The following is a 54,105-nucleotide window of genomic DNA, read 5'->3' as shown; positions in this document are numbered from 1 at the left end:
CAGATCGGAGAACTGTCGGAGCGGACGGGCGCGAGCGCCCGTTCCATCCGGCACTACGAATCAGTCGGCCTGCTCACGTCGCGAAGGGCGAGCAACGGGTACCGCGAGTTCGCCCCGAGCGCACTCGACCAGATCCTGAAGATCAAACTGTTGCTGCAGGTCGGACTGGACATCACCGACATCGTCGCCGTCCTCCCGTGCATCGACACACCGGCAACACCACGGTGCTCCCACGCCCAGCGCCGCTACGACGAACAGATCGAACGCATCGAGCGGCAACAGAAGCTCCTGGCGGAGGCGAAAGCCCTCCTGACCGAGCTGCGCACTGGCGGGGCGCCGGACGCGGCACACATCCCGGAGACGAGCATCCGCGCCGTGAGCGGAAACGTGACCGTCGGCATCCGCTGACGACGACCACGCGGCGTGCGGCCCGAATAGCCGCCCGTTCTCGATGGACCAGTCGTTGTAGGCCTGGACCAGGCGACACGACCCGGCAGTTGCGAGCCCGAGGGGAGCCCGAGAGCGATTGTCCGGTATTACTCGGCAACGCCCGACACGTCCGGACGGGACTCTTGACCAGGGTTTTGTGGTATCTGGAACCTCTTCTTCCGCTTGCGCACTGTCCACTGTGGTCGCTCGGGAGCCCGAGAGCGCATGCCGGGTGCACAGCCTTCCGCGGGATTGCCCCAGCCGGCTTCCTCGCAGCGTCGCCGCCACTTCTTCGCTGACGTTGGTGTAAAGGTCCATCGTCACCTTGATCGACGAGTGCCGGAGCAAGTGCTGGATCACTTTCATGTCCACCCCGGCGCTCAACGCCAACGTCGCCGCGCCGTGACGAAGGCCGTGCAGCGTGATCGGGGCAAGCCGGCCAGCTCGATCAACCAGGTGAACTCGTCAACGACATCAGCGGGGTGCAGAGGGCTGCCGTCGGGCTCCGTGAAGAAGAGATCGTGGTCGACCCTGCCCGGTCTCCCACCCGTACTGCACGATCTGATTGGCCACCTCGATGCAGGCGGCGTCCAGATAGGTGTCGGAGCGACGCTGACCACAGCCCTCTCCGCGGCGCAGACCGGTGTAGGCGATGAGGTGGCAGAGGGCGTAGAGCGGGTGGTTGACGATGAAGCCCAGGAACTGCCCGGCCTTATCCGCCGTCCACACCATCACCGGATAGAGCACTTGGCCAGTCCGGCGCCACTTCGCCACTCGCTCCGGGTTCCATAGCTTCGGCTTCGGCCGGACCGCCGGCGGCAGCTCGACCAGCTTCGCGACGTTGTGGGTCAGCAAGCCCTGATCCACGGCCGGTCGCAGGATCGCCCGCAACGACTCCTTGATCCGGTGCAGCGACGCCGGCCCGACCGGGCGCTGCCACTTCACCGCCGCGACCTTCTTCGGATCGCCGCCGGCCCGGTATTCGGCGATCAGTTCGTTGTGCTCCACGATCGCCTCGAACATCGCATCCAGGTGACCGACCCGCAGGCGATCGCGCCGGATCTTGTCCAGATGCGGCCGCAGGTACCCCCACCGCCCTGGACCGGCGTCTTGGGCGCGGGCACATAGCCCCACGAAGGACTACGCCCGGTACTCATGGCGGAGACCTGGTGTGCCACATCGGACCCCGCCCCGCCGACGAGGTAGCCCACCAGGCCCCACACGGCGACGTCCCGGCGATGACCGAGTCGGTCACCAGGGTCTGGCCGGCGGCGAAACCGCCGTCCGGTCCGTAGGTGAACGTCGTGGTCGCGCCGTCCGGATCGGTCTGGCCGCGGACGCGCTCCGAGCCGTCGTACACCATCGACGTGACCGCGGAAGCAGGACCGCTGAAGTTCGCCGGGGTTCGCACGGAGGTGAGCACGTGGCCGGCCGCGTAGCCGTACCGGTAGTGGTCGTCATCCTTCAGCGACGGTGTCCTGGTGGTGCCGACGCCATACACATCGGTCAGGTTGCCGTCGGCATCGTAAACCAGCGTCGTCCGGCAGGGCGGCGACGCCTTGCTCCCAGCCAGATCCGTCTCCGTCGTCAAGTGTCCACTCAGGACGTCGAAGGTGAAGATCTGTTGCCCGCGCCGGGTGTACACATAGATTTGCGGTATCCGGAAATGCTTCGTCCGCTTGCGCACTGTCCACTGTGGTCGTTCGGGAGCCCGAGAGCGCAAGCTGAGTGCAGAGTCTTCCTCGGGATCGCCCCAACCAGCTTCCTCGCCGCGTCTTCGTAGCAACCCGGCGCGCCGGAATCGGTCAGGCTCGCGGATCCAGGACCGTCGTCCACAAGAGGTCCGACGCGGGCCCGAGCGCAGGACGCGGCGCCGGAACGTGGGTGAGCGACCGCCGTACGTGGGCCTTGCGGCGTTCGGCGGCGATCTCGCTCCACCAGGGGCGGGCGGCGGCCGGGTCACCGAATGCCTTCGGATCCGGCGACGTGATGAACAGGTGTCGTTGCCAGATCTCCGCACGGAGCCGGCGGATCGGACGCCAGTACACCGGATCCAGCGGTCCGGGCCCGTTCGGGTCGTGCACCGTCAGGAGGATCTCGCTGTCGTGGGTCCAGCTGCGGTAGTTGCTGTTCGCCGAACCGACGACGGCGGTGACGTCGTCGACGATGGTCAGTTTCGCGTGGACGTACGCGGTCCGGCCGGTGGCCGTTCCGTCGTCGCCCAGGCGCTCGAAGACCAGGAACCGGCCAGGGAACTCTTCCACGAGGGGTCGCAGGAACTCCCGGCGCCAGTAGCCGACGTCCGGCAAGTCGGCGACGGCGCCTTCGTTGGCCATCACCACCACGCCCCAGCGGTTCGGATCGCCGCGCAAGGTGTCGGTGATCGCGGCCTTCAGCTCCGCCGTGCCCGTGTAGTACTGGTCCTCCATGTAGAAGAACTTCCGGGCGGAGCGGATCGCCGCGGCGACCGCCTTGCCCGCCGTCTTGACCTCCCCCGGAAAGGGACAGCCCCGCCCGTAGGTGTGCGAGACCTGAGCTTCCAGCTTGGGCCGGCGCGCGGCACCGAGCATGTCCACGAACAGTCCTGACTGGGCTTCGGCGGTCGTCGGGGCGGTATCTTCGCCGCTCCCGAGCATGTCCACGAACCGCCGTGACGACGCCAGGTCGGGCGACGCCCGGCCGGCACCCCGCAGCTCGGGCACCGGCGCCCGCGGAACCGGCGGCCGCGCGACGGTCGCCGTCCACCGGTCGGTGAAGGTGCGCAGCACGCTGTAGGCGGCGGCACCGCGGATCCGCAGAGAAAGGTCGAACAGCGGAGCGCCCTTCAGCGGTTTCCCCGCGGCATCGACCACGTTGAGCCGGTCGGTGCTGAACTCGATGCCGCCGACGTAGGCGATGACGTCGTCGTCGGTCCCGACGACGACGATCTTCTGGTGGTGCGAGCCGGCGAACAGGTGTCTGGCGTCGAGGTGGCAGCGGGCGTCGGCACCGGATTCACGCAACTTGTCGACGAGCTTCGCCGCGGCGAGGTTGTTCGCCCGGGTCGGGCCCCACCTCCTGAAGAACTCTCGCACGTACAACTGCTTGTCCAGAGGCAGCCTGCGCATCGTGTCCTCGTCGAGGATGCCCGCCCACAGGAGCAGCCGCACCTGGGCGCCGCTCTCGGCCGCGCGCCGCAGCGCATCCCCCAGGTTGTCGGCGTGCGGCACCGGCAAGCCGGTCTCGCAGTTCCAGCTGGCCAGGTACACGAAGGAGGACGGCCCGCGGGCGGACCGGATGTCCGCGAGCATCCGCGGCAGCGCGGCGTCCCCGCCGAGGAGGTGTTCGATCTCGGTTCCCGACGTCGGTGCCTCCAGCCGGACGGCGGGATCGGCGGGCAGGAACGGCCGGGTCACGAAATCTCACTCAGGTTCGAGGTGACTTCGATATCGGTGCCGGAGCTGGGCGTGTACTCGTTCCACTCGGCGATCAGGGCTCCCCTCTCACCCGGCAGGACGACCGGGAACGGAGTGACACCGCCGTCGTGCGGATTGTCCAGTCGCTGCACCACGAGCCGGTCCGGGCCGATGATCGCCTGGAGCAGCTGGGTCTCCTGGGTGTTCGGCAGGCCGGCCGCGCCGATCAGGACGCGGGCGCCCACCACGAAGCCGCTCACCGAGTCGACCTTGATGGTCACCGGGTTCGGGCTTGCCTGGACCGTAGCCGCCGACGTCGTGTAGATGGAGTCGGCCAGCCGCACCGCGCTGCGGCCGGCGTTCGCCGGCGGGATCCCCGGGTAGTTCCGGTCGTCGTACGCCGCGATTTCCTTGGCGATGGTGAGGTACTGCGCGTCCGGGTCGTACCGGGGGTTGGTGAAGCCGCTTTCCGCGAACCTCAGCCAGCGTTCTTCCCAGCCCTTGCGCACGGTCAGTACGACCCGGGCGCTCCCGGCCCGCATGAACGCCTGGCGGTTCGCGTCCGGATGCTGGATCTGCCGGATGAAGTCCCAGCTCCGCGGCGCGTCCCAGAAGTACGAGTAGAGGAAAGTGACGACGTTCTCCCACTCGATCGCCTGGTTGATGAACCGGACGATGTTCTCGTGCCGCCGGACCGCGGCAAACTGCCCGGATTCGAAGGTCAGCTCGTTCGCGTCGAACCCGATGCCGTGGTCGGCGTCCTCACTGGCCCTGCCGAACGCGGCAACGGTGGTGTCGTCCATGTACTGGTACGCCTCGCCGGCGATGAACCTGATCACGCTCTTCATGACCTCGTCGCTCTCCTCGCGGCGCAAAGTCAGCGTGTCGACTTTGCTCAGCCGTTCCTCGATGTCGGCGATCTTCGCGGCGATGTCCTGCTGCTCGGCGTAGTAACGAGTCTGGGCGGCGTCGTAGAGCAGGCCCCAGACATCGGACCGCCACTGGGCGAGCGCCTCGTCGCTCGGAGCGGTCTCCACCATGATCTGCATGATCGCCGAACTGGCGTCCTTGAAGTAGAACGCGATCGACAGGTCGCCGGTCGCTCCCTCGAGGAACGGAGCGCCCGTGCCCGCGTCGACGAGCACCTCCGGGTCGTACACCCGGTCGTCCTGCGCCGCGTAGTGGAACCTGGTACCCACGATCGCGATCTCGTGGTGCACTCCCGCCAGGCCGCTCGCGGCGCCGCTGAACGTGAGCTTCGTGATCTTGTGGCCGGTCTTCACGTTCAGCGAGAGCTGGAAGTCGTTGATGCCGTGGCCGGCGGGGTTCGGCAGTACGCCGCTGACGGTGTAAGGCTTCAGCGGCTTGGGCGGTTCCGGGACCTTCGCACTGTATCGGTCCGCGAGGACTTCGTAGTGTGGCCGCTGTGGCTGGTCGGGCGGGAGGTCCCCGGGAACGATCGCGTCGGTGATCTCCGCGTGCCGCACCGGGAACACGAACGGACCGAGGCGTGCCCTGAGCTCCGCGAGCTCCCGGTAGGTCTTGCGCATCGCGGCGCCCGGCTCGGGGACCACGACGTCGTAGGTCATCCGCAGCCCGTAGCGGTAGAGCCGGACCCGCCACTTCCGCATCAGGCTGAAGTAGTCGATCCGGATCGGGGTCTTGTCGCTGGGGTTCCGCAGCTTCCGGCTGGTGGTTTCCTCTTTGCCCACCAAGGACTTCGTGGAGATCGTGACCTTGTGCTCCTGCTTCGACCGCGCGGAGGCCTTCTGCGTCAGCACGGTCGCCTGCTTGCGGCTGTCGGTCGCGGATTGGGAACTCGTGTCCTGCGACGTGAAGCCCGACGAAGCCGACCCCGAGATCACCGGGATCCCGCCGGACACGGTGCCGGTGATGTTGAACTGGTTGGAGTGCTGCTGCTGCGAAGTGGTGGACTGCGCGAGCTCGGTGTTGTCGGTGACCCCGGTTTCGCTGATCTGTTCGAGCTCATCCGTGACGATCGACGTGAACTCCTTGCTCTGCACCGACCATTCTTTTTCGATCACCGCGGTCTCTTCCAGCGGCGCCAACGGTATCGTCGCGACCAGCTCACCACGTTCGATCCCGGCCGGGGCCATTTCCAGCCGCTCCAGGTTGAGCATCCCCAGCGGACTCTCCGCGGTGTTGACCTCCAGCCCGGTGACCGCCGACAGAGCCGCGTGCAACCGTGCTCCACCACCACCGGGTTCCCCGCCGGCCGCCCGGCGCTCCTCGACGACGGCGTTGCCGAACTTCCGCAGTGAATCCACCGATACGACCGCGAGCGTGCTCGGCTCCGGCGGCACGACGTCGCCGCCGACCGTGCCGAAGAGGGAGACCAGCTCGTCGACGTCGCGATCCGCCGCCCGCCGACCGGCGGCGTCGACCTCGCCGGAGCGTAGGCCGAGCTGGTGCAGGAAAGCCGCCTTCACGACCGCCTGCCCCGACGATGCCTGGACGGTCAGAGGTACCAGGGTCGCCTTGGCGATGGTGCGCGTGGCGCTCTCGAGGACCTGTGCGACCGCGGGAGTCGCGGCTTCTCTCGGTGATTCCTGCTCCGCCATGGGTGCTCCCCCGCTTGTCGTGGCCTCTGCTCGACATGAGGCTCCCTCGGAGCGCAGTGGTCACGGAAGCTGTCACCCGCAACGGTGCCCCATCGCCGCGGGATCGCGCCCGATGGGGCGACCCGTCGTCCGGCTACGACGCAAGCCGACGCGCTCGCATCGGCCCGGCTCGACAGAATCGGCGCGCACGTGCCCGAGGGGTCCCGCACACTGTGGTATCCGGCATCATCGCTTCTGCTTACTCTCTGTCCACTGTGGTCGTTCGGCGGCCCGAGAGCGCCTCTGCTTCGTCCGAGGCGGCCACGAGCTGGTCCACGTGACCTGGCGTCAACCACCTTTCGCCCGTCGCTGGAGTCTGCGGCGAGGCCGCGCTCAGGTGGAGAACTCGTTGACTTCCAAGGAGAAGTCTCCGTGGCCGACTCCGTTGCTCGCGAGGCCCACCGTCACCACGCCCATTCCTTCCAGCCAGTGCGCCATTTTCAGGCCGCCGACGTCCAGTGGGCGCAACCCGAGGCTCCTGACGAACGCCGCCACGTCTGCCTTCGCCTGTGCGTCGTCGGCCGCCATGAAGACCGTGGGCCGGCCCTTCTCCAGGACGGTGCGGAAGATCGTGTTGAACGCCTTCACCACCTTGGCGCCCGCCGGGGCGACCTTGGCGGCTTCCTGGGCGATCGACGTCTCCTCGCTGTGGGCCAGTCCGTCGAACGTCGCGTTGAAGGGGTTGCTGATGTCGATGATGACCTTGCCCGCGAGGGCGTCTCCGAACTCCGTGACGACCGGAACGACGCCGTCGTGCAACAGGGCCGTGATGACGATGTCCCCCGTCGGGACGGCGCCCCACTTGCCCGGCGTCGCGCCGCCGCCCAGAGACTTGGCCAGGTCGTCGGCCTTGGACTGGTCTCGTCCCATGACCTCGACCGTGTTGCCGCCCGCCACCGCGCGCGTGCCGATCGTGCGGGCCATGTTTCCCGTGCCGATGAGGGTGATTGCGCTCATGCTCTCGTCCTGTCGTGAGGTTGCGTGGTTCAGAGGGCCGTGACGCCGCCGTCGGCGACCAGCTCCAGGCCGTTGACGTAGGCGGAGTCGTCGGAGGCGAGGAACAGCGCGACGGCGGCGATCTCCTCGGGGCGGCCCATCTTTCCCCGCGGGATCAGGGATTCGAACGCCGCCCGGGTTGCCTCGTCGAACAGTTCTTCCTGCTTGGCGGTGGAAACCTGGCCGGGGGTCAGGACGTTCACCCGGATCTTGCGGTCCTTCAGCTCGTTGAGCCACACGCGGGCCCAGGCCTGCTGCACGGCCTTGCTTCCCGCGTACAGGCTCCAACCGGGGAAGCCCCCGAGTGAGGCGTTCGAGCCGGTCATGAAGACCGACGCGCCGTCGTTGAGCAGCGGCAACGCCTTCTGCACGGTGAACAGGGTGCCGCGGGCGTTGAGCCCGAACGCGCGGTGGAACTGTTCCTCGGTGATCTCGCCGAGTGGGGCGGGTTCGCCCATCCCGGCGCTGGCCCACAGCACGTCGATCGAGCCCTTTTCCCGCTTGACCGTGTCGTACAAGCGGTCCAGGTCGGCCAGTTCGGCCGCGTCGCCCTGGACGGCGGTGACATTGCGGCCGATCAGCTCGACGGCCTCGTCCAGCGCGTCCTGCCGCCGGGCCTGGATGAAGACGTGCGCTCCCTCCTCCACGAACAGCTTCGCGCCGGCCAGCGCCATGCCGGTCGATCCGCCGGTGATCACCGCGACCTTGCCGTCGAGCTTTCCCACGATCACTCCTTCGAGTCGCCGGTCGGCACGTTATGTGTACCGGTCTGTTTGGTTAACGTAGCGGAGGGTCGACCTGAGGGCAAGTTATGTACACCGGTCGGTACTCGACGCGGTTATGCTGGAGACATGACGGAGTTGGAGAAGGGGCCGCAAGGCCGCCGCCGGGGCCGGGGCGCACGCGAGCGGATCCTCGGCGCGTCGCAGCAGCTGTTCCGCGACCAGGGCATCAACCGCACCGGCATGGACCAGCTCAGCGCGGCGGCCCAGGTCTCGAAGCACACGGTCTACCAGCACTTCGCCGGCAAAGACGAACTCGTCGCCGAATACCTGCGCCGATTCGATCCCGACGTCATGCCCGAAGTGTTCGACCGCCCCGACCTCACGCCCCGCGAACGGCTCCTCGCCGCCTTCGACATACCCGCGTCCACGCCCCTGTGCCCCTACATCGCGGCGGCCGTCGAACTCCACGACCCCCGGCACCCCGCGTCCCAGTACGCACGGGACTACAAGAAAGCCATCGCCGCACGGCTCGCCGACGCCGCCCGCGAAGCCGGCGCCACCGACCCCGAACAGCTCGGCGAGCAACTGGCGCTGCTCATCGACGGCGCCTCGGCCCGCACCCGCGTCCTCGACAGCGCGTCCTTCCCCACTGCCGCCGCCATCGCCGCTGTCCTCATCGACAACGCCATTCCCGCTCCGACGGGAGACCAGTGACGGGAAGGCGGCGAATCAGGACGGGTCGGCCACGAGAGCGAGCGCGCGCGTCTCGGGAACTCCCAGCATCAGCAAGCTCGTGATCGTCGCCGCTCGGGCGCCGGGGGTTCCGTTCGACAGTTCGCTGTCCGCGATGGCGAACACGACGCCGTAGGCCACCTGGCTCAGAATGCCCGCCGGTAGGTGCCGGGCGAACACATCGCTGTCCTGACCCCGTTCCACGAGGTCGGCGAGGAGCTCGTCGACCGGCCCGAGCAGGCCGTGGATCGCCTCGCCGTACTCACCACGACGCAGTGCCAGCAGCACCCGGTACCGGTGCGCCACCGGCCAGAGGCGGGCGATGAATTCGACCCACGTCGCGTCCGCTTCCGCGGCGGAGGCGTTGGCTTCGGTGAGCACGGCTGTCATCTCGGTGACGGCACGTTCCGTGAGTGTCCGGACCAGGTCGAGGCGCGAGGGGAAGTGGCCGTAGACGGTGCGGCGGACGACGCCGGCAGCGGCGGCGATGTCGCCCATTCCGGCGTCGGGGTTCTCTCCCAGCACATCGAGGGCGACGTCGAGGATGCGATCGCGGGTCTCGTTCGTCGAGCGCGCACGGGAGGACTCGGTGGGCACGGCAGCATTCTTGCACACTGGTGTGCAATGAAGTAGGTTGCACACCAGTGTGCAACGAAAAGTTGCTTCGGAGCCCCTGGAGAAGACCATGACCGCCTCGGCCCTCCTGCGCCCGTTCACCGTCTCGATCCCGGATTCGGAGATCGACGACGTGAAGCAGCGACTGGCCAGAACGCGCTGGCCGGATCCGGAAACGGTGGGCGACTGGTCGCAAGGGGTCCGCGTGGAGAACGCCCGATCTCTGGTCGGCTACTGGGAACGCGGCTACGACTGGCGGCGCTTCGAGTCCGGGCTCAATCGCTTCCCCCAGTTCCTGACCGAGATCGACGGGCTGGACATCCACTTCGTCCACGTCAGGTCCGAGAACCCCTACGCGATGCCGCTGCTCCTCACGCACGGGTGGCCGGGCTCGATCGTCGAGTTCCTGAAGCTGATCGGCCCGCTGACCGATCCGGTTTCGTTCGGCGGAGACGCCGCCGATTCGTTCGACGTCGTCATCCCGTCGCTGCCCGGGTTCGGGTTCTCCCAGAAGCCCGCGGAGACCGGGTGGACGGTGTCACGCATCGCCGCCGCGTGGGTGGAGCTGATGAAGCGTCTCGGCTACCCGAGATGGGCCGCGCAAGGCGGCGATTGGGGTGCCGTCGTCACCACCGCCCTCGGCGCCAGGCAACCCGACGGGCTCCTCGGAATTCACCTGAACACCCAGTACGCCTTTCCCGCCCGGATACCCGAAACCTTGTCGCCCGAACAGCGCCACGCTGTGGAGACCCTCGCCCTCTACGCCGGCGATCTTGGTGGGTCGAACCACCTTCAGGGCACGAAGCCGGAGACTGTCGGATTCGCCCTGGCGGACTCTCCCGCCGGTCAGGCGGCGTGGATCTACGAGAAGTTCCAGTCCAAGACCGACAACCAGGGGCTCGCCGAGGACGTCCTCGGCCTCGACGACATGCTCGACGCGATCTCCCTTTACTGGTTCACCAACAGCGCGGCGTCGTCCGGCCGCATCTACTGGGAGAACAAATCGCTCACTTTCGCCGGCCCGAAGCTGACGCTTCCGGTCGCGGTGACCGTCTTCCCGGGGGACATCCCGCGCCTGCCGCGAAGCTGGATCGAGGACACCTACAGCAATCTGATCCACTACGGCGAGGCAAGCAAGGGCGGGCACTTCGCGGCCTTGGAACAGCCGGAAATCCTGGTCGACGAGATCCGCACCGGCCTGCGCCCGCTTCGTTCCTGACGCCGACTCGCCTTGCGGTTACGCCATCCTCAGTTCGCGGGGAAGTAGTGGCCGTTGTCCAGACCGTCGAGCAGGCCGGGCTGGGTGGGTTCCCAGCCGAGGGTTCGGCGGGTGATGAGGTTGGACGCCGGGTAGCTCTGCGTCACGATGTTCGCCAGGAACCCGAAGTAGCCCGGCACCATCAGGACGTCGGCGGGGATGCTCACGGCGGGCAGGCCGAGCCGGCGGCCGATGGCCTCGGCGATGGCGCGGAACGGGATGGCGCCGTCCGCGACCGCGTGCCAGTAGCTGCCGGCCTGGCCCTTTTCCCAGGCCAAGCGGAACACGGAGGCGGCGTCACGGACGTGCACGGCGTTCCACTGGTTGGTGCCTTCTCCGGGATAGCCGACGACACCCTTCTCCTTCGCGAGCGCGATCAGCAGCTGGAGGAAACCGGCTTGATCGGTCGTGCTGTGCGCGATGGTGGCGATGCGCACGATCGACGACCGCACTCCCCGCTCGGCCAGGCCGATGACGGTGGTCTCCACGATGTTGCGGGCCCGCAGGGTGCCCGCGTGCTCCTCGCCCGCGGGCAGGGCCGGGTCCTGCTCGGTGGCCGGCCGGCTCAGGTCGCCCGGCGAGCCGATGCTGCCGGCCGCGACCAGCGGCTTGCCGGTGCCCGCGAGCGCTTCGCCGTAGGCGAGCATGATCGGGACCTCCGCGGCGGCCACGGCGTCGATTCCGCCGGTGGGAAGCAGGTCCTGCCGGTGCGCGACGTGGATGACGCCGTCGGAGCCCGCGGCTGCCTCCTTGAGCCCGTCGAGATCCTCGAGGCTGCCGCGACGCACCGTCGCGCCGAGCGCGGACAGCGCGGTCGCGGCCGGGTCCGAACGGGCCAGGCCGGTGACCTCGTGCCCGGCGGCGATGAGCTCGGGGATGATGTGGGAACCGAGATGGCCGGTCCCGCCGGTGACGAAAACTCGCACGATGTTTCCCGCTCAATCCTTGATGGTGACGCCGAGGCTGATGTCGAACCCCGCGCCGTGGTTCGCCAGGCCCATCAGCAGCGGACCCACCGCCTCCAGCCACCGCGCCGCCGCGAGATCGCCGGCATCCAGCGGACGCAGCCCGAGGCTCTCGACGAAGGCCGACACCCGGGTCTTGGCGTCCGCGTCGTCGCCGGCGATGAGCACGTCCAACCGGCCGCCCTGGGCCAGAACGTGGCCGAAGACGGTGTTGAACGCCTTCACGACGTGCGCGCTCGCCGGAAGGGTCTTGGCGATCTCCTGTGCACCGGAGGTGCCGGCGGGGGTGACGACCCCGGTGGCGTCGGCGGTGAAGGTGTTGGAGATGTCGATGACGATCTTGCCGGCCAGCGCGTCGCCGAACTGGGCGAGGACCTGCGCGGCGCTGGCATAAGGCACCGCGGAGACGACGATGTCGCCGGCCGGAGTGGCGCCGAATGCTCCGGCCGTCGCGCTGCCGCCCAGCTCGGCGGCCAAGCCGTCGGCCTTGGCGGCGTCGCGGCCGATGACCTCGACGGTGTGGCCGCCCTCGACCGCGCGGGTGGCGATGGCGCGGGCCATGCCCCCGAGGCCGATGATGCTGATGGTGCTCATGGTGTGCTGCTTTCTGGAGTCGGAAGTGTCTGCGGGGCGCCCGACATCCATGGTTGCCGCCGGTCCGAGTCGATGTCCAAGACCTCTTTCGGCCGCGGCGATACCCTGGTGGCATCGCCGGACCGGGGAGGCCCTTGATGGATCTGGACCTGCGCAAGCTGCGCTACTTCGTCGCGGTGGCCGGCACGCTGCACTTCGGCCGCGCCGCCGAACAGCTGCACATCGCGCAGCCGGTGCTGAGCCGGCAGATCCGCGCGCTCGAACAGGATCTCGGCACGGCGCTGTTCACCAGGGACAGCCACGGGGTGACGCTGACCGACGCCGGCACGCAACTGCTGACCGACGCCGCCCCGTTGCTGGCCTCCGCCGACGCGGCCCGCCGCCGGGTGACCGCGGCCGCGCGGGGCAGCCAGCGGATGATGGTCGGCTTCCGGGCGGGCATCGCGGTCGCCCCGGCGATCCAGCAGTTCGCCGTCCGGCACCCGGATGTGCGGGTCGACATGCAACGCATCGAAGCCGACGAGCAAGCCGCGATGCTGCTCGACGGCCGCCTCGACGTCGGCTACGTGCGGCTGCCCATCGACGAGGCCGGCCTGCGCGTCGTTCCGCTCTACACCGAGCCGCGCGTGGCGGTCCTGCCCGCCGGGCATCGCCTGGCCGGCAAGGAAGAAGTCACCGAGGCCGACCTGGCCGGCGAGCCGCTGCTCTGGCACGCCGACGCGAGCACGCAGCCCACCCGGCGCCCGCACCTCAACGCCGGATACCTGGTCCGCGGCGTGGACGAAACGCTCGAGCACGTCGCCTCCGGCCGGGGCATCTCGTTCCTGGCGCGCTCGGCGACCGTCTTCTACACGCATCCGGAGGTCGTCTACGTGCCCGTCCCGGATCTGGCGCCGGACCAGGTGTGCCTCGCCGTGGCGGCCGCACATCTCACCCCGGTGGTCGACGACTTCGTCGCCGCGGCAAAGGCGGCGGCCGAGATCACCGCGGAATGCGGCAACTACGAAATGTGGCAGCTCGGCGGCGATGCCACGGCGAAGCATCGCTGAGCGGCAGCTCGAACCGGCTCGCGCTTCTGTCCGTGTAGCAAGCAAATCCCCGGTAGGACCGCTGGACGGCGCGGCCCCGGCTTCGATTGCTACGGTGAAACAGTGACGGCGACCCGGCTCGGCAAGGTGCAGCAGGTCATCCTGCTGTACGCCGTCGCCATGGGCGTCATCGCGATGCACCACGTGAGCCTGTCCCACCGCATGGGCGACGTCGCATCGACCGCCGTCGCGCACGTTGCACCGGACATGACCGGCTCCGCCCCGGACGGGGCATCCGGTGAGCACCATCCGGGCATGCCGAACGGCCTGCACGACCTGCTCCACCTATGCCTGGCCGTGCTGTTCGCGGCCGGGGCTCTCCTGCTCGCGCTGGTCGCGTTCCTGGGGATTTCGTGGCTGACCACGACCTTCCCCCGTTTCGCCGGCCTTCGCGGCTCGCCGCGCCGCGGACGTCCACCCGACCGAGGCGGCCGCGAAATCCTGACGTCCCTCTGCGTCTTGCGCACGTGATCGACCCGGCCCCTCAACGGTCCGTCGAATTCACCCACGCACCACAGATAAGGATTTGTCATGCGCAAAACCGTCATCATCGGCGGCATCGCCGTCGTCTCCGCCCTGCTCCTCGGCGCCTGCAGCGGCAACGACTCCATGTCCGGAATGGACCACAGCTCGTCGGCGCCGTCTTCCTCCGCGCCGGCGGCCGCCGGCCACAACGCCGACGACGTGACCTTCGCCCAGCAGATGGTCCCGCACCACAGCCAGGCGCTGGACATGGCGAAGCTGGTCCCGTCGCGGAGCACCGACCCGAAGGTGATCGACCTCGCGAGCCGCATCGCGAAGGCGCAGGACCCGGAAATCCAGCAGATGCAGAGCTGGCTGACCAGCTGGGGAGCGGGGATGTCGGGCATGCCCGGCATGACCCACGAGTCGATGCCGGGGATGAGCGGATCGATGCCCGGGATGATGTCCGAAGAGGACATGAAGAAGCTCGAAGCCGCCAAGGGCGCGGAGTTCGACAAGATGTGGCTGGACATGATGATCAAGCACCACCAGGGCGCGGTCGACATGGCCAAGACCGAGCTCTCGAAGGGCAGCAACGCCGACGCGAAGGCGCTGGCCCAGAAGATCATCGACGCCCAGCAGGCGGAGATCACCGAGATGCGGGGATTGCTCACCCAGAGCTGATCACGGCTCGCCGGGGCGGTGTGTCGCCGCCCCGGCGACCGCTTCCTCAGGCGCGCAGATGAGCGAGCGCGGTGATGATCCGTTCGGCGATGTCCGGCGGCCACGGGAACGCGACGGTCGCCGCGCGCTGGTGAGCGAGACCGTGGATCCCCAGCCACAACGCGATCGCGTCGGCCGAGGGGTCGGTGCTCGTCGCCTCTCCCGCCGCCACGCAGTCGGCCAGCGCGCCGGTGATCAGTTCCAGGCACCCCTGGCCCAGTGCGAGCATGTCGCTTTCGGTCAGTGATCCCTGGGCGAGGTCGGGCATCCACAGGCCACCGAACATGGTCCGGTAGCGGCCCGGGCGGTGCTGTGCGAAGCCGAGGTAGGCGTCGCACACCGCGAACAGCCGGGGCCGGGGGTCTTTCGCCGTGTCGAGCGCGGCCCGCAATCGCGCTTCCAGCTCGTCGAACGCCTGCTGGACGACGGCCAGCATGATGGCAGGCTGGTCCGGGAAGTGCCGGTAGATCGACGGGGCCGCGATCCCGACGCGGCGGGCGACGGACCGCAGCGTGACGGCGCTTTCGTCGCCGGTCTCGTCGAGCAGTTCGACCGCCGCGTCGACGATGTCCTCACGCAGGCGGCCGCCTTCTCCGCGCCGGTTGCGGGTGCGCGTGGCGGCGCTCGTGGTGTCGGCCATAGGCATCACCTTACACCTGAAAACTTATCGGCGTTAGCTCTTGCGTGCGCCAGAGTTACAGTCGTAAGGTTACGACCGTAAGCAGCCCAGCCGAAACGGAGCCAGCCATGATCGACACCATCACCGCCACCACGATCGTCCTGCCGGGCAAGGTCGGGACGGACGGCCTGCAGGTCGGCACCACCGCCCTCGCGGCCCCCGCCGCCGGCCAGGTCATCCTGGAAATGGAGGCGACCGGCGTCTCCTTCGCCGAACAGCAGATGCGCCGCGGCAAGTACTACGACCAGCCGCCGTTCCCCTTCGTCCCCGGCTACGACGTGGTCGGCACGGTGACCGCCACCGGCCCGGACGTCGACCGGGCCATGATCGGCCGCCGGTTCGCCGCGGTCACCAAGATCGGCGGCTGGGCCAGCTCCCTGCTCGTCGACGCCGCGGACCTGGTGCCCGTGCCCGACGGCGTCGACGCGGCCGCGGCCGAGACCGTGCTGGTCAACGGCATCACCGCCTGGCAGATGCTGCACCGCACGGCCAAGGTGCGGGCCGGCTCGACGATCGTCGTGCTGGGTGCCAACGGCGGCGTCGGCTCCACGCTCGTGCAGCTGGCCCGCCACGCCGGCATCAAGGTCATCGGCACCGCCTCGCCCCGCCACCACGACGCCGTGCGCGCCTGGGGCGCCACCCCGGTCGACTACCGCGACCCGAAGATGTACGAGCGCATCCGCGAGCTCGCGCCGGACGGCGTGGACGCGGTGTTCGACCACGTCGGCGGCGCCGGGCTGACCGAGTCGTGGCGGCTGCTGCGTCGCGGCGGAACCCTGGTGTCCTACGGAACCGCGGCCACCAAGGACGACGAGGGCAGCTCCCGCTTGCCGGTGCTGAAGTCGTTCGGCCGGCTGCTCGCGTGGAACTTCCTGCCCAACGGCAAGGGCGCGCACTTCTACAACTTCTGGGCCGGTCGCCGCCGCCTCGCCACCTTCCGGGCCCGGCTCGCCGACGACCTCACGCAGGTGCTGCGGCTCCTCGCCGACGGCGTCCTGGTCCCGCAGATCGCCGCGCGGTTCCCGCTGGCCGACGCCGGTGCGGCGCTGGCGCTCGCCGAGTCGCGCACGGTCGCCGGCAAAGTCGTCATCGTCCCGTAAGCGCGGCCATGACGACCCGCACGCCGAACCCCCGCGGGCACGGCGGCCGGCTCCGCGCCGAGATCCTCGCCGCGGCAACCGCCCTGCTCGACGCCGGCGGTGACGAACGAGCCGTCACGCTGCGCGCCGTCGCCCGCCGGGCCGGCGTCGCGACTCCCTCGATCTACCACCACTTCCGCGGCCCGCAGGCGATCATGCTCGCCCTCGTGCGGGAGGCCTTCGCCGACCTCACCGCCCGGCTGCGGGCCGCCGCCGGCGCGACCGGACCCGGCCCACGGCGGCAGCTGCTCGCCATCTGCCAGGCCTACGTCACCTTCGCCCACGACCACCCCGAGCGCTACCGCACGATGTTCGGCGGGCTGTGGAACCCGGTCGTCACCGGCGGCGAAGTCACCGCCGAAGACCTGTCCGGCCTCGGCGCGGACGCCATGGCCGTGGTGGTGGACGGCCTGACCGCCTGCGTCGCGACCGGCGACTGCACCAGCACCGACCCGGCCGCCGACGCGATCGCGTTGTGGCTGGGCCTGCACGGGCTCGCCCACCAGCGCGCCACCGCCCCGATCTTCCCGTGGCCGGCCGACCTCACCCGGCGGCTCGCCGTCCCGCTGGCCCACCTCGTCGACTGAGCAAGCCGGCTTCGCCTCGCGCACCCACCTGTCTCGGAGGGATCAGCCATGACCACCGCCGTCCTCACCGCCCCGGCCCCCACGGCCCCCGACCCGCGCACCGGCGTCGTCGACAGCCGGCCCGCCTACCTCAGCTTCGGCCTCGCGTACGTGCTCGGGCACGGCGCTTCCGCCCTCGACCGAAGCGGCGCCGGCCTGCCCTCCTGGCTGCCGACGACGCTGCTCGCCCTCGGCCTCGCCGCCGGCACCTTGTTCAGCGTTCTCGCCGTCGCTCGTTCCCAACGCGGCGCCGGAAAGCCCGAGCTCCTCGCCGGCAAGCTGCTCGGCCTCTCCTGGGCCGGCGGGTTCGCCGCGCTGTTCCTCGCCATCACCGCGTTGACGTCCACTTCGGACAATCCGGAGCTGGCGACCGTGCTGTGGCCGGCCGGTTCCGGGCTCGTCGTCGGCCTGCTGTACCTGGGCGAAGGGGCCGTGCGCCGCAACGTGCTGCACTACTGCCTCGGCACGTGGCTCGCCCTGGTCTCCGCGGCCGCGCTCTTCTTCGGCACTCCGGGCGTGTTCTGGGTGCTCGCCGTCGCCGGCGGTGGCGGTTATGCCGTCGCGGCCCACTTCGAACGCGGCCGCCTCGCCGGCCTCCGTTGATCCACTCATCCTCCCACCGAGAAAGGTCCCTTCCGATGAACCGCTCCCTGCGCCTCGCCGTCCCCGCCCTCACGCTCGCCCTCGCCGCCACCACGGCGGGCGCGATCGCCCACGCACAACCGGAAACCACAGTCCACATCGGACAGTCGACCGGCAGCCGAACATCGGTCCCCCGCGTCGCCCAGGACTGGATCGCCGGCTGGAACTCGCCGGACCCCGACCGGCTGGCCCGGCTCTTCACGACCGACGCGACGTACACCGACAACGCCGTCGGCGTCGTCTGGCACGGGCGGACCGGGGTCGCGGACTGGAAACGCCGCACCGACCAGTTCATCCCCGGCGTCCAGCTGCGCCTGGTCAACGCCTTCCGCGACGGCGACGACGTCGCGATCCAGGCGGTCTACTCCGGACGGATCACCGGCGCTCCCCGGCCGTTCTTGGTCCCGGCGACGGCCATCCTGAAGCTGCGCCACGGCCTGATCGCCACCGACACGGACTATTACAACCTCGCCGCGGTCCTGGCCCAGTCCGGCCTTCCCGCGGACTGGACTCCGCCGGGTTCCTGAAGAAGAACCTCGTGGCCCCGCTCGCGACGGCGAGCGGGGCCCGGGCCGACGTCAGGGAAGGGCCACCACGCAGCGGCAGGACCCGGCCACGTGACTGATCCGGATCCGGTCGGCCGTCGTGAACGCCGCCTGGCCGGCCGCGCCGAAGTCCACCTCGATGCTTTCAGGGCCGGATTCCGTCACCGTGCCGCGGCGGACGGCCGACCACCCGGTCGCCGGGTCCGGCTCGTCGAACACGAGCACCCGGTCACCGGTGGCGAAGTGGTGCCAGCGGCCGCCGCCGGGGGTTTCCCTTGTGCGAGGGGCCATGGGGAGTTCTGCCGCTTCCGGGGTGAGCCGTGCCCGCGGGTACAGCGCGGCGGCCGGGGATGGAGGGAGCATTCTCGTTCCTGGGTCCGGGCAACGATGCGATCGGGACGACGTCAGGCCGGCAAAGCGACCGGCGTGGTCGGCTGCAGGACCGATTCCACCAACGCCTCACTGCGGAAATGGGACACCGCCTGGTATTCCGGGTCACCGATCATGTCGGCGAACGCCTGCCGGCTCGGGTAGCGGACCAAGACCACCATGTCCCAGGCCTGGCCGTCCTCGGCGACCAGGGCGCGCCCGGCGTCGCCGAGGTACTCCACTCGCACGCCGTATCGCGCGTTGACCGCCGGGCCGAGTGCCTCGGCGTAGCGCTGGTAGCTCTCGCGACCACCGTCCGGGCGGAACCGCAACAAGTTCAGCATCACCACGGGACCGCCCGGATCCTCGGTCAGCAAGGCATCCAGCGCGTGCTCGTCAATCTCGATCATCGAAATCCTCCGTTCGCGCAACCCGGCCAGACTGACACACTTGTTGGTCGGCTGGCAAGTATGTTGTAGGATCCTCCCCATGACCACTACCCGTCGCACCCAGCAGGAGCGCCGCGACCAGGCCGAAGCCGCGTTGCTGGGCGCCGCCGCCGAACTCGTCGTCGAACAGGGCGTGCGCTCGCTGACGCTGGCGCGCGTCGGTGAGCGCGCCGGGTACAGCCGTGGCCTGGTCACTCATCACTTCGGGTCGAAGCAGGTACTCCTCGAACGCCTGGCGCGCGCGACGCAGACCGGATTCGTGCCCGGCCTCGGTGACCTGTCACCCGGCCTGGACCGTCTCCTGCGGCTGATCGAGGGGTACGTCGGAGCGCTCGGCGGGGTGGGCGTGCTGAACCGGGCGTTCCTGCTGCTGTGGGCCGAGGCGGCCACGGCGTCGGAACTGGCCCCGATCTTCCGCGAGCGGGACGAGGCGTTTCGCGCCGACCTGCGCGAAGACGTCACCGCGGGCATCGACGACGGCACCATCCGGCCCGACGTCGAAGCCGGCGAGGTCGCGGTCGCCGTCGTCGGGCAACTCCGCGGGATCGGGCTGCAACGACTTCTCGACGCGGAAGCCGTCGACACCGAACGGTTGCGGCACTCGGTCACCGAGTACTGGCGCCGGACGCTGGCCCCGCACGTCCCCGACGGCGTTACGGCGCAGCGACCACGTCGACCGCAGCGTCGCGCAGCTGACGCCGCGAGCTGATCCCGAGCTTGCCGAAGACCTTCCTCAAGTGCCATTCCACGGTGCGCGGACTGAGGAAGAGCCTGGTGCCGATTTCCGGATTGGACAGTCCTTCGCGAGCGAGCCGCACGATCTGGAACTCCTGGGCCGTCAGCTCCTCGGCGGTGCCGGTGGTGCGTTTGCGCGCGGTCTCCCCCGTGGCCAGCAGCTCACGGCGGGCGCGGTCGGCGAAGGCTTCGAGGCCCATCTCGGAGGTCATCGCGTGGGCGGTGCGCAGGTGCTCCCGGGCGTCGGTCCGGCGGCCCTCGCGCCGGAGCCATTCGCCGAACAGCAGGTGGCCACGGGCCAGGTCGATCCGCAGCGGCGTCCCGGTGAGCAGGGCGATCGATTCGGCGTAGCACTCGCCGGGGCGGTCGCCGGCCAACGCTCGGAGCCGGGCTTCGAGCGCCCGGGTCCAGGCGGTCGGGGTCGCTGTCCGAGCCCGTTCGGACATCCGGTTCAGCGCGGCGGCGACGAGGTCGTCGTCCCCGGTGCGCGACGCGGCCTCCGCCAATTCGGCCGTCGCCAGTGCCTGGTGGCCGACGGTGTCGTGCTCGAACACCCGCCGGGCCGCGTCCCGGGCGACGTCGTGGCGGCCGAGTCCGTTGGCGAGCACCGCGCTCGCGTAGCCGGCGAACCGCACGACCCGGCCCTGTCCCCGCTCGGCCGCCTGCGCCGCCGCGGTCGCGATCTCCGCGGTGGCAGCGGCTTCCCGGCCGCGCAGCGCGGCGAGCAGGATCGCGCTGTACCCGACCGGACGGCCGCCGGTGACGTCGGCGAGCAGGCGGTCCTCTTCGACGAGCGCCTGTGCCGCGGTCAGCTCGCCGGCCAGCAGCTCGTGGTTGGCCAGGAAGTTGAGCGCGAACTGCAGCTGGACGAGCGCACCGGTCTCGCGCGCCAGCCGGACCTGACGCTCGGCGAACGCGCGGCCGGCCGCGTGGTCCAGCATCTCGGTCGCCAGGGTTCCGCCGGCCCGGTTGCCCAGCAGCCACAGCACGCGCTCGGTGTTCTCGCCGCCGGTGTCCAGCGTGCGGACGGCCTCCATCGCCTTGGTCATCAAAGGGGCCGCGGCCGCGTAGCCGTCGGTGAGCCGGGTGGCGAGAGCGTCGAGTACGAGATCGACGGCGGTCGGTGGCACCTGGGCCGCCGGCGCCGCCCGCGTCCGCCGCGCCGCCTCGACGACGTCGCTCTCGGCCCACACGGCGGCGCCGAGTGCTTCCAAGTACGTTTCGCGGGCCTCACCGCCCTCGAGGGATCCGGCGGCGTGCAGGAGCAGCTCCACGGCGTCGCCGCCGCGCCGCTGGTCGAACGCGATCTGTCCGCGCAGCCGTTCGATCTCGGCGTCCCGCGCGGGATCCGGTGGCCCGGCCTCCGCCGCGCCCAGCAAGCCCAGTGCCGCTTCGAGCGCGCCCGCGCCGCGTTTCGCCCGGGCCGCCGCGAGCTCCCGGCGGGCGCGCAGCGCCGGATCGGGGGTGAGCGTGGCCGCTTGTTCGAGCAGCGCCGCGGCGGCGACGAGTCCCCCTCGTGCCCGGGCGCGGCCGGCCGAGCGCTCCAGTTCGGCCGCGACGTCTTCGTCCGGGGTGACGGTCGCCTGGGCGCGGTGCCAGGCGCGCCGGTCCGGGTCGACGCCCGCGTCGGTGACCGCCGCGAGCACCCGGTGCACTTCCTGCCGCTCCCGCGCCGACGCGGACCGGTAGACGGCCGAGCGCACGAGCGGGTGCCGGAACCGGATCCGCGACCCGAACTCGATCAGCCCGGTCGTCTCGGCGGCGGCCGCCGGGTCGGCGCCCAGTCCGAGCTCACCGGCCGCGCGCCAGAGCAGGGTCGCGTCCCCCAGCGGCTCCGCGGCCGCGGCCAGCAGCAGCTTCCGGGTGTCGGGTGGCAGCGGATCCAGCTGCTGCAGGAAGCAACGCTCGAGGCGCTCGGCCAGTGCGTCACCATCCGGGCTCAGCAGCCCGTCGGCCCGCTCGGCGGCCGTCCAGAACCGGGGCAGCTCGACCAGGGCGAGCGCGTTGCCGTGCGTTTCGGCGATGATCCGGTCGCGCACCCGGGGGTCGAGCGGGCCCTTGACGACCGACTCGAGCAGGGCGTGGGCCTCCGCTTCGCCGAGGCCGCGGACCACGAGGTCCGGCAGCCCGGCCAGGTCGAGCTCGCCGGCCGGTTCGCGCACCGCGATCAGCAGCGCGATCGGCTCGGCCAGCAGCCGCCGCCCGACGAACGCGAGGGTCTGCGCCGACGCCCGGTCGAGCCACTGCGCGTCGTCGACCAGGCACAGCAGGGGCCGCTCCTCGGCGACTTCGCCGAGCAGGGTCAGCACCGCCAGCCCGACGAGGAACCGGTCCGGCGGGGTGCCCGAGGTCAAGCCGAACGCTGTGCCGAGCGCGGTCCGCTGCGGCGCCGGCAGGTGCTCGAGCCGATCCAGGAAGGGGGCGCAAAGCTGCTGCAGTCCGGCGTAGGGCAGCTCGCGCTCGGACTCGACGCCGGCCGTCCGCGCGACCCGGCAGCCGGCCGCTCGCGCCGCGACGTGGTCCAGCAGCGCGGTCTTGCCGATCCCGGCCTCGCCGCGCAGCACCAGCACCCGGCTCCGCCCCGCCCGCGCCGCGGCGAGCGCGTCATCGAGCAGGGCGAGCTCGTCGCCGCGGCCGACCAGCCGCGGCTCTTGACCGGACATGACCCGGAACCCTAGCGCGCTCCCCCCGGGCCCGGGCCCGTGCCGGACCAGGGTGTCTCCCTGGGGCCAACGGGCCCCGTGCCGGGCGACAGTGGTTTCGGACGGCACCGGGCCGTCTGCCTCCACCGAAGGAGTTCCGATCATGGACATGAAACTCGAAGTCGTCGTCCTGCCCGTCACCGACGTCGACCGGACCAAGCACTTCTACAAGGCCCTCGGCTGGCGCGAAGACGCCGACATCGTCTTCGGCGACACCCGGGTCGTGCAGCTGACCCCGCCGGGATCGGCGGCGTCGGTCCAGTTCGGCAGCGGGATCACCGACGCCGCCCCGGGTTCGGTCCGCGGCACCTACCTCGTCGTCGACGACATCGAGGCGGCCCGCAAAGAGCTCGCCGCCCACGGCGCCGACGTCACCGAGGTCTTCCACCGCGACGCGACCGGCGCGTTCGCCCCGGGCATCCACCCCGACCGCGGCACCTACTCCTCGTTCGCGTCGTTCAGCGACCCGGACGGCAACACCTGGCTGCTGCAGGAGATCACGACCCGCCTTCCCGGGCGCGTCGACGGCGTGACCTACAGCTCGACGCAGAAGCTCGAGCAGGGGCTGCGCGAGGCAGCGGCCGCGCACGGCGAGCACGAGAAGGAAACCGGGAAGTACGACGAGGAATGGCCGAACTGGTACGCGCAGTACATGGCACAGCACCAGGACGCCTGAGCCATCCGGCGGTGCGCGGGGCGACCCGCGCACCGGATCCTCGAAGGACCCCCTGAAAGAAGGAACCATGGCTCACCACGATTTCGACGCCATCGTCCTCGGCGGTGGCGCACCGGGCGAACACACCGCGGCCGCCATCGCGGCGGGCGGTCTGCGAGTCGCCATCGTCGAGCGGGAGCTGCTCGGCGGCGAATGCTCCTACTGGGCGTGCATCCCGTCCAAAACCCTGCTGCGGCCCGGTGAAGCGCTCGCCGCGGCCCGCGACGTCCCCGGGGCCCGCGAGGCGGTCACCGGCCGCGCGGACGCCGCCGCGGCGCTCGCCTGGCGCGACTTCATGGTCTCGTCCTACGACGACGCGAACGCCGAGAAGTGGGCCCGCGACACCGGCATCGAGGTGCTGCGCGGCGACGGCAGGCTCGCCGGCCCGCACACCGTCGCCGTCGGCGGGAAGGAGTACACCGCCGACCACATCGTCGTCGCGACCGGCTCCGCCCCCGTCATCCCGCCCGTGCCGGGCCTCCGCGAGCTGCCCGGCCTGTGGACCAACCGGGAAGCGACGGGCGCGAAGGAAATCCCGCGCCGGCTGCTCGTCCTCGGCGCCGGCCCGACCGGGGTCGAGCTGGCCCAGGCGTTCACGCGGCTCGGTGCTGACGTCGCGCTCGTCGACGGCGCCGATCACGTCCTCCCCCGCGAACCCCGGGCGCTCGGCGAGGCCGTCGGAGAAGCCCTGCGCGCCGACGGCGTCGCACTGCACCTCGGGCAGCACGCGAGCGCGGCCCGGCTCGACGGCGACGAGTACGTGCTCGACCTGCCCGACGGCACGCAGCTGCGCGCCGAACGGCTGCTCGTCGCCACCGGACGACGGCCGCGCGTCGAGGGCATCGGCCTGGAGACCGTCGGCGTCGAGGCGAACCCGCACGGCATTCCGGTCGACGACCGGATGGCGGCCGGCGAAGGCCTGTGGGCCGTCGGCGACGTCACCGGGCAGTGGAACCTGACCCACGTCGGCGAGTACCAGGGCCGGGTCGTGGCCGCGAACATCCTCGGCCGGCCCGCGAAAGTGAACTACGACGCCATCCCCCGCGTGGTCTTCACCGACCCGCAGGCCGCGGCCGTCGGCGCCGCCGAAGGCGCGTTCACCGCGACGGTCCGGCTCTCAGGGGTGGCCCGCACGGCCACCTACACCCGCGCCTACGACACGCGGCCCGGGTTCCTCACCGTCTTCTCCGACGGCGAACGGCTCACCGGCGCCTACGCCGCCGGTCCCGAGGCCGGCGAATGGCTCCAGCAGGCCACCCTCGCGATCCGCGCCCGGGTCCCGCTGGCCGTGCTGCTCGACGTCGTCCAGCCGTTCCCGACCTTCTCCGAAGCGTTCCTCCACGTCCTGCGCGATCTCGACCGCCAGGTCCGCCCTTCGTCAGGAGAGCAGTGATGTCCTACCGAGCGTTCGAAGTGACCGGGACGCGCCAGTTCACCCTGGTCGAGCGCGAACTCCGCGACCCTCTGCCGGGCGAGGTGCGCCTGCGGGTCGACGCCTGCGGGGTCTGCCACAGCGACACCCTCGCCGTCGAAGGGCTGCGCGCCGACCCGGCGGTGCCGGTCGTGCCCGGCCACGAGCTCGTCGGCGTGGTCGACGCGGCCGGGCCGGGCGTGACCGCGTGGGCGGCCGGCGACCGGGTCGGCGTCGGCTACCTCAACGGCCACTGCGGCCAGTGCGAAAACTGCCGCCGCGGCGACTTCGTCAACTGCACCGACCAGCCGTGGACCGGCACCACGACCGACGGCGGCTACGCCGAAGTCGCCTACGCCCGAGCCACGGGGCTCGTCCGCATCCCCGACGGCGCGCAGTCCCTGGACGTCGCGCCGCTACTGTGCGCGGGGCTCACGATGTACCGGGCGCTGCTGACCGCCGACGCGCGACCGGGTGCGCTGGTCGCCGTCCAGGGCATCGGCGGCCTCGGCCACCTCGGTGTCCAGTACGCCAAGACGCTCGGCTTCCGCGTCGCGGCCATCGCCCGCGGCGCCGGGAAGGCCGAGCTGGCCGCGGAACTGGGCGCCGACGAGTACATCGACAGCACGGCCGCCGACCCGGGCGAGGCGTTGACGCGGCTCGGCGGAGCGGCGGCGATCATCGCGACGGCGGCGAGCGGCGCGTCGATGTCCCCGCTCGTGGCCGGGCTCGGCACCCGCGGCCGGCTGCTCGTCGTCGGCGCGGCCCCCGATCCGATCGAGGTCCGGACGCCCGCGCTGATCTTCGGCACGCGCTCGGTGACCGGTGCCCTCACCGGCACGTCGATCGAGAACGAGGACAGCCTCCGGCTCGCCCACGACCGCGGGATCCGCAGCCGCAACGAGATCATGCCGCTGTCGGAGGCACCGAAGGCGTACGAGCGCATGATGTCCGGCGACGCGCGGTTCCGCGTCGTCCTCGACACCCACGCGTGAGGCGTCGGCCGGCGGAACCGCGGATCCGGTTCAGCGGCAGGGTTCCTGGTGGGCCAGGGTGCAGGAAACCGTGGCCCACACGGTCTTCCCGGCTGACGGCAGGTCGTCGTGCGAACCCCAGGCCGTCGTCAGCCGGTCGACGAGGTACAGGCCGCGGCCGCCGAAGCCGGTACCCGCGGACGCCCGGAGCCTCGGCGGGGTCGGGGAACCGTCCTCGACCCCGATCGTCACCTCGCACGGGTCAGCGTGTCGCGTCAACTCGAGCCGGCGGGCGCCGCCGGCGTGCTCGTAGGCGTTCTGGACGATCTCGTTCAGCACCAGCAGCACGTCTTCGCGGTGCGGCTCGCCCAGGTCGTCCAGCTGCCGGGCCGCCCAGCGGCGGACCCTGGCGAGGTCGGCCGAGCCCGTGCCGCGGAGGTCGAGCTGCGCCGGGTCGCCGTCGGCGAGATGGCCGGTCATTCGGCGGGCAGCGCTTCGGCCAGGTCGGCGACGACGGGGATGAGCTCGTCGAGCCCGGTGATGTTCAGCGCCCGCTTGACGGCGTACTGGCGGGTGACGACCTTGACGCTCACGCCGCGTTCCCGGCCGCGGCGGTGCAGCCCGGCGAGGATGGTCAGCCCCGCGGAGTCGATGAACCCGACCTCGCTCAGGTCGACGACGACGAGCCGCGCCGCCGTGGTGTCCACCTTCTCCTGGGCGAGCTCGCGGCGGAGCTCGGGAGCCGTGCCCGCGTCGATCTCGCCCGCGACCTCGATCACGTGGGCCGGGCCGGCCCGCCGGTGGGAGATGCGCAGGACGGCCGGGGCATCCTCGTCCACTGCTCGGCCCCTTTCCGTGGCACGACCGCCGATCCCGCCCAGCGTACGGGCCGGTTCGTTCCGCCGCGCAGGGGACCGGCGAGCGCCCAGGCTAAAGTTCGCGGACGGACCGAAGGCAAGGGGACTCTGGATGACTGCGGGTCAGGAACGGCTGTCGGATTTGCTGCGCGAACACGGTGACAGCCTGATCACGCGCTGGGTCGAGCTGGCGGGCGCCGGCTTGCGCGGGCGCATGACGACCACGGAGCTGCAGCGTGACCTGGGTGAGCTGTTCGCCACCCTGCTCCCGGTCGCGGACGAGCCCGCCTCCGGTCTCGACAGTGACCAGCACCGCGAGGTCAAGGCGTTGCTGGCCGACCTGTCCCGGAGCCGCGCGCGCCAGGGGTTCAGCCCGGCCGAGACCGCGTCCAGCGTCTTCGCGCTGAAGCAGGCCGTGTTCGAACTCACCGAAGGCAACGACGACCCGGCGGTGTTCCGCCGGCTCATGACGTTCTCCGGGCTGCTCGACGGGCTGGGCCTGTGGACGTTCGAGACGTACGCGGCCGCGCGCGAAGAGATCATCAGGGAGCAGTCCGAGCAGCTGCTCGAGCTGACCACCCCGGTCGTGAAGCTGTGGGAAGGCGTCATCGCGGTGCCCCTGGTCGGCACGCTGGACTCGGCGCGCACCCAGGTCGTGATGGAGAAGCTCCTCGAGAGCCTGGTCGAGACCAGCTCCCAGCACGCCATCATCGACATCACCGGCGTCCTCGCCGTCGACACCCAGGTGGCGCAGCACCTGCTCAAGACCGTCGTCGCCGCGCGGCTGATGGGCGCCGAGTGCACCATCTCGGGCATCCGTCCCCAGATCGCCCAGACGATCGTCGCGCTCGGGATCGAGTTCGGCGACATCACGACCAAGGCGACGCTCGCCGACGCGCTGCGCCACGCCCTCCGCTTCGAAGGCGTGGAGCTGGTGCGCGGCGGGAAGGAGCCCGCCTGATGGAGCGGATCCCGATCCTCGAGATCGGCGACATCCTGCTGGTCTCGATCCAGGTCGACCTGGACGACCAGAGCGTCCTCACGCTGCAGGAAGACCTCGCCGAGAAGATCAGCTCGACCGGCGCGTCCGGCGTGGTGATCGACATCTCCGCGGTGGAGATCGTCGACTCCTTCATCGGCCGGATGTTCGCGACGATCGCGTCGCTGTCGCGGCTGTTCGACGCCGACACCGTGGTGGTCGGCATGCGCCCGGCCGTCGCCATCACGCTCGTCGAGCTCGGCCTGACGCTCGGCAACGTCCGCACCGCGCTGAACCTGGACAAGGGCATGACGATCCTGCGGGGTCTCCGGGCGGCCCGGAGATGACCCCGGCCGGCGTGGTGGACGAGATTCCCATCGTCACGGACTCCGACGTGGTCCGTGTCCGCCAGTCGGTCCGGACCCTCGCCCAGCAGCTCAAGCTCTCGCTCGTCGACCAGACGAAGCTCGTCACCGCGACCAGCGAGCTGGCCCGCAACACCCTCGTCTACGGCCGCGGCGGGCATGCCCGGATCGAGGTCGTCAGCGACGGCCGCCGCGCCGGCGTCAAGGCCCTCTTCCACGACGACGGCCCCGGCATCCCCGACACCGACCTCGCGCTGGCCGACGGCTGGAGCAGCGGAAAGGGCCTCGGCCTCGGCCTGAGCGGGGCCCGCCGGCTCGTCGACGAGTTCGTCCTGGACACCGAGGTGGGCCGCGGCACCGAGGTCACCGTGGTCAAGTGGTCACGGTGACCGTCTCGGACTGCCTGCCCGTGACCGAGGACGTCGCCTGGGTGCCCGTCGACGACCCGACGGCGGCCGGCCGGGCGCGGCGGATCGCCACCGCACTGGCCGAGCGGCTGGGCTTCGCCGAGCAGCGGATCGCCGAGATCGGCATCGCCGTCACGGAGCTGGCCACGAACCTGGACCGGCACGCGCGGCACGGCACGCTCGTGGTCCGGTCGGTCCGCGCGACCACCCACGCCGCGGTGGAGGTCGTCGCCGCCGACCGCGGACCCGGCATCGGCGACCCGGCCGCGGCGATCGCGGACGGCCACTCCACCGCGGGCACCCTCGGGATCGGGCTCGGCGCGGTGCACCGGCTTTCCGACACCGTCACGGTGTTCTCCGAGCCGGGCAGCGGCACGGTCGTCACGGCCCGGTTCCAGCCGGCCGGGGCGGACCTGGCCGGCGACGACGCGGCCGGGATGACCCGGCCGATCACCGGCGAAGAGGTCTGCGGCGACGCCTACGCCGTGATGCGCGCGAACGGCCGCCTGCGGCTGATGATGTGCGACGGGTCCGGCCACGGACCGCTGGCGGCCAGCGCGGCGCAGGAAGCCGTCCGGGTCTTCTGCGAACGGCCGGCCGACGAACGCCCGGAGCAGGTGCTCGCCGCGATCCACGCCGCGTTGCGCAGCAGCCGGGGCGGGGCCGTCGCCGTCGCCGACCTGGCCCCGGCCGAGGGGCGGGTCCGCTTCGCCGGCCTGGGCAACATCGCCGCGTCCGTCGTCCTCGGCGACCGGAAGCAGGGCATGATCTCGGTGCCCGGGATCGCGGGCTACCAGGCCCGGACGATCCGCGCCTTCGACCACGAGCTGCCCGCCGGCGCCGCGGTCGTGCTGCACAGCGACGGGCTCACCGAGAAGTGGCGCCCGGCCCAGTGGAACGCCCTGTTCGACAGCACGCCGCTCGTGATCGCCGCCGCGCTGGTGCGCGACGCCGGCGTCCGCAACGACGACGCGGGCGTCCTCGTCGGCAAGCCGCGGCCATGACGCCCCCGCGCCGCGCGAACGAGCTCCTGCGGATGACGCTCTCCGCCGAATCCGGCGTGTTCGCGATGCGGCAGTACGGCCGGGAGGCGGCCCAGGCGATCGGTCTCGAACCGCAGGACCAGATCCGCGTGGCGACCGCCCTCAGCGACGTCGGCCGGGACCTGGTGCGGAGCGGGACGGAGGCGTCGGTCGCCTTCCTGCTGATCCCGGCGCCGTTGCCCGGCCTGGCGATCGAGATCACCTGGCAGGGCCCGCCCGCCGTCGACGTCCTCGACGTCAGCCTGGCCACCACGGCCCGGCTGATGGACGAGGTCACCACCACCCACGAGGCCGGTCGCGGCACCATGACCATGACGAAGGGCACGACGGCAGGTTCAGCGCCCATGGAATTTTCTCTCGACGCCTTGCGCGAACGGCTCGCCGCGGGCAGAGCCGCCGGCCCGCTCGACGAGCTGCGCGCCCAGAACCAGGAACTGCTCACCGCGCTCGACGACCTCGAAAGCAAGCGGCGGGAGCTGCTGCGGCTCAACGAGGAGCTCGAAGAGACCAACCAGGGTGTCGTCGCGCTGTACAAGGAACTCTCCGAAGAGCTCGAAGAGACCAACCGCGGTGTGGTGGCCCTCTACGCCGAGATCAACGAGAAGACGACGCAGCTGGCCGCCGTCAACGAGGCGAAGACCCGCTTCTGGTCGAACATCAGCCACGAGCTCCGCTCGCCGGTGAACTCGATCGTCGGCCTCGCGCGCATGCTCGGCGCCGCGGGGTCCGAACCGCTCACCGGCGACCAGCAGCGCCAGGTCCGGCTGATCAACGACTCCGGGGAGACCCTGCTCGCCCTGGTCAACGAGCTGCTCGACACCGCCAAGGCCGAATCGGGCCGGCTGGTCCCCCAGCCGACCCCCATCGACGTCCGTGCCGTGCTCCTCCACCTGCAGGGCGTCCTGCGGTCGACCGTCCCGGACGGCGTCGAGCTCCGCATCGGCGACACCGAGGCCGGCACGCTCGTCACCGACGAGACCATGCTCGTGCGCATCCTGCGCAACCTGCTGTCCAACGCCATCAAGTTCACCGAGCGCGGCTCGGTGGGCGTGGCCGCCACCGCCGACGGCGAGCAGGTCCGCTTCACGGTCACCGACACCGGCATCGGCATCCCGGCCGAACAGCTCGAGCGCGTCTTCGAGGAGTTCCACCAGGTCCGGAACAAGCTGCAGGCGAAGACCTCCGGCACCGGGCTGGGACTTTCCTACGCCCGGAAGCTGGCCGAGATCCTCGGCGGCGAGCTGACCCTGGCCAGCGAGGCCGGCCAGGGCACCACGGCGGAGCTGCGGTTGCCCGCCCGGCCGCCCGGCGGGGACATCACCGCGCTCGGCAGCGTGCTCGTCGTCGACGACGACCCGGTGTTCCGCGACGAGTTCACCCGCCGGATCGCCGACCTCTCCCCCGAGGTCCGGGTCGCCGGTGACGGCCGGGAAGCGCTGGAGACGCTGTCCGGGTTCCGGCCCGACGTGCTCTTCCTCGACCTGGCCATGGCCGGCATGAACGGCCGGGAGGTCCTCGCCGTGCTGCGCGCGAAGGCGGAGCTGTGCGACCTGCCGGTCGTCGTGGTCACCTCGGCCGTGCCCGACGGGCTCGACCTCACCGCGGCCGGGCTGCGCGCTGCCCTGCTGCTCAAGTCGCAGATCTCCGCCGAAACCGTCAGGCTCGCGGTCGGAGAAGCGTTCGCAGTAGTGCGGAGGACGTGACATGCCGGACCCGGCCGGGACGATCCTGATCATCGACGACATGGAAGCCAGCCGTTACCTGGCCAGCAGCCGGCTGCGCCGCCACGGCTACCACGTCGTCGAGGCCGGCACCGGCGGTGCGGGCCTCGAAGCGGTCGCCGAGCACCGGCCGGACCTCGTCCTGCTCGACGTCAACCTCCCCGACGTCAGCGGGATCGAGGTCTGCGAGCGGATCAAGGAGGACCCGGCGACCTCGGCGATCCCGGTGATCCACATGTCCGCCACGGCCATCGAGCCGGACGACCGGACCCTCGGGCTCAACCGCGGCGCCGACGGCTACCTCGTCGAACCGGTGGACCCGGCCGAGCTGGTCGCGGTGGTCGAGTCCGCGCTGCGCTACCACCGCGCCCGCGCCGTGGCCGAGCGGCTGGCCCACCGGCTCACGAAGCTGACCGAAGCCACGCTCGCCATCAACTCCGCGACGACGTTCGACGGCTTCCTGGCGGCGGTCGCCGCGGGCGCGGCGGCGATCTTCGCGGCCCCGGCGGCGGCCCTGGCGACGACGCCGCAGGGCGCGGTGCGCACCGCGAGCGCCGCCGAAGACCACCGGGCGGCCACCGGCACCGAGCCGGCCGTCCTCGACCACCTGACCGCGTCGCTGCTGCAGCCCCACGTGCGCACGACCGTCAGCAGCGGCCACGAGCTCGCCTGGCGTCCCGGGCGCAGCTCCACGATCATGCTGGCCCGGGCGAAGCCGGGCGCCGACGTCGTGTGCGTCGCGGTCGACGACGCCGTGGCAGCCACCGACCAGGACCGGGACGTCCTGATCCAGCTCGGCCAGGTGAGCGCGCTGGCCGCCGACGCCCTGCGCACGCTGTCCCGGGAGCGCGATCTGGCCGTCGCGCTCCAGCGGAGCCTTCTGCCGCGCAGCCTGCCGAGCAGCCGGCAGCTGCCGATGGCGGCCCGCTACCTCCCGGCGTCGCGCCACACGGAGATCGGCGGCGACTTCTACGAGGTGACCGAGCTCGACGGGCGGCTGCTCATCGCGGTGGGCGACGTCTCGGGCCACTCGCTCCAGGCGGCGCTGGTGATGGGCGAGGTGCGGCACGCGTTGCGCGCCTACGCGGTCGAAGGGCACGGCCTGGTGGAGATCCTCGACCGCCTCGACGCGGTGGTGAGCCGCTTCCACCCCGACGGCCTCACGACGGCGTGCCTGATGCTGGTGGATCCCGCGACCGGCGCGACGGAGGTGGCCTGCGCCGGCCACATCCCGCCGCTGCTGGCCGACGCCGGTGGAACGCGCTTCATGGAGATCCGCGGGCCGCTGCTCGGGGTGGGCCTGCCCCGCCCGGCGGCGACGAAGATCGACCTCCCGGTCGGCACCCTCGCGCTGTTGATCACCGACGGGCTCATCGAGCGATCCGGCACCGACCTCGACGCGGAAATGGCCGCACTGGCCGGCGCGGTCACGCACGACGCGGATCTGGAGGCGCTGTGCGACAAGCTGCTCGACGAGTTCGGCCGCGACGCCCAGGACGACATCGCCTTGCTCGCCTTCCGGCGCGACGCCTGAGGATCCGGCCGGCGCACCTCAGCGGTCGGTGAGCAGCGGAACCGCGGCCAGCCACGAAAGCGCTTCCCCCGTGTCCCGGTGGATCGGCAGCACCCGGCCCAGCCCGAGCAGCTCGATCGGCCGCAGCAGCACCCGGTTCCGGCCGGCGAGCGCGAACGGCACCCCGCGCAGCACGGCGTCGGCGGTCGCGTCCACCAGGATCGTCAGCACCCGCGCCGCGCAGAAGGTCACCGCCGCGGTGTCGACCACCAAGGCCGGCGGTCGCCGCCGGAGCTCCCGGTCCAGCAGCGCCTCGAGGTCGTCCGTGACGGCGAGGTCGAGATCACCCGCCGCCGCGACGATCGTCGCCCCGGCGGTCCTGATCACCTCGAAGGAGCCTGGCACGGCGGGTGGGGCCTCCTGAACGGAAAACCGGCCCCGGGTGGGGACGCGGGGCGACGGCCCTGGAACGGAACCGGCGCTCCGCAACCGTACACGCCCCCGGTCGTCAGGCTTCCCCGCCGAGCACCGCCGGGATCGCCGTGTGGCCGTTGGACAGGAACGACGGGACGGTGGCCAGCTCCGCCGGGTCCACGGCCAGCCGGAGCCCGGGGAACCGGGCGAACAGCGCGGGCAGGGCGATCGCGGCCTCGAGGCGGGCGAGCGGGGCACCCATGCAGAAGTGCACGCCGTGCCCGAAGGCCAGGTGCTGCTTGTCTTCGCGGGACAGGTCGAACCGGCCGGCCGTCGCGCCGTGCTCGGCCGGGTCGCGGCCGGCCGCCGCGTACGCCGCGAGGATCGCTTCCCCCTTGGCGATGATCGTGCCGTCGTCCAGGGCGATGTCCTCGACCGCGTACCGGAGCGGCAGGTACGGGACGGGGGCCTGCCAGCGCAGCGTTTCCTCGATGACGTCGGCCCAGCTGTGGTCACCGCGCAGGACGGCGGCGAGCTGCTCGGGATGGGTCAGCAGCGCGGTGACCGCGTGGTCGAGCAGGTTGACCGTCGTCTCGTGCCCCGCCGTGAGCATGAGGATGAGGGTGTCGACCAGTTCGTCGGCGTCGAGCCGGGTCGCGTCCTCCGACCGCGCGGTGATCAGGGCGGTGGTCAGGTCGTCGGCGGGGTTCGCGGTCTTGTCGGCGACCAGGCCCCGCATGAGCTCGTACAGCTCGTGCGAGTTCGCCTGCGCCTGCTCGGCGGTGACGGTGGTGTCGAAGATGGTGTCCACGACCGAACGCATCGCGGCCCGGCGGTCGACCGGCACGCCGAAGAGCCGGCAGATCACCTCGACCGGCAGGGGGTAGGCGAACTCCTCGCGCAGGTCGACGGGCTCGCCGCTCGCACCCGAGTGCTCGAGCCGGTCGAGCAGCCCGGTCGTGATCTGCTCGATCTCCGGCCGCATGGCCTCGACCTGACGCGGGGTGAACGCCTTGGACACCAAGGCCCGCAGCCGCCGGTGGTCGGCGCCGTAGGTGGTGAACATGTTGCGCACCGACACCCAGATCAGCAGCGGCCAGTCCTCGCCGATCCGCCCTTCGCGCAACGCGGTCCAGTGCGCGCGGGGATCCTTCGACACCCGGGGGTCGGTGAGGAGCTTGCGCAGCGTGGCCGCGTCCGCGACCGCCCACGCCGGGACGCCGCCGGGCAGTTCCACGAGCCCCGCCGAGCCCTCGGAGCGCAGGAGCCGGCCTTCTTCGTGCACGTCCTGGCCGTTCACGTCGAGCCGCAAGACGTTGCCGCTGGTCATCTGGATTCCCTTCCGCACCCCGGACCGGCCCACCCCGAACCGTAGGCCGTCCTTCCGGTTTTACCAGCAGCACAGGGAATTCCGGCACCGTGGTTCGAGAAAGAGGGGTGACCCCTGCTGCCTTTCAGCCCGGCTGGAAGAACGCGAGCAGTCTCCGGGCGGCGTCCGGCGACGTCAGCATTTCCTTCATGTCCGCGGACTTCCGGGCGACGGCGGCGGTGCGTTCGAACATTTCGCTTTCGTATTCCTGGACGGCGGCGGGGAAGTCGTCCGGGTGCGCGGCCAGCGCGAGACCGAGCCGGGCGCCGTCGAGCAGGGCCATGTTGACGCCCTCGCCCACCGCCGGCATCAGGTGCGCGGCGTCGCCGAGCACCGTGACGTCTGCCCGCGACGGCCAGGTCAGACCGACCGGGAGGGTGAAGAACGACCGCGGCACGACCGTGTCGTCGCAGGCTTCGATCAGCGCGGTGATCCGCGGGTGCCAGCCGGGGAGCAGCTCGATCAGCCGCGCGCGGGCGGCGGCCGGGTCGTCGAACGGGATCCCGCTGGTGGCGAACCAGTCCTCGCCGGTGTGGTAGAAGCTGACGCCGATGCGGACGCGACCGTCGCCGTTGCGTTGTGCCGCCAGGGACTTCTCGTCGCCGAGCACCCAGTAGGTGCCGCGCCCGACCATCGCCGCGAGCTCGGGGTGCGTGCGGTCGATGTCGGGAATGCCGACCTCGACGGCGTTCTGGCCGATGTGCGCGGGGCGGGCGTCGGTGACCAGCGCGCGGACCCGGGACTGCGCGCCGTCCGCGCCGACCAGAAGGTCGTACTCCGCGCTACTGCCGTCCGCGAAGTGCAGCAGGCCGTCTCCGGCGGATTCGAACGCGCGCCCCCAGCGCACCACGCCTTCGGGGAGGGAGTCCAGCAGCAGGTCGCGCAGATCGGCGCGGTCGACCTCGGGCCGGAGGAGCGGGGCGTCGTCGGGCGTGTCCTCCTGCAGCAGCAGGGTGCCGTCCGGCTCGAGCAGGCGCAGGTCCTGGCCCTCCCCGCGGGCGATCGCGAGGAATTCCGCCATCAGGCCGGCCTCGCGCAGCGCCTGTTGCCCGGAGTGGATGTCGAGCATGCCGCCCTGGCCGCGCGCGTCGCGTGAGGACTCCCGCTCGTACACGACGGCTTCGAAGCCGTGGACGTGCAGCACCCGGGCGAGGGCCAGGCCGCCCGGCCCGGCTCCGACGATGGCGATCTTCATGGGAGCCCCTTCGATACACTGTATTGGCAAATACACTGTATCTAAAGATGCGATGTACTGTCACTCGCATGTTGGTGTGGGAACGGCCGGAGCCGCCGGAACGACCGGTGCCGGCCCCGCTGAGCAGGGAGCGGATCGTCCGGACGGCGATCCGGCTGGCGGACGCGGACGGCCTCGAAGCGGTGTCGCTGCGCAAGGTCGCCGCCGCGCTGGACGTCGGGCCGATGCGGCTGTACGGCTACATCGCCACCAAGGAGGAGCTGCTCGACCTGATGGTCGACGCGGTGTACGCCGAGATCCGCCCGTCCGGGGACGGCTGGCGGGAGGTGCTGACCTCCGTCGCCGAGCTGACCCGGCGCGCCGCGCACCGGCACGAGTGGCTGGCCGACCTGATCGGCGGGCGGCCCCAGCTCGGGCCGAACGCGCTGGCCAGGGGCGAGGCCGTGCTGGCCGCGCTCGACGGCGTCGACCTGGACCTGGTCATGCCGGTGGTCGGCGCGGTCGACGCGTACGTGATCGGCACCGTGCGCCGCGAGATCGCCGAGCGCCGCGCCGAACGCGCGTCCGGGATGGACCAGCGGCAGTGGCAGGCCGCCTCCGGCCCATACCTGGTGCGGATGTTCGAGACCGGCCGGTTCCCCGCGCTGGAGACCGTCATCCGCGACGCCGCCCACCTGGACGCCGACGAGACCTTCCGGATCGGCCTCGGCTTCCTCCTCGACGGGATCGGCGCCGGCATCCCGAGCTGACGTTCAGCGGCGGAGCCGCGCGAAGAACTCGTCGAGCTGACCGAGCTGCCGCTCCGGCGTCGCTTCCCGCGGCGAGAGGACGCCGAGGATCTGCAGGCCCATGAGCATCGAGAGCAGCTCGTCCACGACGGCGTCGACGCTCGGCAGCTCGCCGATCTCGCCGTCGGCCGTCGCCTCCGCCAGGAGGGCCCGCATCTCCACCCGCCAGCGGTTCATGAAGCCCGCGTGCATCTCGGCCTTTTCGGGGGAGTTCAGCGCCTGCTGCCAGAACGTGATCGCCAGCCGCGCTTCGGTGAGGCGCTCGTCGTCCAGCGGCATGATCTCCAGGCACAGGGTCCGGAGCCCGCTCAAGCCGTGGCGATCTCCCTCCGCCTTGTCGGCGCGGGTGTTCGTCGAGTCGAAGATGTGCTGGAAGGCGGCGGTGAGGACGGCGTCCTTGTTCGGGAAGTAGTAGAGCAGCGCCCCGTTCGCGAAGCCGGCCGCTTCGGCGATCCGCCGGGTGGTCACCGACTGGATGCCTTCCTCGGCGACGAGCCGCCACACCACCCCGATGATCTCCCGGCGGCGCGCGTCGTGATCGACAACCTTGGGCACGAACGTTCCCTTCCCGCCGGCGGCCTCTCCGTCCAGCCTAGGCCGTGACCCAGCCGTGACTTCCGCCCCTCTTTATTTTGTACAAGCGTTCAGTATAGTTGCCGCCACGCGCTCAAGGAGGACGCCGATGCCTCAGCATCCGCTCGCCCCGGTGACGGCCGAAGAGATCCGGACCGTCCGCGAAACCGCCGAAAAGGCCGGACTGGTCGCCGAAAGCACCCGGTTCGTCTACGTCGGACTCGAAGAACCCCCGAAAGCAGACGTGCTCGCCGGCACGGCGGGCCGCCGGTTCCGCGCGCTGCTGCTGGACCTGGCGACCCAGGAGTCGCGGGACGTCGTGGTCGACGTGCTCGCCGCCGAAGTCGTGACGGCCACGGAACTCGACACCGCGACCAGCGGCCAGCTTCCCGTGCTGGACGAGGAGTTCGAGCTGGTCGAACAGGTCCTCGCCACCGACGAACGCTGGCTCGCCGCCCTCGAAGCCCGCGGGCTCGCGGTCGAAAACGTCCGCGTGGCCCCGCTTTCGGCCGGCGTCTACGCCGACGAGTACCCGGACGAGTCCGGCCGGCGGATCCTGCGCGGCCTGGCTTTCCTGCAGGAGAAGGAAAGCGACTCGGCGTGGGCCCATCCGATCGACGGTCTCGTCGCCTACGTCGACACGATGAACCGGGTCGTCGACCAGGTCATCGACAGCGGGCCCGTCCCGGTGCCGCGCGAGTCCGGCAACTACGACGACCCCGCGGTGCACGGACCCCTGCGCACCTCGCAGAAACCGATCGAGATCACCCAGCCCGAAGGATCGAGCCTGCACCTCGACGGCAACCTCCTCACGTGGGAGAAGTGGTCGCTGCGCGTCGGGTTCGACGCTCGCGAAGGCCTTGTCCTGCACCAGATCGGCTTCGACGAGGGCGACGGCGTCCGCCCGATCGTCCATCGCGCCTCCATCGCCGAAATGGTGGTGCCCTACGCCGACCCGGCGCCGGTGCGGTCGTGGCAGAACTACTTCGACACCGGCGAGTACCTCGTCGGCCGGTACGCGAACGCGCTGGAGCTCGGCTGCGACTGCCTCGGCGAGATCACCTACCTGGACGCGGTGATCGCGGACGAACAGGGCGAACCGAAGACCCTCCCGAACGCCGTCTGTATCCACGAAGAGGACTTCGGGATCCTGTGGAAGCACACGGATCTGTGGTCCGGGTCCGCACAGACGCGGCGTCAGCGCCGGCTGGTCGTGTCGTTCTTCACCACCGTCGGCAACTACGACTACGGCTTCTACTGGTACTTCTCCCTCGACGGCACGATCGCCTTCGAGGCCAAGGCGACCGGCGTCGTCTTCACCTCGGCCCACGACGGCGGCGACTACCCGTACGCATCGGAGATCGCCCCCGGGCTCGGCGCGCCGCTGCACCAGCACCTGTTCAGCGCGCGGCTCGACATGACCGTCGACGGCGTGCGCAACCGCGTCGAGGAGATCGACGTCGAGCGCGTGCCGATCGGGCCGGACAACCCGCGTGGCAACGCTTTCACCACGCGCCGGACGGTGCTCGAGAAGGAGTCCGAAGCGCAGCGCGACGCCGATCCCGGCCGCAACCGGGCGTGGCACATCGTCAACCCCGGCCGCGAGAACCGCCTCGGGCGGCCGGTCGGCTACGCCCTCGTCCCCGAAGGCCTGCCGACACTGCTCGCCGATCCGCGGTCCTCCATCGCGCGGCGCGCCGGGTTCGCCACGAAACACCTGTGGGTGACGCGCTATGACCCGGCCGAACGGTATTCGGCGGGCGACTTCGTCAACCAGCACGCCGGCGGCGCCGGGCTCCCGGCCTACGCGGCCCAGGACCGTCCACTGGCCGACGAGGACATCGTCGTCTGGCACACGTTCGGCCTGACGCACGTGCCGCGCCCCGAGGACTGGCCGATCATGCCGGTCGACTACACGGGCTTCACGCTCAAGCCGGTGGGGTTCTTCGACCGCAACCCGACGCTCGACGTGCCACCGTCGGCGAGCGCGCACTGCCACCACCCGGGAGACCCGGCCTGAGCGCCGCGGACCTCGTCGTCACCGGGCGGCTCGTCCACGAACGCGAGCCGTCGAGCACCTGACGCACCACCTCCTCCCTCCCCGTCCCCCTCGGAGCCGACCATGGCCGAACCGAGCACCACTCCCGTCCCCGCCACCGACACCGGCCACACCCTGCGCGGATCCATCGGGATCGCCGGGATCGTCTTCCTCGTCGTGGCGGCCGCCGCCCCGCTGACCGCGATCGGCGGCGCGCTGCCGGTCATGCTCGCGATCAGCAACGGGCCCGGCGTCCCGCTCGCCTACGTCGTCGTCGCGGTCGTGCTGCTGCTCTTCAGCGTCGGCTACGCGACCATGAGCCACCACGTCGTCGACGCGGGCGCGTTCTACGCCTACGTCACCCGCGGGCTGGGTCCCGCGACCGGGCTCGGCGCGGCCGGGCTGGCGCTGCTGACCTACACCGCCATCCAGGCCGGGATCTACGGCCTGGCCGCGACGACGCTGCAGGGGCTCATCACCCACTACGGCGGCCCGTCGATCCCGTGGTGGGTCCTCGCCGGGGTGCTGCTGCTCGTCGTGGCCCCGCTCGGTTACCGCAGCATCGACCTCGGCGCGCGTGTCCTCGGCGTGATGCTGGTGCTCGAGATGAGCGTGCTGGCCGCGCTCGCCGTGACGATCCTCGTCAAGGGCGGGCCGGAGGGGTATTCGCCCGGCTCGTTCAGCCCGGCGGGCTTCTTCCACGGGGCGCCGGGGATCGCGATCATGTTCGCCGTCGCGTCGTTCATCGGGTTCGAGGCGACGGCGATCTACGGCGAGGAGGCCCGTTCGCCGCGGCGGACCATCCCGGCGGCGACCTACATCGCCGTCCTGCTGATCGGTGTGTTCTACGCGGTCTGCAGCTGGACGATGGTCATCGCCTACGGCCCGTCGAAGGTCGAGGCCGCGGCCGGCGGCGACACCGCGGGTCTCGTGTTCAGTTCGGCCGCCCGGTACCTCGGGACCGCGTACGCCGACATCATGAACATCCTGCTGCTGACGAGCTTGTTCGCCGCGCTGCTGGCGTTCCACAACGCGATCGCGCGCTACCTCTACGCCCTCGGCCGCCAGGGCGTCGGCCCGGAGGCGCTGGCCCGCACGCACCACCGGCACGGCTCCCCGCACATCGGCTCGCTCACGCAGTCTGCGTCCGCGGCCGTGATCCTGGCGGTGTTCGTGGTCGCGGGCTCGGATCCGGTGCTGAACCTGTTCACGTGGATGTCCGGGCTGGCGACGGTCAGCATCCTGGCGCTGATGGTGCTGACCGGCGCGGCGATCATCGTGTTCTTCGCGCGCAACCGGGTCGACGACCGGCTGTGGCACACGCGAGTCGCGCCCGCGCTGGGCTTGGCCGGGATCGTCGTGGTGACGGTGCTGGTGCTGGCGAACTTCACGACGCTGATCAGCGGCTCGGTGACCCTGGCGATCGTCCTGCTGGCGCTGGTGGTGCTGTTCTTCGTGGGCGGGCTCGTGGTGGCCAGGGTGACGCGTGGGTCACGCCGGGAGAATCAGCTGAGCGGGTAGTGGATCAGCTCCACGCCGCCGCTGGCGTAGTTGGGTACGTCCGCCGACACGGCTTTGCCCTCCTCGGAGCCCAAGGCCGACGCCATCGCCTCCGCCGACTCGAAGTCGGCGTGGAACACCGCGAAGTACTTGCTCTGGCCGGCGAGCGAGGCCACGTCGAAGGAGTACTGCGACTGCACCAGCCCCGGCAGCTTCGCCGCCAGCGGCAGGTGGGTGTTCACGTAGTAGTCGCGGAAGTGGGCCTCGTCGGCGGGCGGCGGGTAGAGGACGGTGAGCCGGTGCATGGCGTTCCTTTCGGCGGCGGTCTCCCCCAGCCTGGCACACCGCCGCCGGCGTCGTCAGCCGGTGAAGCCGATCTTGTCCGACGCCGTCTGCACGGCCGGGCACGGTGGTGACGACCTCGGCGCGGTTCAGTCCCGGGCGGCGGCGTTGGCCCGGTCGATCGCCGGCATGTGTTCCTCGGCCCAGGTGCGCAGGGCGGCCAGCGGCACCTCGAGCGAGCGCCCCAGGTCGGTGAGACGGTAGTGGACCTTCGGCGGCACCGTCGGCTCGACCCGGCGCGCCACCAGTCCGTCGCGCGTGAGGCTCTGCAGCGTCACCGACAACATCTTCTGCGACACCCCCGGCATCCGCCGTTGCAGGTCCGCGAACCGCACTTCGGCCGGGCCGGCGTCGGCCAGCACCTTGACCGCCATCGACGTCCACTTCGTGCCGATCCGGTCGAGCAGCTTGCGGGTCGGGCACGCGGGGTCGAAGAGATCGCCCTTGCTCGAAGGGGTCACCTGGAGCTCACCACCTGTCGGAGAAGTGCCGTCTTGGCCGGGCCATGTCAGTTACCTATCGTCAGCCACTAACCAATGGTAACCACTTCGGGAGACAGCGTGCGCGAACACCGGATCACCGCGAACGGCATCGACCTCAACGTCGCCATCGGCGGCGAGGGACCCGCTCTCCTGCTGCTGCACGGGTTCCCGCACACCTGGCGCGTCTGGAGCGCGGTGCTCCCGCACCTGACCCCGCACCACCGCGTCATCGCCCCCGACCTGCGCGGACTCGGCGGAACCACCCGCGCCGACGGCGGTTACGACGCCGGCACCCTCGCCGCCGACGCCGAAGCCCTCCTCGACGCCCTCGGCGAACCGGCGGCGACGGTCGCCGGCATCGACGCGGGAGCCCCGCCCGCGTTCCTGCTCGGCATGAGGCGGCCCGAGCGGGTCCACCGGCTCGTCCTCATGGAGTCCCTGCTCGGCCGCCTGCCCGGTGCCGAAGACTTCCTCGCCGGCGGGCCGCCGTGGTGGTTCGGGTTCCACGCCGTCCCCGACCTCGCCGAGACGGTCCTGACCGGCCACGAAGCCGAGTACATCGGCTGGTTCCTCGACGCCGGCACCCGCGGCGGCGTGCCCCGCGAACTGCGGGACCACTTCGTCGCCGCCTACACCGGCCGCGACGCGCTGCGGTGCGCGTTCGCCCACTACCGGGCCATGCCGGAGAGCGCGCGGCAGATCGCGGAAGCGGTCGCGACCGGCCGGCTCACCGTGCCGACGGTGGCGATCGGTGCCCACCCGGTGGGCGACACCCTCGCGCGGCAGCTGCGCCCGGTGACCGACGTCCTCGAGTCCCACGTCCTCGACGACTGCGGCCACATCATCCCGCTGGACCGCCCCGACGCCCTCGTTCCGCTGCTGAAGTCCGGCGATTTCGCCCGTACCGGCCACCGGTGAGCGCTATGATCGAACGGTAACGCCCCCCGAGAAGCGGACCCCGATGACGGACAGCCGGTCGTACCCGGCCATGCACCCGCCCCGCCGGATCGGGTTCGCGGTCACCTGCTGGTTCCTGGCGCTGCTCGGCGGGGCCGGCGCGGTCCTGTTCGGCTCCGCCGCGGCGATGAGCACCGACTCGTGCCGGCCGGACGAAATCGTGTTCCCCTGCACCGAAACCGGGCAGCAGGTCGTCTTCTGGCTGCCCCCGGTCGGCTGGATCGTCTCGATCCTGCTGGCCTGGCTGACCAGCGCACTCCTGATCCGGCGCGGCGGGCCTCGCTGGCCGGGCGTCTTCGTCGGCGTGGTGGTCTACGCGGTCGCGATGGTGGCCGGCTGGTTCGTCGCCGTGCGCTGAGCTTTCCGCTCAGACCGTGGTGATCTTGGGGCTGCCTTCGAGGTAGGTCGCGAGGTTCGCGGGCGAGTACGCCATCGCCTGGTGCCGGTCGCGGGCGCTCGACGCCAGGGACTCCGACGGCTCGTCCGCCTTGCCGATCGGGCGGTCGGCCGAGCCGAACAGCCGGAAGAACGCGTTGAGGGAGTCGTGCAGCTCGCCTTCCGCGTTCGCGTCGGCCAGGTCGCCGAACGCGCCCGGGTCGAAGCCGAGGCCGCACCGCTCGGCGCGGTTCGCCAGCCACCGCAGGGCGATGTCGGACAGGTCGTGCTCCTGGTACCCGCCGCCGACGTCGGAATGCGCGCCGGTGAACCAGACCTGCTCCCGTTCCTGGTTCTGCTCCGCGCGCTTGAACGAGGGCTGCCAGACGGCCGGGACGTAGGACTTCCGGTGCTCGTCCACCGCCAGCGCCTGGAAGGCCGACCGGACGGTCGAGCTCAGCGTCATGTCGTGGAACTGCCAGCGCCGGTTGATCAGGTGCAGCAAGCGGCCGCCGCTCAGCGGGATGCCCAGCGCGCCGACCGTGTCCCACACCCCGATGAACCGGATGGGCGTCACTTTCTCGCAGGCGTGCTCGTCGCGGAACCGCACGGCCACGGGACTGTCCGGCCCGGTCGCCACGTCGCGGTCCCGGTAGAGCCGGTACGCCTCGCCGATCCGGTCGGCGTGGTCGGGACGCAGGACTCCGCAGTTGCGGATGAGCCCGACCGTGCTGCGCGCGGTGTAGGCACCGCGGCTGAACCCGAAGAAGTACAGGTCGTCACCGGGCGCGTAGTTCTCGACGACGAACCGGTAGGCGTCCCGCACGTTGGCCGACAGGCCCCACCCGAACGCCCCGCCGGCCAGGTGACCCAGCCACGGCAGCCCGGCGCCGACGCCCTTGAGGTAGCAGGTCAGCTGGCGCACGCCGTCCGGCGCTTCGCCGGGCACCGCGTCCCACACCTTCGCGACGTTCGTCCGAGCCGGCTGCTTGAGGGAGTTCCACGTCCCGTCGCAGCAGATCACCAGTCGTTTCTTCATCCTGCCTCCCCGGCCCGCCGGACACGCGTGAGTCGCGTCCGGACGGTCACCCGTTACGCCCGGGGCGGAGGTTTCGGACTCGGCCCGTTCCCGGTGATCATCCGGCGGACCCGGTCGCCGGAGACGGTCAGCCGGATCGACGGCGCGAGAGCCTCCGCCGGATCCGTGACGGCGCGCAGAAATCGTGCGCTTCACCATGCTCGCGAGGAGGCGGGCGGTGTTCGCGCCGCTGCTCCCGCTCCAGCCGCCGCTGCTCGGTCGCTACGAACGCGCCGATCTTGCCCAGCCAGTACCGCGCCGACTTGGTCCGCTCGACGCCCGCCGGGCCGTCCCCGGTGGTCGGCCACATCACCCGGCCGCCGGATCCGTGACGGCGCAACCGCCGGTCGCCGGCCTCGCGACGGGTCGGCCCACCCGGGGGTGAGCCGACCCGTCATCGCGGGAGCGACGCGTCAGCCGCGCAGCAGGGCGAGGATCTGGTTCAGCAGGTTCACCAGCGCCTGCAGGTTGTTCAGCGGGCCCGGGTCGAGCAGGCCGGCGATCGCGCACAGCAGGTTGCCGAGCAGGTTGCCCGGGCCGGCGTCGGCCGTGATGTTCAGGTGGACGCGGTCGAGGTGGACGACCAGGCCGAGCAGGTCGAGGTCGAGCGGCCCGAGCACCAGGTCGAGGATCTGGCAGGACGCCGCCGCGACGCCGGCCGGCACCGTCACCGCGCGGGACTCCGTGCCGACCTGCCGGCCGGCCGAGTCCGTCAGCGTCACGTCGGCGACTCCGTCGGCCAGCAGGTTGCTGCCGTCCGCGACGAAGCCGGTCGGGGTGAACGTGCCGGCCGCCGTGCCGGTGCCGCCCGACGCGTCGGTGAACGTGCCCGTGATCGGGGTGGACAGCGCCGGGATCGCCGGGGCGGCCGGGGCCGGGGCGGCGGACGCCGGGCCCGCGCCGGTGAACAGGGCGACCATCGCGGTCACGAGGATCGCGATGACGGCCGCGATGCCGGTCTTCCGAACTCTCATCGTGGACTCCTTCAGCGGAGGAATGGGACGCTCCAGGGATCCACCGAAACGGCGGCGAGAAACACGATGGGCGGAAAATTCCACGGTGAGCAATCTCAACTGATCGACATCGCGGATCGCCGTAACCAATCCGGAATGGACTCGTTTGCGCCACCGCGCGCGATCACGGACTTTCCTTACTGTAGCACGTTTATCGAGCTTGACCAGGTGCGGACCGTCGACAAAGAACTGTCCACTCAGAACTATTGTGACAGACCGGAAGAAATGTTCCCAAGCGCGGGTTAAACCGAATGCACGACTCGCATCACCCCCGAATGCCGCACCGTGATCACCCGTGGTTCCCGCGTCACCGGCCGCCGTGTCAGACGCCGTGTCAGCGCGGTGGCCGCCGGGTGTCAGCACGCCCGGCGACAGTGGTTCTCGTCCCCAGCGCCGGGGGCCACGAACCCAGGAGAACACGATGCGCACCTTCGCCACCGCCGCCCCGATCACCGCCGCTTTCGACCTGGCCGCCGGCCGCATCCGGCTCGCCGCCGCCGACCGCGCCGACACCACCGTCGAGGTCCGCCCCGCCGACCCCGGCAAGAACCGCGACGTCAAGGCCGCCGCGCAGACCACCGTCACCTACGAAGACGGCGTGCTGCGCGTCCACACCCCGCAGGGCCGCAACCAGTACTTCGGCCCTTCGGGATCCGTCGAGGTCACCGTCGCGCTGCCCGCGGACTCCCGCGTCGAAGCGACCACCGCCGGCACCGAACTCGACGGCACCGGCCGCCTGGGCGAGGTCACCTTCACCGGCGCGTACCGCCACATCAAGCTCGACGAAGCCGCGAGCGTCCACCTCACCGCCACCGACGGCGATGTCGAGATCGGCCGCCTGGCCGGACCGGCCGAGATCACCACCGCCCGCGGCGACATCCGCATCGGCGAGGCGACCAGCGGCCTGGTCACGCTGACGACCCAGGCCGGTTCCATCGACGTCGGCGCCGCTCCCGGCGTCTCGGCTTCGCTGGACGCCGGCACCTCCTACGGCCGCATCGACAACACCCTCAAGAACACCGGCACCGCCGAGCTCGCCATCCGCGCCACCACGAGCCAGGGCGACATCGTCGCCCGCGGCCTCTGAACCGCCGACGCCGAGGGGGGACCACGCCGGAAGGTCCCCCTTCGGCGCACCCGAGGGTGGCGCGCGCGTCCACTAAGCTCGGTGGCCGTGCCGCGTCGAGGTCGTGCTCCGGGGCCCACCGGGCCGGTTCTCGGGCGGGCGCTGGGGGTCCTCGCGGCCTTCACCCCGGACCACCCCGCCCTGCGGCTCGGCGAGATCGCCCGCCGGGCCGGGATGCCCGCCGCCACCGCGCACCGCGTCCTGCGGGAGTTCTGCGAGTGGGGTGCGCTCGAGCGAGACGACTCCGGCGTCTACCGCGTCGGGCTGCGGCTGTTCGAACTCGGGTCGCTCGCGCCACGGGGGCTGGGGCTGCGTGAGCGCGCCCTGCCGTTCCTCGAAGACCTCTCCCAGATCACCCGCGAGAACGTGCAGCTCGCGGTCCGCGAAGGCACCGAAGTCGTCTACATCGAGCGGATCGCCGGGACCGGCGCCGTGCCCGTGCTGACGCGCGTCGGCGGGCGGTTCGCGCTCACCGCGACCGGCGTCGGGCTCGTCCTGCTCGCCCACGCGCCCGCCGAGGTCCAGGAGGACGTCCTCCGCAACCCGATCGAGCGGTACACCCCCGAGACCGTCACCGACCCGGACCGCCTGCGGCACATGCTGGCCGACGTGCGCACCCACGGCTTCTCCACCAGCGAACGCCAGGTGACCCTCGACAGCCTCTCGGTCGGCGCGCCCGTCCACGACGCGCGCGGCCAGGTCGTCGCCGCCGTCTCGCTCGTCGTCCGGTACGGCAGCGCGTCGCCGCACGCGCTGGCCCCGCTGGTGATGACCAGCGCCCGCGCGATCTCCCGCGCGCTCGGCTGAGCTTTCCATCTTATGAAAATGCCCTTCGCGGGCGTCTCGCCGTGAGCGCAGGCTGTGAGCCCCGCCACGAGAGGACGAAACCCCATGAGCGCCATTCCCCGCGATCAGTGGTACGTCGCCGCGTACGGCTCCGAAATCGGCCAGGACCTGTTCAGCCGCACCATCTGCGCCGAGCCGATCCTGTTCTGGCGGACCCGCGACGGCGGTGTCACCGCGATGGCCGACCGCTGCGTGCACCGCCGGTTCCCGCTGTCGCAGGCCCCGTCGCGGCTCGTCGACGACCAGGTCGTCTGCGGCTACCACGGCTTCACCTACGGCGTCGACGGCAAGTGCGTGTCCGTGCCCGGCCAGACCCGGGTGCCGCGGACCGCGCGGCTGCGGAGCTACCCCGTGGTGGAACAGGACTCCTTCGTCTGGGTGTTCATCGGCGACCCGGAAAAAGCGGATGCCGCGAAGATCCCGCGGGCCCCGTACCTCGCCTCCCCCGGGTACACGACGGTCGCCGGGATGGAGCCGCTGAAGGCGCGCTATTCGCTGCTGGTCGACAACCTGCTCGACCTCTCGCACGAGACCTACCTGCACGGCGGCTACATCGGCACGCCGGAGGTCGCCGATACGCCGATCACGACGGAGGTCGACGACGAGGCCGGCGTCGTCTACGTGTCCCGGCACATGGCCGACGCGGCGTGCCCGCCGTTCTACGCCAAGTCCACCGGCCTGCAGGGCCGGATCACCCGCTGGCAGGACATCGAGTACACGCCGCCGTGCCTCTACAAGCTGCACAGCCGCATCGCGCCGGTCGGCTCCGTGCCGCACCCGGACGGCAGCGACCCGGACGCCTTCCACGTCGAAGTCGTCTACGCGATCACGCCCGAGACCGAGCACTCGACGCACGACTTCTGGGCGGTGGCCCGGGACTTCGCCCTCGACGACGACGGCGTGTCGGCCTTCCTCGCGGAGAACAACCGCACGGTCGTCCTGCAGGACGTCGAAGCGCTCGACGTCCTCGAGCGGGTGCTCGCCGCCGAACCGGACGGCTACCAGGAGCTGTCGATCAACATCGACACCGGCGGCCTCGCGGCGCGCCGGCTGTTGCAGCGCCTGGTGACGTCGTGACGGGGCCGATGCTCACCGGTGACCGCGTCTACCGGATCCACTGGGTGCTGGGCACCGACCGGCTGCGCGCGGTCTGCCACTGCTCGGCCGAGCGCGAGTTCGACGACCCCGTGGCGCTGTGGGACTGGCTCCTCGCCCATCCCGAAGGGCACGACGCATGACCCTCGACTTGGTGGTGGCGGACAAGGAAAAGCTCGCCGACGGCGTCGTCCGGCTGACGCTCCGGGCGCCGGACGGGCAGCCGCTCCCGGCCTAGAAACCGGGGGCGCACATCGACCTGCTGCTGCCCGGCGGCACCCGGCAGTACTCGCTGTGCGGACGGCCCGGCGACCCGGCGGCGTACCAGGTCGCGGTCCTCCGTGAGCCCGACGGCCGGGGCGGGTCGGCGTACGTCCACGACGAACTCGGTGCCGGACAACGCATCCAGGCGGACGGACCGCGGAACCACTTCGCGCTCGTCGACGCCAAGCGCTACCTGTTCGTCGCCGGCGGCATCGGCATCACGCCGATCCTGCCGATGATCGACCGGGTCGCCGAAACGGGCCGCGAGTGGCAGCTCGTCTACGGCGGCCGGACGCGCTCGTCGATGGCCTTCACCGCCGAACTCGCGCGCCACGAAGACCGCGTGACGATCCGGCCGCAGGACGAGCACGGCCTGCTCGACCTGCCCGCGCTGCTGGCCGAGCCGCGGCCGGACACCGCGGTCTACTGCTGTGGCCCGGAACCGCTGCTGGCGGCGGTGGAACAGCACTGCGCCGGCTGGCCCGAGGGCGCCCTGCGCGTCGAGCGGTTCGCCCCGGTGGCGGACGACGGCCCGCGGACGGCGTTCGAGGTCGAGCTGGCCGGGTCGGGCCGCGTCCTCGCGGTCCCGGCGGACCGGTCGATCCTGGAGGTGATCGAGGAGTCGGGGCTCACCGTCCTGTCGTCGTGCCAGGAAGGCACGTGCGGCACGTGCGAAACCGGCGTCCTCGGCGGCACCCCGGACCACCGCGACTCGGTGCTGACGGCGGAAGAACGGCGGACGGCCGAGGTGATGATGATCTGCGTTTCGCGCTCGTGCTCGCCCCGGCTGGTGCTCGACCTCTGAGTCGAGGCGCCCCCGGACCGGCCGGCCGCGTGCCACAATCTGCGTCTTGTGGGTTTCGTCTGGTTCCTGGTCCCCGGTCTGGCGCTCGGTGCGGTCGCCGTCGTGCTCGCGGCCATCGCGTTCTTCAGCTCGCGAGCCGCCGTCGTGCGGTACCGGCTGTTCCTGATCGGGAGCGTGCTGAGCGCGGGCGGCGCGCTCCTGCTCGTGACCGGCTGGCTGCTGGGCGACCCCGCCACGCCGCGGGGTGACGCGCTCAAGACCGGCGGCTTGGCCGGGGGTGCGATCCTCGCCGTCTACGCCCTCTGGATCAACGACCGCCGGCGGCGCACCGAGGAAGCGCGTCACGAAGTCGAGCGGACCCGCGCTCAGCAGGATCGCGAGCGCACGGAGAACGAGCAGTTCGCCAAGGCCGTCGAGCTGCTCGGGCACGCCGCGGACCAGGTCCGGGTCGGTGCGCTGCACGCGCTGGCCGGCTTGGCGCGCACCCGCCCGGCCTACACCCAGACCGTGCTCGACGTGCTGTGCGCGTACCTGCGCCGCCCGTTCGGCCACCCCGGGTACGACGCGCGGCCGGACAACCCGGACGAGTTCGAGCCGGAACCCGACGAGGACTGGCCGGCCGAGCGGATCGCCGAAGCCGACCGCGAACAGCAGGTCCGCCTCACCGCCCAGCGGCTGATCGCCGCGCTGCTGCCCGGCCGGGCCGACGAGGGGGCGGTCCGCTACGACCTCGACCTGACGGCAGCGAACCTCGAATACCTCGACCTCACCGGCCGCAGCCTCGGGCGGCTCATCGCCCGCCGGGCCCGGCTGCACGGCGTCAACCGGCTCGGCGAGTTGCGGGTCGAGGGCCCGGCACTGTTCTCCGGCGCGACCTTCCACGGCCGGACCGAGCTGGCCGGCGCCCGGTTCGACGGCGGGATTTCGGTGCTGAAAGCGGAGATCAAGGGCGCCTGGCGGGTGACCGGGGCCCAGGCACGGGTGTTCGCCGACCTGCGCACCGCCGCTCCCGACGAGCAGTTCGGCGCCTTGACCCTCCTCGGAGACGCCCAGCTCAAGGTCGACGACGACAGCGGCTGGGCGACCCGGTCCGGCGCGTGACCCCTCAGGGGATCACGACCAGCTTCCCGCTGGCCTGGTCGTCCTCCATGTACCGGTGCGCGGCCACGATCTCGGCCAGCCCGAAGACCCGGTCGACGTGGGGCTGGTGGACCCCCGCCTCGACCTCGCCGACGATCCGCTGCAGCACGTCCGCGCGGCCCTTCATGTCCTTGCTGTGGAAGGCCGTCAGCTTCGTGCCGGAGGGGATCATCGCCACCGGCTGGAAGTCCGCGATCGACCACCCGCTCAGCGACCCGGCCACGCAGACCGTGCCGCCGCGGCGGACCAGGTTCAGCGAGTCGACCGCCGTGCGCGCGCCGACGAGGTCGAGCACGTGGTCGGGTACCCACGGCAGGTCCAGCGGGCCGTCGTCGACGAGGACGTGGGCGACGCCCGCCGCGGTCAGCGCGCCGGCCTTGTCCGGACGCCGGGTCGTCGACGCGACCTCGACGCCGTGGCCGGCCGCGATCGACGCCGCCGCCAGCCCGACCGACGACGTCCCGCCGCGGATCAGCAAGCGTGTTCCCGGCGCGATGTCCAGCGTGTCGAGCGCGCCCTGGGCCGTCAGGTAGGTCTCGGGCAGCGCCGCCAGGACCTCCCAGGACAGCGTGGTGGTGAAGGGCATCAGCAGGTCGTCCGGCAGCAGCGCGTATTCCGCGTAGCCGCCGTCGAACTCGCGTCCCATCTCGCCCATCACCGCCGCGACGGTCGTGCCTTCCGGCAGCGCGGCCGACTCGGCCACGACCCCCACGCACTCGATGCCGAGCACCCGCGGGAACCGCACGTCCGGCGAATGCCCCTGCCGGGTCCGCAGCTCCGACCGGTTCAGGCCGGCCCCCTTCACCCGGACCAGCGTCCAGCCGTCCCGGACCGCCGGTACCGGCAGGTCACGGACCTCCAGGACCTCCGGGCCACCCGCTCCGACACAGACCGCCGCACGCATCGTCGAACTCACGGCGACACCGTGGCACGGGAAGATCCCGCCGGCAACGCATTTGCCCGCGGTAGCGCCAGCGCTACCGGGGATCCGGTAGCCCGCGCTACTGATCTTCGCGCCGGATTCGAGCAGCATTTCCGTATCGAACCGGATCAAGCGAGGAGAACCGATGCGCAAGGGTGCAGTGATCTTGACGGTGGCGGGGCTGCTGGGCGGCCTGACCACGGCGGCGGCCGCGAACCCGAGGTCGCCCGTGCAGGACGGTCTCGACGCGCTGGTGAGCCAGGAGAAGTTCCCGGCCGCCCTCGCCTGGGTGGGCAAGAACGGTACGTCGGCGTCGCTGGTCGCCGGGTCCGCCCGCCTCGACCGCCGCGTCCCGGTCCCGCGCGACGGCCGGGTCCGCGCGGGCAGCAACACGAAGACGTTCACCGCGGTCGTCGTGCTCCAGCTCGTGGCCGAGGGCAAGGTCGAGCTGGACGCGCCGATCGAGAAGTACCTGCCCGGGCTGGTGCGCGGCGAGGGCATCGACGGGAACGCGATCACCGTGCGGCAGCTGCTGCAGCACACGAGCGGGCTGCCGAACTACACCGAGTACATCGGTGTGGAGAACTTCGAAGACGTCCAGCACAAGTTCTTCCAGCCGCACGACCTGCTCGCCGCGGCGCTGGCCCACCCGGCGAAGTTCGCGCCGGGCGCGAAGTGGGAGTACAGCAACACCAACTACCTGCTGGCCGGCCTGCTCATCGAGCACGTGACCGGGCGCCCGGTGCAGGAGCAGATCACGAAGAGGGTGATCGCGAAGGCGGGCCTGCGCGACACGTACTGGCCGCAGCCCGGCGACGAGACCATCCAGGGGCCGCACCCGCACGGCTACGCGCTCGCGAACAGCACGTCCGCGAAGGTCGTCGACGCGACCGAAATGGACCCGTCGTGGGGCGGCGCGGCCGGTCAGCTGATCTCGACGCCGAGCGACCTCGCCCGGCTTTCGCGCGCGCTGCTCGGTGGCGAGCTGCTGCCGCCCGCGCAGCTGGCCGAGATGCGCAAGACGGTGTCCGCGCCGCTGTTCCCGGGGTGGGAGTACGGCCTCGGCCTGTTCCGTGTCCCGCTGAGCTGCGGCGGCGTCTACTGGGGACACGGCGGCGACATCGACGGCTACGAAACCCGTGGTGGCGCCACGGAAGACGGCCGTTCGGTCGGGCTGGCGGTGACCGCGCTGCCGGGCACCTTCGGCGACGGCGAGAAGGCGGCGGTCGCGGTGTTGTCCACTGTGGACACGGCGTTCTGCCGGTGACCGGGGGCTTGGGAAGCCCGGCTCCCGGGTAACCGGCCGCCATGACCGAAGCCGAGAAGGAACCCATCAGCCCCGACGTGCCCCGCCCGCCCGGCGTCCCGGACGTCGACCTCGACATCGAGATCCCCGAGACCGAGCGCAAGAAGCCCGAGCACGAGGACGTCGAAGAGGCCGAACCGCCCAGCTGACGCCCCCGCCGGTCACCGGATCGAGGGAATCCGCGGCGCGAACGGTGGTCTCCGGGCTGCCCGCGCCCGTCCCCCCGTGCTTGGGTGGTCCCGGGGTGGCCCGGGGACCAAGGGAGGAAGCTGCGGTGCGGACGTCGCGAGCGGGGTTGGCGGTGGCCGTCGCGGTCCTGGTGGCGGCCACGGCGCCGGCCGCCGCGACCACGCCCGATCCGCTCGCGCCCTACCTGACCCAGAAGGTCGCCTGGGGTGCCTGCCCCTTCAAGGCGGACCGGGACCGGTGCGCGCGGATCACCGTCCCGCGGGACTGGTCCGCGCCGGCCGCCGGGAAGGACCTCCAGGTCTCGATCAGCCGAGTCGCCGCGACCGGGGAGCGGCGGGGCGCGATCCTGGTGAACCCCGGCGGGCCCGGCGGCCAGGGCACCTCGCTCGCCGGCGTGCTGGCCGGCCTGGAACCGGCGGTCAGCGAGCACTACGACTTCGTCGGGATGGACCCGCGCGGCACCGGCCAGGAGGGCGGCGACGACAAGGGACTCGTCTGCCGGGTGCCGACCGGGCGGATCCCCGCCGGGGACGACCTCGACGCGCGGAACCGGTCGGCCGCCAGCATCGCGCTGCACCAGCGGACGCCGCGGGCGCTGGCCGAGGCCTGCCAGAGCGACGCGCTCGCGCCCTTCGTCACCACCTGGCAGACCGCGCACGACATGGACCTGATCCGCGCGCTGCTGGGCGACGAGAAGCTGAACTACCTCGGCTACTCCTACGGCACCTGGCTCGGCGCGAAGTACGCGTCGCTCTTCCCCGGGCACGCCGGGCGGGTCGTCCTCGACTCCAGCGTCGACTTCGAAGGGCGGCTCCAGGCCGCTTTCGAGGCGTTCCCGAAGATCGACCAGCGGCAGTTCGACCGCGTCTACGCGCCTTGGCTGGCCCGCCGGTACCCGGACCAGCTGGGCAAGACGGCCTCGGCGGTCAAGAAGAACTGGGAGCGGGTACGGGCCTACTTCCGCGACGAGGGCGTGTCGCCGGACGCCTTCGACCACGTCTTCGTCGGCAACGGCAGCACGAAGCAGTGGCTGGTCGGCGCGCTGATCCTCACCAAGGGACTGGCGGCTCTCGACGGCACGGCCCCGCCCGCGCCCGCCGACCTCGACCGCGTGGCGCGCACGACGTTCGGGCGCCCGGCCGCGCAGCTGACGGCCAGGGACGTGGCCCCGCCCGAGCCCGACTACGCGGACGTGGGCGGGACCCGCCTGGCGGTGGCGTGCGGCGACCAGCCGACCCGCGCGGCGACCTGGTACAAGGTGCTCAGCGACGTGCAGGGCCCGCAGTACCCGCTGTTCGGCTGGGCGTACGGGCTCAGCGAGGCGTGCGGCTACTGGTCCGACCTCCCCCGGCAGCCGTTGCCCCGGCTGTCACCGGAAGCGGCGAAGAACGTCCTGGTCGTCCAGGGCGAGTTCGACCCGCAGACCGGCTACGAACAGGCCGAGTCGGCGGCGCGGGCGGCCGGTGTCCCGATGGTCTCGGTGGCGGATTCGCCGTTCCACGGCCAGTACGCGGTGAGCGGCAATTCCTGTGTGGACGATCTGGTGAGCGGCTACTTCCTCGGCGCCGCCCGGCCCGCCGCCACGATCTGCCCCGGGGTCCCGCTGCCTGGGGAGAAGCAGGTGTTCCCGGTCGCCGGCCCGGCGGGCGAGGCGACCGGGGAGCCGGTACCGGAGCCGGAGCCGCGGGACGCGCTTTCGTCCACGCGGCAACGGCTCCAGGATCGGATCAGCGAAGTCAACCGCGGCTAGCCTCCCGGGTCTGCCGCGGCCGGTCGTGAGTGAGAAACCGTGTTCTGACCCGGTTTCTCACTCA

Annotated in this window: 58 protein-coding genes and 2 pseudogenes (1 of these 60 only partly in view); 34 read left to right on the top strand and 26 right to left on the bottom strand. The window is 71.5% G+C overall.

Going from position 1 to position 54,105, the window contains the following annotated elements:
- Nucleotides 1-408, top strand: the 3' portion of a protein-coding gene (locus tag ABZ342_RS34905) for a MerR family transcriptional regulator (RefSeq protein ID WP_360482302.1). 3 nt of this gene lie to the left of the window's left edge; 408 of the gene's 411 nt are visible here — the last part of the coding sequence; its start codon lies off the left edge, out of view; it ends in the stop codon at nt 406-408.
- Between the two features lie 324 nt (nt 409-732).
- Here the strand turns inward: ABZ342_RS34905 and ABZ342_RS34900 are convergent.
- The 7 genes and pseudogenes from ABZ342_RS34900 to ABZ342_RS34870 form a co-directional block, all read right to left on the bottom strand.
- Nucleotides 733-885, bottom strand: a pseudogene (locus ABZ342_RS34900) (tyrosine-type recombinase/integrase); the annotation flags it as partial.
- A gap of 18 nt (nt 886-903) precedes the next feature.
- Nucleotides 904-1,452, bottom strand: coding sequence for a hypothetical protein (locus ABZ342_RS34895; protein ID WP_360482300.1), 549 nt, complete (start codon nt 1,450-1,452; stop codon nt 904-906).
- A gap of 130 nt (nt 1,453-1,582) precedes the next feature.
- Nucleotides 1,583-2,074: a hypothetical protein gene (locus tag ABZ342_RS34890; protein WP_360482297.1), complete on the bottom strand. Its 492-nt coding sequence runs from the start codon at nt 2,072-2,074 to the stop codon at nt 1,583-1,585.
- A 160-nt stretch (nt 2,075-2,234) separates the two neighbouring features.
- Entirely contained in the window at nt 2,235-3,824 is a 1,590-nt protein-coding gene (locus ABZ342_RS34885; RefSeq protein WP_360482294.1) for a phospholipase D-like domain-containing protein, read from the bottom strand.
- Entirely contained in the window at nt 3,821-6,406 is a 2,586-nt protein-coding gene (locus ABZ342_RS34880; RefSeq protein WP_360482291.1) for a hypothetical protein, read from the bottom strand. The genes ABZ342_RS34885 and ABZ342_RS34880 overlap by 4 nt, the downstream gene beginning before the upstream one ends.
- Nucleotides 6,407-6,778: 372 nt before the next feature.
- Nucleotides 6,779-7,402: an NAD(P)-binding domain-containing protein gene (locus ABZ342_RS34875; protein WP_360482288.1), complete on the bottom strand. Its 624-nt coding sequence runs from the start codon at nt 7,400-7,402 to the stop codon at nt 6,779-6,781.
- 29 nt (nt 7,403-7,431) lie between these two features.
- Complete coding sequence (locus ABZ342_RS34870; RefSeq protein ID WP_360482285.1) at nt 7,432-8,166, bottom strand: SDR family oxidoreductase; 735 nt, start codon at nt 8,164-8,166, stop codon at nt 7,432-7,434.
- Nucleotides 8,167-8,292: 126 nt separating this feature from the next.
- Between ABZ342_RS34870 and ABZ342_RS34865 the strand changes: the two genes are divergently transcribed.
- Complete coding sequence (locus tag ABZ342_RS34865; protein ID WP_360482282.1) at nt 8,293-8,880, top strand: helix-turn-helix domain-containing protein; 588 nt, start codon at nt 8,293-8,295, stop codon at nt 8,878-8,880.
- 15 nt (nt 8,881-8,895) lie between these two features.
- Here the strand turns inward: ABZ342_RS34865 and ABZ342_RS34860 are convergent, their stop codons facing one another.
- The gene (locus ABZ342_RS34860) at nt 8,896-9,495 is read right to left on the bottom strand and encodes a TetR/AcrR family transcriptional regulator (protein WP_360482279.1); all 600 of its coding nucleotides are present in this window, start codon (nt 9,493-9,495) and stop codon (nt 8,896-8,898) included.
- Nucleotides 9,496-9,583: 88 nt separating this feature from the next.
- On the opposite strand from ABZ342_RS34860, the gene ABZ342_RS34855 reads away from it, so the two are divergent.
- The gene (locus ABZ342_RS34855; protein WP_360482276.1) at nt 9,584-10,732 is read left to right on the top strand and encodes an epoxide hydrolase family protein; all 1,149 of its coding nucleotides are present in this window, start codon (nt 9,584-9,586) and stop codon (nt 10,730-10,732) included.
- 29 nt (nt 10,733-10,761) lie between these two features.
- On the opposite strand, the gene ABZ342_RS34850 is transcribed toward ABZ342_RS34855, so the two are convergent.
- Together ABZ342_RS34850 and ABZ342_RS34845 are read right to left on the bottom strand one after the other, a co-directional pair.
- Nucleotides 10,762-11,697: an SDR family oxidoreductase gene (locus tag ABZ342_RS34850; protein ID WP_360482273.1), complete on the bottom strand. Its 936-nt coding sequence runs from the start codon at nt 11,695-11,697 to the stop codon at nt 10,762-10,764.
- A gap of 12 nt (nt 11,698-11,709) precedes the next feature.
- A complete protein-coding gene (locus tag ABZ342_RS34845; protein WP_360482270.1) occupies nt 11,710-12,330 on the bottom strand; it encodes an NAD(P)-binding domain-containing protein in 621 nt (206 codons plus the stop codon).
- Nucleotides 12,331-12,467: 137 nt separating this feature from the next.
- Between ABZ342_RS34845 and ABZ342_RS34840 the strand changes: the two genes are divergently transcribed.
- The 3 genes from ABZ342_RS34840 (at nt 12,468) to ABZ342_RS34830 (ending at nt 14,564) form a co-directional block, all read left to right on the top strand.
- The gene (locus ABZ342_RS34840) at nt 12,468-13,379 is read left to right on the top strand and encodes a LysR substrate-binding domain-containing protein (protein ID WP_360482267.1); all 912 of its coding nucleotides are present in this window, start codon (nt 12,468-12,470) and stop codon (nt 13,377-13,379) included.
- Between the two features lie 102 nt (nt 13,380-13,481).
- Entirely contained in the window at nt 13,482-13,889 is a 408-nt protein-coding gene (locus tag ABZ342_RS34835; RefSeq protein ID WP_360482264.1) for a DUF6153 family protein, read from the top strand.
- A gap of 60 nt (nt 13,890-13,949) precedes the next feature.
- A complete protein-coding gene (locus ABZ342_RS34830) occupies nt 13,950-14,564 on the top strand; it encodes a DUF305 domain-containing protein (RefSeq protein ID WP_360482261.1) in 615 nt (204 codons plus the stop codon).
- Between the two features lie 46 nt (nt 14,565-14,610).
- Here ABZ342_RS34830 and ABZ342_RS34825 read toward each other — a convergent pair whose 3' ends face one another.
- Entirely contained in the window at nt 14,611-15,243 is a 633-nt protein-coding gene (locus ABZ342_RS34825; protein ID WP_360482258.1) for a TetR/AcrR family transcriptional regulator, read from the bottom strand.
- 107 nt (nt 15,244-15,350) lie between these two features.
- Between ABZ342_RS34825 and ABZ342_RS34820 the strand changes: the two genes are divergently transcribed.
- The 4 genes from ABZ342_RS34820 to ABZ342_RS34805 are packed head-to-tail and all read left to right on the top strand — an operon-like array spanning nt 15,351 to nt 18,216.
- Nucleotides 15,351-16,382, top strand: a complete 1,032-nt coding sequence (locus tag ABZ342_RS34820; RefSeq protein ID WP_360482255.1) for a medium chain dehydrogenase/reductase family protein — start codon at nt 15,351-15,353, stop codon at nt 16,380-16,382.
- Nucleotides 16,383-16,390: 8 nt separating this feature from the next.
- Entirely contained in the window at nt 16,391-17,008 is a 618-nt protein-coding gene (locus ABZ342_RS34815; protein WP_360482252.1) for a TetR/AcrR family transcriptional regulator, read from the top strand.
- Nucleotides 17,009-17,056: 48 nt separating this feature from the next.
- A complete protein-coding gene (locus tag ABZ342_RS34810) occupies nt 17,057-17,650 on the top strand; it encodes an ABC transporter permease (RefSeq protein WP_360482249.1) in 594 nt (197 codons plus the stop codon).
- Between the two features lie 35 nt (nt 17,651-17,685).
- Nucleotides 17,686-18,216, top strand: a complete 531-nt coding sequence (locus tag ABZ342_RS34805; protein WP_360482246.1) for a nuclear transport factor 2 family protein — start codon at nt 17,686-17,688, stop codon at nt 18,214-18,216.
- 51 nt (nt 18,217-18,267) lie between these two features.
- Here the strand turns inward: ABZ342_RS34805 and ABZ342_RS34800 are convergent, their stop codons facing one another.
- Complete coding sequence (locus ABZ342_RS34800; RefSeq protein WP_360482243.1) at nt 18,268-18,597, bottom strand: hypothetical protein; 330 nt, start codon at nt 18,595-18,597, stop codon at nt 18,268-18,270.
- A 41-nt stretch (nt 18,598-18,638) separates the two neighbouring features.
- Entirely contained in the window at nt 18,639-19,013 is a 375-nt protein-coding gene (locus ABZ342_RS34795) for a DUF1330 domain-containing protein (RefSeq protein WP_360482240.1), read from the bottom strand.
- Between the two features lie 79 nt (nt 19,014-19,092).
- Between ABZ342_RS34795 and ABZ342_RS34790 the strand changes: the two genes are divergently transcribed.
- A complete protein-coding gene (locus ABZ342_RS34790; RefSeq protein WP_360482237.1) occupies nt 19,093-19,761 on the top strand; it encodes a TetR/AcrR family transcriptional regulator in 669 nt (222 codons plus the stop codon).
- Here ABZ342_RS34790 and ABZ342_RS34785 read toward each other — a convergent pair.
- Nucleotides 19,706-22,450 carry an AAA family ATPase gene (locus ABZ342_RS34785; RefSeq protein WP_360482234.1) on the bottom strand — a complete coding sequence of 915 codons (2,745 nt, stop codon included), beginning with the start codon at nt 22,448-22,450 and terminating at the stop codon, nt 19,706-19,708. The genes ABZ342_RS34790 and ABZ342_RS34785 overlap by 56 nt on opposite strands.
- A 142-nt stretch (nt 22,451-22,592) precedes the next feature.
- Here ABZ342_RS34785 and ABZ342_RS34780 point away from each other — a divergent pair, with 142 nt between their 5' ends.
- The 3 genes from ABZ342_RS34780 to ABZ342_RS34770 all read left to right on the top strand — a co-directional run bounded on the left by ABZ342_RS34780 (nt 22,593) and on the right by ABZ342_RS34770 (nt 25,610).
- Nucleotides 22,593-23,165 (top strand): VOC family protein, encoded by a 573-nt coding sequence (locus ABZ342_RS34780; protein ID WP_360482231.1) that lies wholly within the window; start codon nt 22,593-22,595, stop codon nt 23,163-23,165.
- Between the two features lie 67 nt (nt 23,166-23,232).
- Nucleotides 23,233-24,597: an NAD(P)/FAD-dependent oxidoreductase gene (locus tag ABZ342_RS34775; RefSeq protein WP_360482228.1), complete on the top strand. Its 1,365-nt coding sequence runs from the start codon at nt 23,233-23,235 to the stop codon at nt 24,595-24,597.
- Nucleotides 24,597-25,610 carry an alcohol dehydrogenase catalytic domain-containing protein gene (locus ABZ342_RS34770; RefSeq protein WP_360482225.1) on the top strand — a complete coding sequence of 338 codons (1,014 nt, stop codon included), beginning with the start codon at nt 24,597-24,599 and terminating at the stop codon, nt 25,608-25,610. Before ABZ342_RS34775 ends, ABZ342_RS34770 begins: the two co-directional genes overlap by 1 nt.
- 30 nt (nt 25,611-25,640) lie before the next feature.
- Here the strand turns inward: ABZ342_RS34770 and ABZ342_RS34765 are convergent, their stop codons facing one another.
- Entirely contained in the window at nt 25,641-26,069 is a 429-nt protein-coding gene (locus ABZ342_RS34765) for an ATP-binding protein (RefSeq protein WP_360482222.1), read from the bottom strand.
- Nucleotides 26,066-26,428 (bottom strand): STAS domain-containing protein, encoded by a 363-nt coding sequence (locus tag ABZ342_RS34760; RefSeq protein WP_360482219.1) that lies wholly within the window; start codon nt 26,426-26,428, stop codon nt 26,066-26,068. The genes ABZ342_RS34765 and ABZ342_RS34760 overlap by 4 nt, the downstream gene beginning before the upstream one ends.
- A 130-nt stretch (nt 26,429-26,558) precedes the next feature.
- On the opposite strand from ABZ342_RS34760, the gene ABZ342_RS34755 reads away from it, so the two are divergent.
- From ABZ342_RS34755 to ABZ342_RS34730, 6 genes are read left to right on the top strand one after another with little or no spacing between them, the layout of a single operon-like run.
- On the top strand, nt 26,559-27,407 hold the full coding sequence (locus ABZ342_RS34755; protein ID WP_360482216.1) for an STAS domain-containing protein: 849 nt from the start codon (nt 26,559-26,561) through the stop codon (nt 27,405-27,407).
- Entirely contained in the window at nt 27,407-27,772 is a 366-nt protein-coding gene (locus tag ABZ342_RS34750; RefSeq protein ID WP_360482213.1) for an STAS domain-containing protein, read from the top strand. Before ABZ342_RS34755 ends, ABZ342_RS34750 begins: the two co-directional genes overlap by 1 nt.
- A complete protein-coding gene (locus tag ABZ342_RS34745; RefSeq protein WP_360482210.1) occupies nt 27,769-28,179 on the top strand; it encodes an anti-sigma regulatory factor in 411 nt (136 codons plus the stop codon). The genes ABZ342_RS34750 and ABZ342_RS34745 overlap by 4 nt, the downstream gene beginning before the upstream one ends.
- Nucleotides 28,167-29,201: an ATP-binding SpoIIE family protein phosphatase gene (locus tag ABZ342_RS34740; RefSeq protein WP_360482207.1), complete on the top strand. Its 1,035-nt coding sequence runs from the start codon at nt 28,167-28,169 to the stop codon at nt 29,199-29,201. The genes ABZ342_RS34745 and ABZ342_RS34740 overlap by 13 nt, the downstream gene beginning before the upstream one ends.
- Complete coding sequence (locus tag ABZ342_RS34735; RefSeq protein ID WP_360482204.1) at nt 29,198-30,943, top strand: ATP-binding protein; 1,746 nt, start codon at nt 29,198-29,200, stop codon at nt 30,941-30,943. The genes ABZ342_RS34740 and ABZ342_RS34735 overlap by 4 nt, the downstream gene beginning before the upstream one ends.
- A 1-nt stretch (nt 30,944) precedes the next feature.
- Nucleotides 30,945-32,495, top strand: coding sequence for a fused response regulator/phosphatase (locus ABZ342_RS34730; protein WP_360482201.1), 1,551 nt, complete (start codon nt 30,945-30,947; stop codon nt 32,493-32,495).
- Nucleotides 32,496-32,513: 18 nt separating this feature from the next.
- Here ABZ342_RS34730 and ABZ342_RS34725 read toward each other — a convergent pair whose 3' ends face one another.
- From ABZ342_RS34725 to ABZ342_RS34715, 3 genes are all read right to left on the bottom strand, one after another.
- Entirely contained in the window at nt 32,514-32,861 is a 348-nt protein-coding gene (locus ABZ342_RS34725) for an STAS domain-containing protein (protein WP_360482198.1), read from the bottom strand.
- Nucleotides 32,862-32,982: 121 nt separating this feature from the next.
- On the bottom strand, nt 32,983-34,218 hold the full coding sequence (locus ABZ342_RS34720; RefSeq protein ID WP_360482196.1) for a cytochrome P450: 1,236 nt from the start codon (nt 34,216-34,218) through the stop codon (nt 32,983-32,985).
- 124 nt (nt 34,219-34,342) lie between these two features.
- On the bottom strand, nt 34,343-35,452 hold the full coding sequence (locus ABZ342_RS34715) for an FAD-dependent monooxygenase (protein ID WP_360482193.1): 1,110 nt from the start codon (nt 35,450-35,452) through the stop codon (nt 34,343-34,345).
- Between the two features lie 68 nt (nt 35,453-35,520).
- Between ABZ342_RS34715 and ABZ342_RS34710 the strand changes: the two genes are divergently transcribed.
- Nucleotides 35,521-36,201 carry a TetR/AcrR family transcriptional regulator C-terminal domain-containing protein gene (locus ABZ342_RS34710; protein WP_360482190.1) on the top strand — a complete coding sequence of 227 codons (681 nt, stop codon included), beginning with the start codon at nt 35,521-35,523 and terminating at the stop codon, nt 36,199-36,201.
- A 3-nt stretch (nt 36,202-36,204) separates the two neighbouring features.
- Here ABZ342_RS34710 and ABZ342_RS34705 read toward each other — a convergent pair whose 3' ends face one another.
- Complete coding sequence (locus ABZ342_RS34705) at nt 36,205-36,795, bottom strand: TetR/AcrR family transcriptional regulator (protein ID WP_360482187.1); 591 nt, start codon at nt 36,793-36,795, stop codon at nt 36,205-36,207.
- A gap of 94 nt (nt 36,796-36,889) precedes the next feature.
- Here ABZ342_RS34705 and ABZ342_RS34700 point away from each other — a divergent pair, with 94 nt between their 5' ends.
- On the top strand, nt 36,890-38,833 hold the full coding sequence (locus ABZ342_RS34700) for a primary-amine oxidase (protein ID WP_360482350.1): 1,944 nt from the start codon (nt 36,890-36,892) through the stop codon (nt 38,831-38,833).
- A 102-nt stretch (nt 38,834-38,935) separates the two neighbouring features.
- The gene (locus tag ABZ342_RS34695; protein WP_360482184.1) at nt 38,936-40,372 is read left to right on the top strand and encodes an APC family permease; all 1,437 of its coding nucleotides are present in this window, start codon (nt 38,936-38,938) and stop codon (nt 40,370-40,372) included.
- On the opposite strand, the gene ABZ342_RS34690 is transcribed toward ABZ342_RS34695, so the two are convergent.
- On the bottom strand, nt 40,357-40,656 hold the full coding sequence (locus ABZ342_RS34690) for an EthD family reductase (protein WP_155541656.1): 300 nt from the start codon (nt 40,654-40,656) through the stop codon (nt 40,357-40,359). The two genes, ABZ342_RS34695 and ABZ342_RS34690, sit on opposite strands and share 16 nt — an antisense overlap.
- Before the next feature lie 126 nt (nt 40,657-40,782).
- Complete coding sequence (locus ABZ342_RS34685; protein WP_360482181.1) at nt 40,783-41,154, bottom strand: helix-turn-helix domain-containing protein; 372 nt, start codon at nt 41,152-41,154, stop codon at nt 40,783-40,785.
- Between the two features lie 75 nt (nt 41,155-41,229).
- Between ABZ342_RS34685 and ABZ342_RS34680 the strand changes: the two genes are divergently transcribed.
- Both ABZ342_RS34680 and ABZ342_RS34675 read left to right on the top strand, forming a co-directional pair.
- Complete coding sequence (locus ABZ342_RS34680; protein ID WP_360482178.1) at nt 41,230-42,093, top strand: alpha/beta fold hydrolase; 864 nt, start codon at nt 41,230-41,232, stop codon at nt 42,091-42,093.
- A 43-nt stretch (nt 42,094-42,136) separates the two neighbouring features.
- Nucleotides 42,137-42,490: a hypothetical protein gene (locus ABZ342_RS34675; protein ID WP_360482175.1), complete on the top strand. Its 354-nt coding sequence runs from the start codon at nt 42,137-42,139 to the stop codon at nt 42,488-42,490.
- 9 nt (nt 42,491-42,499) lie between these two features.
- Here the strand turns inward: ABZ342_RS34675 and ABZ342_RS34670 are convergent, their stop codons facing one another.
- From ABZ342_RS34670 to ABZ342_RS34660, 3 genes are all read right to left on the bottom strand, one after another.
- Nucleotides 42,500-43,546, bottom strand: coding sequence for a DUF2235 domain-containing protein (locus ABZ342_RS34670; protein ID WP_360482172.1), 1,047 nt, complete (start codon nt 43,544-43,546; stop codon nt 42,500-42,502).
- 127 nt (nt 43,547-43,673) lie between these two features.
- Nucleotides 43,674-43,898, bottom strand: a complete 225-nt coding sequence (locus ABZ342_RS34665) for a hypothetical protein (RefSeq protein ID WP_360482169.1) — start codon at nt 43,896-43,898, stop codon at nt 43,674-43,676.
- Between the two features lie 100 nt (nt 43,899-43,998).
- Nucleotides 43,999-44,559, bottom strand: coding sequence for a hypothetical protein (locus ABZ342_RS34660; protein WP_230862372.1), 561 nt, complete (start codon nt 44,557-44,559; stop codon nt 43,999-44,001).
- A gap of 460 nt (nt 44,560-45,019) precedes the next feature.
- Between ABZ342_RS34660 and ABZ342_RS34655 the strand changes: the two genes are divergently transcribed.
- From ABZ342_RS34655 to ABZ342_RS34630, 6 genes and pseudogenes are all read left to right on the top strand, one after another.
- The gene (locus tag ABZ342_RS34655; RefSeq protein WP_360482166.1) at nt 45,020-45,685 is read left to right on the top strand and encodes a DUF4097 family beta strand repeat-containing protein; all 666 of its coding nucleotides are present in this window, start codon (nt 45,020-45,022) and stop codon (nt 45,683-45,685) included.
- A gap of 87 nt (nt 45,686-45,772) precedes the next feature.
- Nucleotides 45,773-46,531, top strand: coding sequence for an IclR family transcriptional regulator (locus tag ABZ342_RS34650; protein ID WP_360482163.1), 759 nt, complete (start codon nt 45,773-45,775; stop codon nt 46,529-46,531).
- A gap of 84 nt (nt 46,532-46,615) precedes the next feature.
- A complete protein-coding gene (locus ABZ342_RS34645; protein ID WP_360482160.1) occupies nt 46,616-47,647 on the top strand; it encodes an aromatic ring-hydroxylating dioxygenase subunit alpha in 1,032 nt (343 codons plus the stop codon).
- Complete coding sequence (locus ABZ342_RS34640; RefSeq protein ID WP_155541647.1) at nt 47,644-47,808, top strand: hypothetical protein; 165 nt, start codon at nt 47,644-47,646, stop codon at nt 47,806-47,808. The genes ABZ342_RS34645 and ABZ342_RS34640 overlap by 4 nt, the downstream gene beginning before the upstream one ends.
- A pseudogene (locus tag ABZ342_RS34635) lies at nt 47,805-48,734 on the top strand (PDR/VanB family oxidoreductase). The gene ABZ342_RS34640 and the pseudogene ABZ342_RS34635 overlap by 4 nt, the downstream one beginning before the upstream one ends.
- 198 nt (nt 48,735-48,932) lie before the next feature.
- Complete coding sequence (locus tag ABZ342_RS34630; protein ID WP_360482347.1) at nt 48,933-49,835, top strand: hypothetical protein; 903 nt, start codon at nt 48,933-48,935, stop codon at nt 49,833-49,835.
- A gap of 4 nt (nt 49,836-49,839) precedes the next feature.
- On the opposite strand, the gene ABZ342_RS34625 is transcribed toward ABZ342_RS34630, so the two are convergent.
- Nucleotides 49,840-50,778: a zinc-binding dehydrogenase gene (locus tag ABZ342_RS34625; protein ID WP_360482344.1), complete on the bottom strand. Its 939-nt coding sequence runs from the start codon at nt 50,776-50,778 to the stop codon at nt 49,840-49,842.
- A 163-nt stretch (nt 50,779-50,941) separates the two neighbouring features.
- On the opposite strand from ABZ342_RS34625, the gene ABZ342_RS34620 reads away from it, so the two are divergent.
- The 3 genes from ABZ342_RS34620 to ABZ342_RS34610 all read left to right on the top strand — a co-directional run bounded on the left by ABZ342_RS34620 (nt 50,942) and on the right by ABZ342_RS34610 (nt 54,041).
- Nucleotides 50,942-52,063, top strand: a complete 1,122-nt coding sequence (locus ABZ342_RS34620; RefSeq protein ID WP_155541644.1) for a serine hydrolase domain-containing protein — start codon at nt 50,942-50,944, stop codon at nt 52,061-52,063.
- A gap of 41 nt (nt 52,064-52,104) precedes the next feature.
- A complete protein-coding gene (locus ABZ342_RS34615; RefSeq protein ID WP_360482156.1) occupies nt 52,105-52,251 on the top strand; it encodes a hypothetical protein in 147 nt (48 codons plus the stop codon).
- A gap of 125 nt (nt 52,252-52,376) precedes the next feature.
- Nucleotides 52,377-54,041: an alpha/beta hydrolase gene (locus ABZ342_RS34610; RefSeq protein ID WP_360482153.1), complete on the top strand. Its 1,665-nt coding sequence runs from the start codon at nt 52,377-52,379 to the stop codon at nt 54,039-54,041.
- Nucleotides 54,042-54,105: the final 64 nt, after the last annotated feature.

Source organism: Amycolatopsis sp. NPDC005961, assembly GCF_040629235.1.
Classification (GTDB): Bacteria; Actinomycetota; Actinomycetes; order Mycobacteriales; family Pseudonocardiaceae; genus Amycolatopsis; species Amycolatopsis camponoti.
The sequence above is the reverse complement of the archived record's forward strand: the minus strand, read 5'-3'. Positions and strand labels throughout refer to the sequence as shown.

What these genes read in the sequence shown, in the direction of transcription:
- ABZ342_RS34895 (WP_360482300.1), bottom strand. Translation starts at nt 1,452, where the DNA reads ATGTTCGAGGCGATCGTGGAGCACAACGAACTGATCGCCGAATACCGG.
- ABZ342_RS34880 (WP_360482291.1), bottom strand. Translation starts at nt 6,406, where the DNA reads ATGGCGGAGCAGGAATCACCGAGAGAAGCCGCGACTCCCGCGGTCGCA.
- ABZ342_RS34875 (WP_360482288.1), bottom strand. Translation starts at nt 7,402, where the DNA reads ATGAGCGCAATCACCCTCATCGGCACGGGAAACATGGCCCGCACGATC.
- ABZ342_RS34865 (WP_360482282.1), top strand. Translation starts at nt 8,293, where the DNA reads ATGACGGAGTTGGAGAAGGGGCCGCAAGGCCGCCGCCGGGGCCGGGGC.
- ABZ342_RS34855 (WP_360482276.1), top strand. Translation starts at nt 9,584, where the DNA reads ATGACCGCCTCGGCCCTCCTGCGCCCGTTCACCGTCTCGATCCCGGAT.
- ABZ342_RS34845 (WP_360482270.1), bottom strand. Translation starts at nt 12,330, where the DNA reads ATGAGCACCATCAGCATCATCGGCCTCGGGGGCATGGCCCGCGCCATC.
- ABZ342_RS34840 (WP_360482267.1), top strand. Translation starts at nt 12,468, where the DNA reads ATGGATCTGGACCTGCGCAAGCTGCGCTACTTCGTCGCGGTGGCCGGC.
- ABZ342_RS34830 (WP_360482261.1), top strand. Translation starts at nt 13,950, where the DNA reads ATGCGCAAAACCGTCATCATCGGCGGCATCGCCGTCGTCTCCGCCCTG.
- ABZ342_RS34825 (WP_360482258.1), bottom strand. Translation starts at nt 15,243, where the DNA reads ATGGCCGACACCACGAGCGCCGCCACGCGCACCCGCAACCGGCGCGGA.
- ABZ342_RS34820 (WP_360482255.1), top strand. Translation starts at nt 15,351, where the DNA reads ATGATCGACACCATCACCGCCACCACGATCGTCCTGCCGGGCAAGGTC.
- ABZ342_RS34815 (WP_360482252.1), top strand. Translation starts at nt 16,391, where the DNA reads ATGACGACCCGCACGCCGAACCCCCGCGGGCACGGCGGCCGGCTCCGC.
- ABZ342_RS34810 (WP_360482249.1), top strand. Translation starts at nt 17,057, where the DNA reads ATGACCACCGCCGTCCTCACCGCCCCGGCCCCCACGGCCCCCGACCCG.
- ABZ342_RS34805 (WP_360482246.1), top strand. Translation starts at nt 17,686, where the DNA reads ATGAACCGCTCCCTGCGCCTCGCCGTCCCCGCCCTCACGCTCGCCCTC.
- ABZ342_RS34800 (WP_360482243.1), bottom strand. Translation starts at nt 18,597, where the DNA reads ATGCTCCCTCCATCCCCGGCCGCCGCGCTGTACCCGCGGGCACGGCTC.
- ABZ342_RS34795 (WP_360482240.1), bottom strand. Translation starts at nt 19,013, where the DNA reads ATGATCGAGATTGACGAGCACGCGCTGGATGCCTTGCTGACCGAGGAT.
- ABZ342_RS34790 (WP_360482237.1), top strand. Translation starts at nt 19,093, where the DNA reads ATGACCACTACCCGTCGCACCCAGCAGGAGCGCCGCGACCAGGCCGAA.
- ABZ342_RS34785 (WP_360482234.1), bottom strand. Translation starts at nt 22,450, where the DNA reads ATGTCCGGTCAAGAGCCGCGGCTGGTCGGCCGCGGCGACGAGCTCGCC.
- ABZ342_RS34780 (WP_360482231.1), top strand. Translation starts at nt 22,593, where the DNA reads ATGGACATGAAACTCGAAGTCGTCGTCCTGCCCGTCACCGACGTCGAC.
- ABZ342_RS34775 (WP_360482228.1), top strand. Translation starts at nt 23,233, where the DNA reads ATGGCTCACCACGATTTCGACGCCATCGTCCTCGGCGGTGGCGCACCG.
- ABZ342_RS34770 (WP_360482225.1), top strand. Translation starts at nt 24,597, where the DNA reads ATGTCCTACCGAGCGTTCGAAGTGACCGGGACGCGCCAGTTCACCCTG.
- ABZ342_RS34765 (WP_360482222.1), bottom strand. Translation starts at nt 26,069, where the DNA reads ATGACCGGCCATCTCGCCGACGGCGACCCGGCGCAGCTCGACCTCCGC.
- ABZ342_RS34755 (WP_360482216.1), top strand. Translation starts at nt 26,559, where the DNA reads ATGACTGCGGGTCAGGAACGGCTGTCGGATTTGCTGCGCGAACACGGT.
- ABZ342_RS34750 (WP_360482213.1), top strand. Translation starts at nt 27,407, where the DNA reads ATGGAGCGGATCCCGATCCTCGAGATCGGCGACATCCTGCTGGTCTCG.
- ABZ342_RS34745 (WP_360482210.1), top strand. Translation starts at nt 27,769, where the DNA reads ATGACCCCGGCCGGCGTGGTGGACGAGATTCCCATCGTCACGGACTCC.
- ABZ342_RS34735 (WP_360482204.1), top strand. Translation starts at nt 29,198, where the DNA reads ATGACGCCCCCGCGCCGCGCGAACGAGCTCCTGCGGATGACGCTCTCC.
- ABZ342_RS34730 (WP_360482201.1), top strand. Translation starts at nt 30,945, where the DNA reads ATGCCGGACCCGGCCGGGACGATCCTGATCATCGACGACATGGAAGCC.
- ABZ342_RS34720 (WP_360482196.1), bottom strand. Translation starts at nt 34,218, where the DNA reads ATGACCAGCGGCAACGTCTTGCGGCTCGACGTGAACGGCCAGGACGTG.
- ABZ342_RS34715 (WP_360482193.1), bottom strand. Translation starts at nt 35,452, where the DNA reads ATGAAGATCGCCATCGTCGGAGCCGGGCCGGGCGGCCTGGCCCTCGCC.
- ABZ342_RS34710 (WP_360482190.1), top strand. Translation starts at nt 35,521, where the DNA reads ATGTTGGTGTGGGAACGGCCGGAGCCGCCGGAACGACCGGTGCCGGCC.
- ABZ342_RS34695 (WP_360482184.1), top strand. Translation starts at nt 38,936, where the DNA reads ATGGCCGAACCGAGCACCACTCCCGTCCCCGCCACCGACACCGGCCAC.
- ABZ342_RS34690 (WP_155541656.1), bottom strand. Translation starts at nt 40,656, where the DNA reads ATGCACCGGCTCACCGTCCTCTACCCGCCGCCCGCCGACGAGGCCCAC.
- ABZ342_RS34680 (WP_360482178.1), top strand. Translation starts at nt 41,230, where the DNA reads ATGGTAACCACTTCGGGAGACAGCGTGCGCGAACACCGGATCACCGCG.
- ABZ342_RS34675 (WP_360482175.1), top strand. Translation starts at nt 42,137, where the DNA reads ATGACGGACAGCCGGTCGTACCCGGCCATGCACCCGCCCCGCCGGATC.
- ABZ342_RS34670 (WP_360482172.1), bottom strand. Translation starts at nt 43,546, where the DNA reads ATGAAGAAACGACTGGTGATCTGCTGCGACGGGACGTGGAACTCCCTC.
- ABZ342_RS34660 (WP_230862372.1), bottom strand. Translation starts at nt 44,559, where the DNA reads ATGAGAGTTCGGAAGACCGGCATCGCGGCCGTCATCGCGATCCTCGTG.
- ABZ342_RS34655 (WP_360482166.1), top strand. Translation starts at nt 45,020, where the DNA reads ATGCGCACCTTCGCCACCGCCGCCCCGATCACCGCCGCTTTCGACCTG.
- ABZ342_RS34645 (WP_360482160.1), top strand. Translation starts at nt 46,616, where the DNA reads ATGAGCGCCATTCCCCGCGATCAGTGGTACGTCGCCGCGTACGGCTCC.
- ABZ342_RS34625 (WP_360482344.1), bottom strand. Translation starts at nt 50,778, where the DNA reads ATGCGTGCGGCGGTCTGTGTCGGAGCGGGTGGCCCGGAGGTCCTGGAG.
- ABZ342_RS34620 (WP_155541644.1), top strand. Translation starts at nt 50,942, where the DNA reads ATGCGCAAGGGTGCAGTGATCTTGACGGTGGCGGGGCTGCTGGGCGGC.
- ABZ342_RS34615 (WP_360482156.1), top strand. Translation starts at nt 52,105, where the DNA reads ATGACCGAAGCCGAGAAGGAACCCATCAGCCCCGACGTGCCCCGCCCG.